Origin of the sequence: Sandaracinobacteroides sayramensis (assembly GCF_022014495.1) — a bacterium.
Classification (GTDB): Bacteria; Pseudomonadota; Alphaproteobacteria; order Sphingomonadales; family Sphingomonadaceae; genus Sandaracinobacteroides; species Sandaracinobacteroides sayramense.
On sequence record NZ_JAKLSQ010000034.1, the window covers coordinates 8,195 to 64,652 of the forward strand.

At 69.0% G+C, this 56,458-nt stretch carries 52 protein-coding genes (1 of these 52 only partly in view); 14 read left to right on the forward strand and 38 right to left on the reverse strand.

The window, feature by feature from the left end:
• The 10 genes from gspL to L6Q21_RS17325 all read right to left on the reverse strand — a co-directional run.
• On the reverse strand, positions 1–678 hold a 678-nt coding region (gene gspL / locus L6Q21_RS17280; protein ID WP_237832002.1), incomplete at its 3' end, for a type II secretion system protein GspL.
• Positions 675–1,601, reverse strand: coding sequence for a type II secretion system minor pseudopilin GspK (gspK, locus tag L6Q21_RS17285; RefSeq protein WP_237832003.1), 927 nt, complete (start codon positions 1,599–1,601; stop codon positions 675–677). The genes gspK and gspL, both read right to left, overlap by 4 nt.
• Entirely contained in the window at positions 1,598–2,182 is a 585-nt protein-coding gene (locus L6Q21_RS17290; RefSeq protein ID WP_237832004.1) for a type II secretion system protein GspJ, read from the reverse strand. The genes gspK and L6Q21_RS17290 overlap by 4 nt, the downstream gene beginning before the upstream one ends.
• The gene (locus tag L6Q21_RS17295) at positions 2,179–2,640 is read right to left on the reverse strand and encodes a type II secretion system protein (protein WP_237832005.1); all 462 of its coding nucleotides are present in this window, start codon (positions 2,638–2,640) and stop codon (positions 2,179–2,181) included. The genes L6Q21_RS17290 and L6Q21_RS17295 overlap by 4 nt, the downstream gene beginning before the upstream one ends.
• A complete protein-coding gene (gene gspG / locus L6Q21_RS17300; RefSeq protein WP_237832006.1) occupies positions 2,612–3,046 on the reverse strand; it encodes a type II secretion system major pseudopilin GspG in 435 nt (144 codons plus the stop codon). Before gspG ends, L6Q21_RS17295 begins: the two co-directional genes overlap by 29 nt.
• A complete protein-coding gene (locus L6Q21_RS18185) occupies positions 3,046–4,251 on the reverse strand; it encodes a type II secretion system F family protein (RefSeq protein ID WP_237832007.1) in 1,206 nt (401 codons plus the stop codon). Before L6Q21_RS18185 ends, gspG begins: the two co-directional genes overlap by 1 nt.
• Positions 4,248–5,813 (reverse strand): GspE/PulE family protein, encoded by a 1,566-nt coding sequence (locus L6Q21_RS17310; RefSeq protein ID WP_237832008.1) that lies wholly within the window; start codon positions 5,811–5,813, stop codon positions 4,248–4,250. The genes L6Q21_RS18185 and L6Q21_RS17310 overlap by 4 nt, the downstream gene beginning before the upstream one ends.
• The gene (gene gspD / locus L6Q21_RS17315; RefSeq protein WP_237832009.1) at positions 5,810–7,933 is read right to left on the reverse strand and encodes a type II secretion system secretin GspD; all 2,124 of its coding nucleotides are present in this window, start codon (positions 7,931–7,933) and stop codon (positions 5,810–5,812) included. The genes L6Q21_RS17310 and gspD overlap by 4 nt, the downstream gene beginning before the upstream one ends.
• Positions 7,930–8,541: a type II secretion system protein N gene (locus L6Q21_RS17320; RefSeq protein WP_237832010.1), complete on the reverse strand. Its 612-nt coding sequence runs from the start codon at positions 8,539–8,541 to the stop codon at positions 7,930–7,932. The genes gspD and L6Q21_RS17320 overlap by 4 nt, the downstream gene beginning before the upstream one ends.
• Positions 8,542–8,776: 235 nt before the next feature.
• A complete protein-coding gene (locus L6Q21_RS17325) occupies positions 8,777–9,517 on the reverse strand; it encodes a prepilin peptidase (protein ID WP_237832011.1) in 741 nt (246 codons plus the stop codon).
• A gap of 312 nt (positions 9,518–9,829) precedes the next feature.
• Between L6Q21_RS17325 and L6Q21_RS17330 the strand changes: the two genes are divergently transcribed.
• From L6Q21_RS17330 to L6Q21_RS17360, 7 genes are all read left to right on the forward strand, one after another.
• A complete protein-coding gene (locus L6Q21_RS17330; protein WP_237832012.1) occupies positions 9,830–10,480 on the forward strand; it encodes a hypothetical protein in 651 nt (216 codons plus the stop codon).
• The gene (locus L6Q21_RS17335; protein WP_237832013.1) at positions 10,480–11,478 is read left to right on the forward strand and encodes a hypothetical protein; all 999 of its coding nucleotides are present in this window, start codon (positions 10,480–10,482) and stop codon (positions 11,476–11,478) included. The genes L6Q21_RS17330 and L6Q21_RS17335 overlap by 1 nt, the downstream gene beginning before the upstream one ends.
• Complete coding sequence (locus tag L6Q21_RS17340; RefSeq protein ID WP_237832014.1) at positions 11,475–13,076, forward strand: Dyp-type peroxidase; 1,602 nt, start codon at positions 11,475–11,477, stop codon at positions 13,074–13,076. Before L6Q21_RS17335 ends, L6Q21_RS17340 begins: the two co-directional genes overlap by 4 nt.
• Before the next feature lie 28 nt (positions 13,077–13,104).
• A complete protein-coding gene (locus L6Q21_RS17345; RefSeq protein WP_237832015.1) occupies positions 13,105–14,367 on the forward strand; it encodes a cytochrome P450 in 1,263 nt (420 codons plus the stop codon).
• Between the two features lie 158 nt (positions 14,368–14,525).
• Complete coding sequence (locus tag L6Q21_RS17350; protein WP_237832016.1) at positions 14,526–17,354, forward strand: TonB-dependent receptor; 2,829 nt, start codon at positions 14,526–14,528, stop codon at positions 17,352–17,354.
• On the forward strand, positions 17,354–18,808 hold the full coding sequence (locus tag L6Q21_RS17355; protein ID WP_237832017.1) for a purple acid phosphatase family protein: 1,455 nt from the start codon (positions 17,354–17,356) through the stop codon (positions 18,806–18,808). The genes L6Q21_RS17350 and L6Q21_RS17355 overlap by 1 nt, the downstream gene beginning before the upstream one ends.
• 2 nt (positions 18,809–18,810) lie before the next feature.
• Complete coding sequence (locus tag L6Q21_RS17360; RefSeq protein WP_237832018.1) at positions 18,811–19,914, forward strand: phytase; 1,104 nt, start codon at positions 18,811–18,813, stop codon at positions 19,912–19,914.
• A 174-nt stretch (positions 19,915–20,088) separates the two neighbouring features.
• On the opposite strand, the gene fdxA is transcribed toward L6Q21_RS17360, so the two are convergent.
• From fdxA to L6Q21_RS17375, 3 genes are all read right to left on the reverse strand, one after another.
• Positions 20,089–20,427 carry a ferredoxin FdxA gene (gene fdxA, locus L6Q21_RS17365; RefSeq protein WP_237832019.1) on the reverse strand — a complete coding sequence of 113 codons (339 nt, stop codon included), beginning with the start codon at positions 20,425–20,427 and terminating at the stop codon, positions 20,089–20,091.
• Positions 20,428–20,526: 99 nt separating this feature from the next.
• Complete coding sequence (locus L6Q21_RS17370) at positions 20,527–20,847, reverse strand: S4 domain-containing protein (protein WP_336246256.1); 321 nt, start codon at positions 20,845–20,847, stop codon at positions 20,527–20,529.
• A gap of 17 nt (positions 20,848–20,864) precedes the next feature.
• Complete coding sequence (locus L6Q21_RS17375; RefSeq protein WP_237832020.1) at positions 20,865–23,435, reverse strand: helicase-related protein; 2,571 nt, start codon at positions 23,433–23,435, stop codon at positions 20,865–20,867.
• Between the two features lie 483 nt (positions 23,436–23,918).
• Here L6Q21_RS17375 and L6Q21_RS17380 point away from each other — a divergent pair, with 483 nt between their 5' ends.
• Complete coding sequence (locus L6Q21_RS17380; RefSeq protein WP_237832021.1) at positions 23,919–25,409, forward strand: peptidoglycan DD-metalloendopeptidase family protein; 1,491 nt, start codon at positions 23,919–23,921, stop codon at positions 25,407–25,409.
• 353 nt (positions 25,410–25,762) lie between these two features.
• Here the strand turns inward: L6Q21_RS17380 and L6Q21_RS17385 are convergent, their stop codons facing one another.
• The 13 genes from L6Q21_RS17385 to L6Q21_RS17440 all read right to left on the reverse strand — a co-directional run bounded on the left by L6Q21_RS17385 (position 25,763) and on the right by L6Q21_RS17440 (position 38,599).
• On the reverse strand, positions 25,763–27,103 hold the full coding sequence (locus tag L6Q21_RS17385; protein ID WP_237832022.1) for an APC family permease: 1,341 nt from the start codon (positions 27,101–27,103) through the stop codon (positions 25,763–25,765).
• 7 nt (positions 27,104–27,110) lie between these two features.
• Positions 27,111–28,010 carry a class I SAM-dependent methyltransferase gene (locus L6Q21_RS17390; RefSeq protein ID WP_237832023.1) on the reverse strand — a complete coding sequence of 300 codons (900 nt, stop codon included), beginning with the start codon at positions 28,008–28,010 and terminating at the stop codon, positions 27,111–27,113.
• Between the two features lie 71 nt (positions 28,011–28,081).
• Positions 28,082–28,969: a class I SAM-dependent methyltransferase gene (locus L6Q21_RS17395; RefSeq protein ID WP_237832024.1), complete on the reverse strand. Its 888-nt coding sequence runs from the start codon at positions 28,967–28,969 to the stop codon at positions 28,082–28,084.
• Positions 28,966–30,198: a M16 family metallopeptidase gene (locus L6Q21_RS17400; RefSeq protein WP_237832025.1), complete on the reverse strand. Its 1,233-nt coding sequence runs from the start codon at positions 30,196–30,198 to the stop codon at positions 28,966–28,968. Before L6Q21_RS17400 ends, L6Q21_RS17395 begins: the two co-directional genes overlap by 4 nt.
• The gene (thrC, locus tag L6Q21_RS17405; protein WP_237832026.1) at positions 30,195–31,580 is read right to left on the reverse strand and encodes a threonine synthase; all 1,386 of its coding nucleotides are present in this window, start codon (positions 31,578–31,580) and stop codon (positions 30,195–30,197) included. The genes L6Q21_RS17400 and thrC overlap by 4 nt, the downstream gene beginning before the upstream one ends.
• Before the next feature lie 12 nt (positions 31,581–31,592).
• The gene (locus tag L6Q21_RS17410) at positions 31,593–32,210 is read right to left on the reverse strand and encodes an SURF1 family cytochrome oxidase biogenesis protein (RefSeq protein ID WP_237832027.1); all 618 of its coding nucleotides are present in this window, start codon (positions 32,208–32,210) and stop codon (positions 31,593–31,595) included.
• A 63-nt stretch (positions 32,211–32,273) separates the two neighbouring features.
• Positions 32,274–33,098: a cytochrome c oxidase subunit 3 gene (locus tag L6Q21_RS17415; protein ID WP_237832028.1), complete on the reverse strand. Its 825-nt coding sequence runs from the start codon at positions 33,096–33,098 to the stop codon at positions 32,274–32,276.
• A 32-nt stretch (positions 33,099–33,130) separates the two neighbouring features.
• Entirely contained in the window at positions 33,131–33,799 is a 669-nt protein-coding gene (locus L6Q21_RS17420; protein WP_237832029.1) for a cytochrome c oxidase assembly protein, read from the reverse strand.
• Positions 33,796–33,927, reverse strand: a complete 132-nt coding sequence (locus tag L6Q21_RS18080) for a hypothetical protein (protein ID WP_255696979.1) — start codon at positions 33,925–33,927, stop codon at positions 33,796–33,798. The genes L6Q21_RS17420 and L6Q21_RS18080 overlap by 4 nt, the downstream gene beginning before the upstream one ends.
• Complete coding sequence (gene cyoE / locus L6Q21_RS17425; RefSeq protein WP_237832030.1) at positions 33,924–34,865, reverse strand: heme o synthase; 942 nt, start codon at positions 34,863–34,865, stop codon at positions 33,924–33,926. The genes L6Q21_RS18080 and cyoE overlap by 4 nt, the downstream gene beginning before the upstream one ends.
• Before the next feature lie 8 nt (positions 34,866–34,873).
• Complete coding sequence (ctaD, locus tag L6Q21_RS17430) at positions 34,874–36,550, reverse strand: cytochrome c oxidase subunit I (protein ID WP_237832031.1); 1,677 nt, start codon at positions 36,548–36,550, stop codon at positions 34,874–34,876.
• A 14-nt stretch (positions 36,551–36,564) separates the two neighbouring features.
• A complete protein-coding gene (coxB, locus tag L6Q21_RS17435) occupies positions 36,565–37,674 on the reverse strand; it encodes a cytochrome c oxidase subunit II (RefSeq protein ID WP_237832032.1) in 1,110 nt (369 codons plus the stop codon).
• Between the two features lie 106 nt (positions 37,675–37,780).
• Positions 37,781–38,599, reverse strand: coding sequence for a crotonase/enoyl-CoA hydratase family protein (locus L6Q21_RS17440; protein ID WP_237832033.1), 819 nt, complete (start codon positions 38,597–38,599; stop codon positions 37,781–37,783).
• Positions 38,600–38,644: 45 nt separating this feature from the next.
• On the opposite strand from L6Q21_RS17440, the gene L6Q21_RS17445 reads away from it, so the two are divergent.
• Positions 38,645–39,103 (forward strand): (2Fe-2S)-binding protein, encoded by a 459-nt coding sequence (locus L6Q21_RS17445; protein WP_237832034.1) that lies wholly within the window; start codon positions 38,645–38,647, stop codon positions 39,101–39,103.
• A gap of 227 nt (positions 39,104–39,330) precedes the next feature.
• Here the strand turns inward: L6Q21_RS17445 and ilvD are convergent, their stop codons facing one another.
• The gene (gene ilvD / locus L6Q21_RS17450; RefSeq protein ID WP_237832035.1) at positions 39,331–41,046 is read right to left on the reverse strand and encodes a dihydroxy-acid dehydratase; all 1,716 of its coding nucleotides are present in this window, start codon (positions 41,044–41,046) and stop codon (positions 39,331–39,333) included.
• Between the two features lie 135 nt (positions 41,047–41,181).
• Positions 41,182–42,180, reverse strand: a complete 999-nt coding sequence (locus L6Q21_RS17455; protein ID WP_237832036.1) for an aldo/keto reductase — start codon at positions 42,178–42,180, stop codon at positions 41,182–41,184.
• Positions 42,181–42,240: 60 nt separating this feature from the next.
• Here L6Q21_RS17455 and glmM point away from each other — a divergent pair, with 60 nt between their 5' ends.
• The 5 genes from glmM (at position 42,241) to L6Q21_RS17480 (ending at position 48,726) form a co-directional block, all read left to right on the forward strand.
• Entirely contained in the window at positions 42,241–43,575 is a 1,335-nt protein-coding gene (gene glmM / locus L6Q21_RS17460; RefSeq protein ID WP_237832037.1) for a phosphoglucosamine mutase, read from the forward strand.
• On the forward strand, positions 43,575–44,372 hold the full coding sequence (gene thiD / locus L6Q21_RS17465; protein ID WP_237832038.1) for a bifunctional hydroxymethylpyrimidine kinase/phosphomethylpyrimidine kinase: 798 nt from the start codon (positions 43,575–43,577) through the stop codon (positions 44,370–44,372). Before glmM ends, thiD begins: the two co-directional genes overlap by 1 nt.
• Complete coding sequence (locus tag L6Q21_RS17470) at positions 44,369–44,977, forward strand: ribonuclease HII (protein WP_237832039.1); 609 nt, start codon at positions 44,369–44,371, stop codon at positions 44,975–44,977. Before thiD ends, L6Q21_RS17470 begins: the two co-directional genes overlap by 4 nt.
• A 200-nt stretch (positions 44,978–45,177) precedes the next feature.
• Complete coding sequence (locus L6Q21_RS17475; protein WP_237832040.1) at positions 45,178–46,257, forward strand: site-specific DNA-methyltransferase; 1,080 nt, start codon at positions 45,178–45,180, stop codon at positions 46,255–46,257.
• A gap of 294 nt (positions 46,258–46,551) precedes the next feature.
• Positions 46,552–48,726: a TonB-dependent receptor gene (locus L6Q21_RS17480; protein WP_237832041.1), complete on the forward strand. Its 2,175-nt coding sequence runs from the start codon at positions 46,552–46,554 to the stop codon at positions 48,724–48,726.
• A 90-nt stretch (positions 48,727–48,816) separates the two neighbouring features.
• Here the strand turns inward: L6Q21_RS17480 and L6Q21_RS17485 are convergent, their stop codons facing one another.
• The 10 genes from L6Q21_RS17485 to L6Q21_RS17530 form a co-directional block, all read right to left on the reverse strand.
• Entirely contained in the window at positions 48,817–49,296 is a 480-nt protein-coding gene (locus L6Q21_RS17485; RefSeq protein WP_237832042.1) for a hypothetical protein, read from the reverse strand.
• Between the two features lie 53 nt (positions 49,297–49,349).
• Positions 49,350–50,846, reverse strand: a complete 1,497-nt coding sequence (locus L6Q21_RS17490; protein ID WP_237832043.1) for a DEAD/DEAH box helicase — start codon at positions 50,844–50,846, stop codon at positions 49,350–49,352.
• 405 nt (positions 50,847–51,251) lie between these two features.
• Positions 51,252–52,814, reverse strand: a complete 1,563-nt coding sequence (locus L6Q21_RS17495) for an amino acid permease (RefSeq protein ID WP_237832044.1) — start codon at positions 52,812–52,814, stop codon at positions 51,252–51,254.
• An 86-nt stretch (positions 52,815–52,900) separates the two neighbouring features.
• Positions 52,901–53,284: a histidine triad nucleotide-binding protein gene (locus L6Q21_RS17500; protein WP_237832045.1), complete on the reverse strand. Its 384-nt coding sequence runs from the start codon at positions 53,282–53,284 to the stop codon at positions 52,901–52,903.
• Positions 53,281–53,601: a phosphoribosyl-ATP diphosphatase gene (locus L6Q21_RS17505; RefSeq protein ID WP_237832046.1), complete on the reverse strand. Its 321-nt coding sequence runs from the start codon at positions 53,599–53,601 to the stop codon at positions 53,281–53,283. The genes L6Q21_RS17500 and L6Q21_RS17505 overlap by 4 nt, the downstream gene beginning before the upstream one ends.
• Positions 53,598–54,362 (reverse strand): imidazole glycerol phosphate synthase subunit HisF, encoded by a 765-nt coding sequence (gene hisF, locus L6Q21_RS17510; protein ID WP_237832047.1) that lies wholly within the window; start codon positions 54,360–54,362, stop codon positions 53,598–53,600. Before hisF ends, L6Q21_RS17505 begins: the two co-directional genes overlap by 4 nt.
• Entirely contained in the window at positions 54,359–55,081 is a 723-nt protein-coding gene (hisA, locus tag L6Q21_RS17515) for a 1-(5-phosphoribosyl)-5-[(5-phosphoribosylamino)methylideneamino]imidazole-4-carboxamide isomerase (protein WP_237832048.1), read from the reverse strand. Before hisA ends, hisF begins: the two co-directional genes overlap by 4 nt.
• A 2-nt stretch (positions 55,082–55,083) precedes the next feature.
• Positions 55,084–55,689 carry an imidazole glycerol phosphate synthase subunit HisH gene (gene hisH, locus L6Q21_RS17520; protein WP_237832049.1) on the reverse strand — a complete coding sequence of 202 codons (606 nt, stop codon included), beginning with the start codon at positions 55,687–55,689 and terminating at the stop codon, positions 55,084–55,086.
• 4 nt (positions 55,690–55,693) lie between these two features.
• On the reverse strand, positions 55,694–56,284 hold the full coding sequence (gene hisB / locus L6Q21_RS17525; protein ID WP_237832050.1) for an imidazoleglycerol-phosphate dehydratase HisB: 591 nt from the start codon (positions 56,282–56,284) through the stop codon (positions 55,694–55,696).
• 84 nt (positions 56,285–56,368) lie between these two features.
• Positions 56,369–56,458 carry the 3' portion of a DNA recombination protein RmuC gene (locus L6Q21_RS17530; RefSeq protein WP_237832051.1) on the reverse strand. It continues 1,359 nt past the right edge of the window, so only the last 90 of its 1,449 coding nucleotides appear in the window; its start codon lies beyond the right edge, outside the window; it ends in the stop codon at positions 56,369–56,371.

Here is a 56,458-nt window from a genome sequence, read left to right on the forward strand (position 1 = left end):
GCCGGCGATGGCGGCGGCGGCGCGCGCCCGGCCGATGAGGAGGGGAGCGGCGAGCGCCCGCGCCAGCAACAGGATGAGGAGGGCGGCGGAGATGCGGAAGCGGCGGGATTTCCACCATTTGAGCCGCGGGGCGAAATCTCCCTGCATCAGGTCGAGCGGCAGGGTGGCGGGTGCGGCGGGTTCGAAGGCGGGAAGCTGCGGCAGGCGCGGGGGGAAGGCGGTGCCGGTCAGCTGCGGGGCGAGGCCCGGCTCCACGAGGCCGGCGAAATCCTGGGTGCGCAGCAGCAGCCGGTCGTCGTCGAAACGCGCCATGGCCGGGCGGATGTCGGGCGCGTCCAGCAGCAGGGCGGCCGGGGTGAAGTGGCGCGGCGCGGCGCCGGCGGCGCGGAAATGCTCGATATGGCCGGCCATCCGCTCCCGGTCGATGACGGCGATCCAGCTTGCGCCATCCTCCTGCGGCGGGCCGACGGCGATGTGCAGGTCCTCCACCGGCTGGGCGGCGAGGTCGATCGCGCGCATGCGCGCTTCCTCCAGCCGCTCGGCCGGGTCCGTCTCTTGCAGGTGCAGGCGGTGGAGGGCGATGTCGTCCCCGGGCAGCACGCCGACGAGCGCCACGCCTTCCTCGCCCGAATCGGCGAGCGGGCGCACCCCTTCGGCGGTTTCCAACATCAGCTTCATGGCCGTTCCTCTTGCACGCTTTCCTCTACAGCCAACCAGCGGCTCGTCGCTACCCTTGCCGGCTGGCGCATCGTATCCAGCAGCAGCTCGCGCCCGGCGGCGGCGCGCGGGGTGCGCGCCAGCAGCTTCAGCTCGATCCAGCGGCTGGAGGTTCCGACCATTTCCGCGCCGGCCGTGTCGGGCGTGCCGCTGGACGAGGCCTGGTCCCAGAACTGGTTGGCGGATGTCCAGCCTTCTTCCGGGCGGTTGGCGAGCGCGCGCCGGGCCTCGTCGGCGCCGAGGCCCATGGAGGCGAGGAGCGGCGCCTGTTCCGGGCGCAGGCTGTTGACGTTCATCGCCGACACCTCGCGGTTGGGCAGCGCGCAGAGCAGGGCGCCCGCCATCTGCCAATGCTGGGCGGTGACGCCGGGCACGGTCACCCATTCGCTGGCGTCGGCCCAGAGCATGCCCGTCTGCGACAGGCGGCTGGCGGTGGCCTGGGCGATGGTGGAGGCTTCGAGCTGCGGGATTCCGGTGGCCGCGAGCAGCCGGGCGAAATCCGCCGCGCGGGACTGGGCCTGGGTGCCCGTGCCGGCCGATAGCTGCTGCTGGCGGGCGAGGCTGTTGAGGTTGAAGCAGTTTCCGGCGTCGCTGAACCGGAGTTCGACCTGGCCTTCTCCCAGCGGGATGCGGATCGGGGCCTGCATCAGCTTCGGGTTGCGGTGGGACTGCGCCTTCAGCAGGTGGATCATGCCGAGCGCGGCGGCGGTGCCGGAATTGGCGAGGATCTGCGCTTCGCTGCGGGCTTCGGAATCGGTGATCCGGTCGGTGGCGGCGCGCAGCCGGGACAAGCCGAGGCTGGCGAAACCGGCGAGCAGCATCACCATCGCCAGCACCGCCAGCAGCGCCGCGCCGCGTTCGGAAGGCGGGATGCGAGGCTTCACGCCGCCACCAGGAATTTCAGCACGACGGGAAGCCCATCGGCGCGGACGAGGGTGATTTCCACCGCCTGCGGCAGATCCTCGGGGCGGGAGGGCTGCCAATGGTCCTGCCAGCCGCTGGCGCTGGCGACGCGGATGCGGATGGCGCTGACTCCGGGCAGCATCACCGTCGCCGGGCCGGGCTGGGCGCCGTCGATCGCCGGGAAGCTCTGCCGCAGCAGGCGTTCGCCGTCGAAGCCCCAGGCGACCTTCTCGACATTGGGCAGCGTGCCGCCCACCCCGCGCCGGACGAGGACGAAGCCTTCGGGCAGCAGCAGGAAGGCGGGCATCGGCTTGCCGTCGGCCGCGAGGCTGGGGCGCCTGGCGGCCTGGCCGAGATCGGCGGCCAGCACGGCGCGCGTGCCCTCCAGATTGGAAAGGGCGGAAAGCAGGCCGTCGGTCGCGGCGAAGCTGCGCGTGGCGCCGATGGTGAGGGTGGTGGCGATGGAAGCGATGAGGCCGAACAGCAGCACCGCGACCAGCATTTCCACCAGGGTGAAGCCGGCGCTGCGGCCGGCGGCGGCTTTCGTCGCGGCCGCCTTCATTGCCGTGGCCCGTCGCGCAGCTCGCGCATTTCGGGGCGATAGAGCTGCGGGCGCAGAAGCGTGCGGCTGACCAGCGGCGGGCCGCCGGCCGTGGCGCTGATGCTGACGCGGACGGTCACCATTTCCGGCATGCGGGCCGGGTCGGGCGGCGGGCCGGGTTCCACCGTCCAGTGCCATTCGCGGCCGAGGTTCGCGCTGGAGCCGCTTTCCGGCGCGGTGGGGGCCTGGAGCGCCGCCAGCACGTCGATCACCTTGTTGTCCGCCTCCAGCCGGGCGGCGGCGGCGGCGGCGACGGACGCCGTGCCGGCGAGCTGGAAGGTCTGGAAGCGGGCGAGCGTCAGGCCGACGAGGCTGAGCAGCACCATCGCCACCAGCATTTCGATGAGCGCGAAGCCGGCTTCGCCCCCCTTGCGGGTTTTGCGGCGGATTTTACCGCCTGTCGCTGCGGATGTCGGCATTCTCGCCCTCTCCGCCCTGCTGCCCGTCGGCGCCGAGCGAGAAGATCACATAGGGCTGGCCGTTCTCGCCGGGCACCTGATAGCCGTAGGGGCGGCCCCAGGGGTCGTTCGGCAGCTTCTTGATCTTGGCGCCGGTGGCGGTCGGCACGGTCAGCGCCACCAGCCCTTCCTCGGCGGTCGGGTAGCGGCCCATGTCGATCCGCCAGAATTCCAGCCCCTGTTCCAGCAGCGCCACGTCCGCCTCGGCCTTCTGCACCTGCGCCCGGCCCTGCATGGGGAGGACGTTGATGACGACGACGGTGGTGAGGAGGCCGATGATCGCCAGCACGACGAGCAGCTCGACGAGCGTGAAGCCGGATTCGCCGGGTTTGGCGGCTGTGGCGGGGCGGGGGGTGGGGTTGTGCATCAGGGGGCTCCGATACCGGCACCGGCAAGGGTGTTGAGTTCGAGGATGGGCAGCAGCACGGCCAGGATGATCAGCCCGACCAGACCGCCCAGAACCACGATTATCGCCGGTTCCGCAAGGGCGAGAATGGTGCGGCTGCGGTCGGACAGCTGCCGGTCGAGGCTGGACGCGGCGGATTCGAGCAGCGGCGCGAGGCGGCCCGAGCTTTCGCCCGACTGCACCAGCGAGACGAGGAGGCCGGGCGGGTTGGGCAGAAGCCCCAGCGTCGCCGACAGCGAGGAACCGGCGCGCACCTGCTGCGTCATGCGGTTCGTCGCTTCCCGCCAGGCGCTGTTGGACAGGGTGGGGGCGGTGATGTGCATCGCCTCCGCCAGCGGCAGGCCGGCGGAGAGCATGGTGGCGAGCAGGCGCGACCAGCGCACCGCCTCCAGCGCGGAGAGCCAGCCGCCGATGCCCGGAAGATCGAGCAGCGCCCGGTCGAAGCGCTGGCGGTTGCCGGGGCGCTTCAGCCAGAGATAGAGGCCGAGCCCGGCGACGAGCGGCACCGCCAGCAGCAGCCACCACCAGCTTTGCACGAAGCCGGACAGCGCCAGCACGATGCGGGTGAGGAGCGGCAGCGTCTGGCCGGAACCGGTGAGCTGCTCGGCGATCCCCGGCACCACGAACAGCAGCATGGCGAGGATGACTCCGATCGCCACCATGAGCAGCAGCAGCGGATAGGCCAGCGTGGAGATCAGCCGCGAGCGGAGCGCGACCTGCGCCTCCATCGTGTCGGCGAGGCGGTTGAGGAGCAGCGGCAGCCGGCCCGAGGCTTCGCCGGCCGCGATGGTGGAGCGGACTTCGGCCGGGAACACCGAAGGCGGCAGCGAGGCGGCGAGCGGGCTTCCGGCCTGCAGCGCGCGGTTGGTGCGTTGCAGCACCTGCCGCTCGGCCTCGCGGCCGGGCTGGCGGGCGAGCGTCGCCACCGCGTCCGTCACCGGCATCACCGCCGTCAGCGTCGCGAGCTGGCGGATGAGGGTGGAGCGGGCCTGGGCGCCGAGTTTCGGGATTCCGCCGGCGGCCGCCGGGCCGTTGCCGGAGCCGAGGCTGATTCCGCCCTTGCCGAAGTGGATCGGGCGTTTCCAGAAAGGGAGGTCGGCCGGTTTTGCGGTGCCGGCCGGGGCAGGGCGCGCGGGGGTGGGGCGCGCGGGGGCGGGCGGCTTCACGGCGCCGGCTCCGCCCCTGCGCGCTCCGTCCCGGCCGGCGTGCGGACGACGTCCGCCTGGAACAGCGGCAGAACTTCGGTGGGGGTGGTGCGCTTTTCGCGCACGGCGGCGCGGGCCGATTCCATCAGCGAGCGTTGCAGGCCGGCGCGCTCCAGCTGGCCTTCGCCGGCGCCGTCGTTGATGAGGGCGCGCACCGGGCCGTCGGCGGTGATGAGCTCGAACAGGCCCTTGCGGCCGGTGTAGCCGCTGTGGCGGCAGCGGTCGCAGCCATTGGCCTTGGCGACGGGAAGGCCGCTCGGCAGGCCGATTCGGCGGGCCAGCGCCGGGGCCAGCGGCTCCTCCGTCATGCAGACGGGGCAGACGAGGCGGACCAGCCGCTGCGCGACGACGGCGCGCAGCGTGGCGGCGATGAGGAAGGTTTCTACCCCGAAATCGCGCAGGCGGGTGATGGCGCCGGCCGCCGAATTGGCGTGGACGGTGGAAAGCACGAGGTGGCCGGTGAGCGCCGCCTGCACGGCGATCTCGGCGGTTTCCCGGTCGCGGATTTCGCCGACCATGACCACATCCGGATCCTGCCGCAGGATGGCCCGCAGGCCCTGCGCGAAGGTGAGGCCGACGCGCGTGTCCACCTGCGTCTGGCCGACGCCGGGCACGGCGTATTCGACCGGGTCCTCGACCGTCAGGATGTTGCGCTTGCCGTCGTTCAGCAGCTTCAGCGCGGCGTAGAGCGTGGTGGTTTTCCCCGCGCCGGTCGGGCCGGTGACGAGGACGATGCCGTTGGGGGACGACAGCGCGTCCTTCAGCGCGCCATGGGTGGCGGCGTCGAGGCCGAGGTCCGTCAGTTCGAGGCCGACTGCCGACTGGTCGAGGATGCGCATCACCACCCGCTCGCCGCCGCGCGCGGGCAGGGTGGAGACGCGCACGTCGAGCGCGCGGTTGCCGAGCGTCAGCGAGATGCGGCCGTCCTGCGGCAGGCGCTTCTCGGCGATGTCGAGCCGGGCCATCACCTTCACCCGGCTGACCAGCATCGGCGCCACTTCCGCCGGCAGCCGCAGCACTTCCTCCATCACCCCGTCGTGGCGCAGGCGGACGGCCATGCCGTGCGCCGCCCCTTCGGCCTCGCTGCCCGGCGCCGGCTCCAGATGGATGTCGGACGCGCCGCGCTGCACCGCCTGCGCCACCAGCGCGTTGATGAGGCGGATGACCGGGGCGGCGTCGTCGTTGTCGAGGAGGTCGGCGCTTTCGCGCACGAGGTTTGAGAGGTTGGAGGCGGCGGCGGCTTCGGCGGCGGCGGAAAGCCCGTCCGTCGCATAGGCTTCGGAGAGCAGGCGGTCGAAGGCTTCCTCGGCCATGGTTTCGGGCGCGAGGGCGCGGCCGGCGACGCGGCGGGCTTCCAGCACGGCGGCGGGCTTCGCGCCGCGGCGGATCGCCAGACGGTCGGTTCCGGGCACGATCAGCACGCCCTGCGCGCGGGCGAAGGCGTAGGGCAGAACCGGGGGCAGGCCGATGCCTGGCGCGGCGGGGCCGCCGAGGCTGCCGAAGCTCGGCGGCGCGCTGCTCATGGGCGGGGCTGCGTCGCCGGAACCTGTGTCGCCGGCGGCGCCGCTTGCGGGGTTGCCGCCGGGGGCGGGAATGGGTGCGGCTGATAGGGCGGCGCCGTGCGCATATATTCCCAGGCGAGGCCGTCGAGGCTGGAGAAGCCGTCCTTCTCGATCTGCTGCTGGCGGATGTTGTTCCAGCGCGTCGCCGTCACTTCATCGGCGTCTTCCTGGGTGCGGACGATGCTGGGGCGAATGAAGATCATCAGATTGGTCTTTATCCGGCTGTTCGTCTTCGAGCGGAAGAAGGCGCCGAGGCCCGGAATGTCGCCCAGCAGCGGCACCTTCTGCAACGAGCGGCGTTCGCTGTCGTCCAGAAGGCCGCCGAGCGCCAGTATCTGCCCGTCGCCGACGGTGACCGAGGTGTCGAGCTCGCGCTTGTTCAGGATGAAGTCGCGGTCCCCCACCGTTTGCGCGACCGAGGAGACGATCTGCTTGATGGTGAGGGTGACGGTGCCGCCGGCGTTGATCTGCGGCTTCACCGCGAGCTGCACGCCGACATCCTGCCGCTGCACGGTGCGGAAGCTGTTGTCGAGATTGTTGCCCAGCGCCTCGCCCGTCGTCACCGGGATTTCCTGGCCGACGAGGATTCGGGCCGGCTGGTTGTCCAGCGTGACGATGGAGGGGGTGGAGAGGATGTTGGAATTGACGTCGCTCTTCACCGCGTTGATGACGAAGCCGAAGATCACGTCGGAGGCGATCTGGGCGACTCCGCCGGTGAAGCCGGTGGTGCCGAGCAGCGATTCCGCCGCCGCCGCGCGGAAGGCGTCCGCTGTCGTGCCCTCGGGGATGGCGCCCTTGTCGGCGGCGATGGCGCCGGCGATCGCCATCAGGTTGGGCGCGGCGTTGGAGAAGTTGCTGGACATCAGCGGCACGGCGCCGTTGCGCCCGGCCAGCAGAAACTGCACGCCCAGCTGGCGGGCGGCGGTGTCGGAAATCTCGACGATGATCGCCTCGACATGCACCTGCGCCCGGCGGGTGTCGAGCTGGCGGATGATTTCGCCGAGCTCGCGCTGGATTTCCGGGCGGGCGGCGATCACCAGCGCGTTGGCGCCGTCGTAGCGGGCGATGATCGCCTGCCGGCGGCTGCTGCTGCCCACCGCGACTCCGACATTGGCCGGCGTGGCCGCGGTGCTGGTCTGGGCGATGCTGGCGCCTTCCGCTGCGCTGCCGCCGCGCCCGCCGCCGAACGGCGTGCCGGCGAGCGAGGGGGTGGCGGCGGCCGAACTGCTGGCGGTCGGCGGCTGGCCCATCAACTGTTGCAGCACCGGCATGATCGCCGCCGCGTCGGCGTTCTGCAGGAAGATCACCCGCGATTCCGAGCCGCCGGCGGCCTTGCGGTCGAGGTCGCGCGCCATTTCGGCGATTCGCTTCACCTGCGCGGCCTCGCCCTTGATGGCGACGGCGTTCGAGGTGTCGATGGGGACGATGGAGACGGTCGCGGTGTTGCCTTCGCCCGGCTGGCGCACGAGTTGCTGCAGCGACTGGGCGAGATCCCGCGCGCCGGAGTTCCTGAGCGTGACCACCTGGGTGACGGAGCGGTCCCGGTCCACCTGCTGCAGCACGGCGCGGGCGCGGGCGATGTTGTCGGCGAAGTCGGTGAGGATGACGGCGTTGCCGGCGCGGTTGGCGGACGCCGTGCCGTTGCGGCTGAGCACGGGGCGGAGCGAATCCACCGCCTGCTGCGCCTCTATGTTGGTGAGCGGGATGACGGCGGTGGAGAAGCGGCCGCCCTGGGCGCCCGCCCCGGCTTCCGCCGGCTGGATCCGGTACTGGCCGCTGCCGGTGGGGACGGCGACGAAGCCGTTGGCGCGCAAGGTCGCCAGGAACAGCTCGAAATATTGCGCCCGGCCGAGCGGCCTGTCGGAGACGACCGAGACCTTGCCCTGCACCCTGGGGTCGATCACGAAGCTGCTGCCGGTGACGCGGGCGACATCGTCGATGAAGGCGCGGATGTCGGCGTCGCGCAGGTTGATGCTGGCCTGCGCCAGCGCCGGCGCGGGGAGCGAGCCGAGCGCCATCATGGCGAGCGCGGGAGCCGCGAGCCAGCCGGCCAGGCGTTGCCCGGGGCGAGCGCGCTTCATTGCCCGTCTCCTTCGGAATCGCCTTCGGGCGTGGGGGGCGTTTCAGCCGCTCCGCTCATCGCCGACGGCCTCGGCGCTTCGGCCGGCGCGTCGGAGGCGGGCATCTGGTTGCCGTCGGCGTCGGGCGGGGGCAGGGGGGGCATCGGGTCGGTGGCGGTCGGGTCGTAGCGCTGCACCGTCTCGCCGCCGGCGGTGTCGAGCCAGAGCGCCTCGCGCGTGCCGCCCCGGTCCAGCACGACATGATCGGCGGCGATCGCGGCCAGAGTCACGCCGTCGGTGACCGTCTCGCCCACCGCATAGACTTTCTGCTCCCCGTCGCCGGAGGCGATGATGGCGCTGCCGCGCCCGGTGGCGGAATCGGAGCGGACCCCGTGCAGGCTGAGCGGAAGGGCGGTGACCGGAAGGCCGCTGCCGGAGTCCGCGCGGACGGGAAAGAAGGGATCGAAGCGCGCCAGCAGCGCCCGGTCCGCCATGGGCGGGGCGGTGAAGGGGGGCGGCACCGGCAGCGGCTGGCGGACGACGTTGAGGATGTTGACGGAGAGCGGAATCAGCGCGAGCGCCATCGCCCCGAGCAGCAGATGCCCCAGATTCCATTGGCGCGTCAGCATGGGCGCGCGCCCCGATCTGTGCTGGTCCGGTTCGGCTTGCCGCCCCGTTTGGAGGGGGCGGCGCGGCGCGCGGGGACCACTTTCCTGTCCAAATTCTTCACCCTGCCAGCGGCCTTGTGGAATCGTCTCAGAATCGGCCCTGGATCGCCGGGGGTAAGGGGATTGCCGATTCGGTTCAAGGCATTGGCGCTCAGTCCGTCGATTCCGGACGAGGTTGAACGGAGTGCCGCAAGGCTCATGCCCAGGCCGTGGCGCTGGCGAAAAGCCAGAGCGGGAAGGCGGCCGCGGCCAGGCAGGCGCCGAAGGGAATGCGCCCGCCGGCCGGCAGCGGCCGGCCGCGCAGATGCAGCCCCAGCGCCATCCCGAGGCCCAGAAGCGCGGCCAGCAGCATGAGCGGGCCGAGGAGCAGAGGCCCGAGCCAGGCGCCGAGCGCCGCCATCAGCTTCACATCGCCCAGCCCCATGCCGTCCCGCCCGCGCAGCGCCCGGTAGCCGAGCGCCAGCAGCAGCAGCGCCCCGCCGCCGATCGCCGCGCCCAGCAGCCGGTCGGTGAAATCCCCGGCGCCGAGCCAGAGGCCGAGCGCCAGCAAGGGCAGGGTGATGCGGTCGGGCAGCCATTGATGTTCCGCGTCGAGCGCGAGGAGGGCGAGCAGCGCCCAGCCGAGCAGCGCGCCCGAAAGCCCGACCGTGCCTGGAGACGCCAGCATCGCCAGCGCGCCGATCAGCGCGGCGGCCAGTTCGAGGAGGCTGTGGCGCCGGTCGATCGCGGCGCCGCAGGCGCGGCAGCGGCCGCGCGAGACGAGGGCGGAGACGAGCGGCACCAGTTCCAGCGGGCCGAGCGGCTTGCCGCAAGAGTCGCAGCGGGAGCGGCCGCCCAGCCCCTCCCCGCGCGGCCAGCGCACGACCAGAGTGGCGAGGAACGACCCCGCGACAAGGCCCAGAAGGGCACCCAGAATCGGCCACAGCAGGGTTTCCACGCGAAGCTGCGTCCCACGAGTCCGGCGGAAAAGTAAAGCCGGTGGGCTGGTTGGCGGTGTGTTGGCTTGAATCTGACCCGGCGCACCCGTCACCCCGGGTCAAGCCCGGGGTGACGGAGGTGGGGAGTAAGGCGACAGGGTTGGTGAAACCGATCGGCACTGCTTCGAACCGACCCGTTTCCGGTGGGCCGGGCTGCTTGCCTAATCGTTAATTTGGTTCAATATGGATTGGTTAACGCCTTATCATGGACGCGGTTTCGGGCATTCAGGGCGCCTGAACCGCAGATCCCGGGCAGACGAAGGGGGCATCCGATGTCGAACGTGGCCGGCAAGGCCTATGCGATGAATGTGCTGACGCCGATGCGGCCGCGACGCACCTTCATCAACCATTTCCTCTTCTACGCCGCCCGCGCCCTGCCGGAGCGGCTGATGGGGCTGCTGGGCCTTTCCATCATCCACTTCGCCCGCTGGGTGATCGTCCGCCGCGACGCATGGCCGGATTTCGGCCAGCCCAAGGAGGAACTGCTGAACGACTACACGCTGTTCGTCAGCAACTTCAACGGCACCTGGGACCAGTATATCGACGCCTTCGCCGACGGGCTGCCGAGCGGGCTCGACCTCTTCTGGTATTCGGCGACGCGCTATCCGAAGTCGATCCCGATCTCTGCGTTCAAGGCCTATATCCGCGCGAACCAGATCGACACCTCCTATTACTACAACGCCACGCCGGGGGCGGCGCAGCGGGACGTGAAGGCGGCCTTGCGCGTGCGTTCCGCGCTGCTGAGGTTGCAGGCGGCGCATGCGAAGGGGCCTGACGCCTTCGCCGCGGCCTGGCTGGAGGAGCTTTGCACGGTGCAGAACGACCTCGGCTCGCCGGGGTTCGCGCCGGTCGCCTCCAACGACACGGCGCGGGCGGATGCGCACCGGCAGCCGCTGGTGAAGAAGCGCTGGGGAACCGCCTGATGCCGACCATCGACGGAGGGCATATTTTCCTGACCGTGCTGGCGCCGGTGAAGCTGGGCGAAGTGCTGCACCCGGACGGGCAGATCACCACCCACAGCCACATGCTGCGCGAGGAGCTTTCCAACCTGCCCACCGCCGAGCAGAGCCCGGTGAGCGTGGGCAACGGGCTTTCCAGCCCCTTCGCCCGCTGCCGGCGCACGCATTTCCTGCGGCTGCTGGTGGTCGACCAGCCGATGTTCAACGGCAAGGACGGCTCCGACCCGCTGGCCGATGCGCTCACCCGCAAGAGCCGGCTGACGCACCAGCCCTTCGACGTGCTGTCGCGCCCCTGGCTGGTGCTGGCGGCCGACATCGACCGGCGGCCGGACGAGCCCGACGAGGGGGTGGCGAGCTGGGCCGAGGACATGTGGGGGCATAGCGAAGCGGAGATGCGGGCGATCTTCGGCCATTGCCATGGCTTCGATGCGGTGGATTCGGCCGCCGGGTTCGCCGCCTATGTGAAGCGCGGCCAGCTCGACACCACCATGAGCTTCAACGACTATTGGCCGGGGCGGCCGCCGCTGAAGGGCGAGACGCTGGGCGGGCTGGCGAAGCGGCTGGCGCTGGTGGCGCTGGGCGCGACCGGGCTTTTGTGGCTGCTGCTGCGGCCGGAGAGCCTCTGGTGGCTGCCGGCCTATCTGCTGCTGGGGGTGGTGGCGGGTGTTGGCCTGTCGGCGTGGCTGCTGTGGAGCAGGGGGAAGAAGCCCTATCCGGCGGCGCCGGGCAGCGATTTGCCGGGCGTGCTGAAATCCCTGCATGTGCAGCAGCGCTTCGCCCTGTTCGCCGAGCGGGTGCAGGGCTTCGACAAGGCCGACCTTCACGCCGCCTTCGGGCATTTCCTGGAGGATGTGCGGCCGGACGACCTGCAAAGCCCGACGCAGGCGCCGGGCGTGATCCGGTCGGACGGGGTCGATCTGGTGGAACATAAGGCCGTCGGGGCGAAAAGGGTGGTGTTGTGAACGCGCCGCAAAAAGCGCCCATCCGGGCGGAGCTGGAACTGGGGGACCTGCAGGGCGGGATCCTGTCGGCCTATGGCAAGCTGGGCTTCCCCAAGGGGCGGTTCCTGCTGTTCCACGCCGACCAGAGCGCGGCCGGCCGCGCCTTCGTGGAGGCGTTGCGGCCGCTGGTGACGACGGCGCTGCGCTGGCCTTCCAGCAAGGGCATCCCCACCGGCAAGGTGGAAGTGCCCCGGCCGGACTGCACGCTGAACCTTGCCTTCACCTTCTGGGGGCTTTACGCGCTGGGGGTGCCGACCCGCACGCTTCGCGGCATGCCCGACGAATTCGTGGACGGCATGCTGTCGCGCGCGCCGATGCTGGGCGACGACGTGCTGGACAACACCCCCTCCCACTGGGACCCGGTGTGGCAGGAAAGCGAGGATAAACCCCACATATTGGTGATGCTGAACTGCCGGGTGGACGAGTTCGGCAACGCCCTGCCGGCGCTGGAGGCATTGACGGCGACCGTGCTGGCCGCCGCCGAGGCGTCTGGCGGCAAGGTGAAGCTGCTGGCCGGCCATGCCGGGCCGGACCCGCGCTGGCAGGAGCTTTCGGCGCTGTTCGCCGATCTGCCCGACGGCCGCCGGCAGCCGCGGCCGACGGAGCATTTCGGTTTCGTCGACGCGATCGGCGATCCGGTGTTCGAAGGGCAGTATCCCGGCGACGAGGAGCAGAAGCGCTGCGTCGGGCAGGGCGCCGTCGACGGCGAGGGGAACTGGCGGCCGCTGGCGCCGGGCGAGTTCATCCTCGGCTGGCCGGACGAGGCGCAGGAGGTGGCGGGCGCCGCCATGCCGCTGGATTTCAGCCGCAACGGCAGTTTCTTCGCCTATCGCAAGCTGCACCAACATGTGGAAAGCTGGGACACCTGGATCGCCGAGCGGGCGAAGGGGCTGGCCGCCACCTGGAAGATCGACGATCCGGCGGACGCCGAGGCGACGCTGAAGGCGAAGATGGCGGGGCGCTGGCCGGACGGGGTGCCGCTCTCGCGGGCGCCGACGGCCGCCGAGTGGAGGCAGTTCAACCTCGATCTGAAGCCGGGTTCGGCGGAGTGGCTGGCGGCCGTCACCCATTTCGATTTCTGCGAGGATGTGTCGGGCAGCGTCTGCCCCGTCACCTCGCACATCCGGCGGATGAACACGCGCGACATGCTGGACCCCTTGTGGGACCAGCCGAAGAAGGCGCGGATGGGATCGGCGCTGAACAACCGGCGGCGGATATTGCGGCGCGGGCTGCCCTATGGCCATCGCGGGGCGGAAGGCGGCGATCATGGGATCGTGATGCTGGCGCATTGCGCCAGCCTGTTCCGCCAGTTCGAGTTCGTGCAGCAGCAATGGGCGAATTACGGGCTGGACTTCAACGCCGGCAACGACAGCTGCCCGATCGTCGGCACCCATGGGCCGGGCGCGCGCTTCGTGATCGCCTCGCCGGACAGGAAGACGCCGCCCTTCATCGCGTCGGGCATTCCGCAGTTCGTTTCCACGCGCGGCGGAGACTATTTCTTCGCGCCTTCGATGACGGCCTTGCGGATGATCGGCCAGGGCGTGACGGATCCGACATGAGGGGGCCCGACATGAGGAGCTGCGCGAAATGAGTGCAATCCGCCGGTTCATGGCCGCGATCGATGGCGTTTCCGGGCTGGGCGCCGCCTTTCTGAAGGCGAAGGGCGGTTTCAAGGCGCGGCTGGCCGCCGTGCTGGGGGCGGCCGCCGGGCAGCGCAACGCCTTTGCCGTGCTGCGCTTCGCGCAGCCGCGGCTGGGGCTCGGCGTCAACCTGGTGAAGCCCTATCCGGCGGCGCGCAGCCTGCTGCTGACGACCGCCGCCGATTTCCGCGAGGTGATCGCGCGGCAGGCGGATTTCGAAGTGGTCTATGGCCCGCGCATGCGCAAGCTGACGGGCGGGCGCGACTTCTTCCTGGGGTTGCAGGACGGGCCGCACTATCGGCGCGACACCGCCGCCATGCGCGCCATCGTGCAGCCGGATGATCTGGAGCCGGTGCTGGCGATGGCGCGGGCGGAAGCGGCCGCCGCGCTGCAGGGGGAGGAGGTGGACCTGCCGCCGATGCTGTCCGCGCGCATCCCGGCGCGGATGGTGCAGGACTATTTCGGCGTGGCGATGGAAAGGGAGCAGCTGATCGCCGACGCGACCCTGCTGTTCCATTATCTCTTCTCCGACCTCGGGGCCGACCCGAAGGTCGAGGCGGAGGCGATGGCCGCCAAAGACCGGGTGAACGCCGCCATCGACGCCAGCGTGGCGACCGCCGGGCCGGAGACGCTGCTGGGCCGCGCGGTGGCGGCCGGGCAGGCGGGCGAGGCGGCTTTCGATGCGGATGGCGTGCGCGCCAACATCATCGGCATCCTGATCGGCGCCATCCCGACTCTCAGCAAGGCGGCCTGTTTCGCCATCGACGAATTGCTGCGCCGGCCGGCGGAGCTGGCGAAAGTCCGCGCTCTGGCGGCGGCCGGCGACGAGGCCGGGGTGGCCGGCTATCTGTGGGAAGCGCTGCGCTTCAACCCCATCAGCCCCATCCTCTATCGCCGCACGCCGGCCGACGTGCGGCTGGGGGGCGACGATGTGCTGGCCGGCACCATGGTTCTCGCCTCCAACCTGTCGGCGATGTTCGACGAGCAGGCGGTGCCGAACCCCAACGCCTTCCGCGCGCCGCGCCCGTGGGAGACCTATGCGCTCTGGGGCGAGGGGCTGCATCTGTGCTGGGGGGACAGGATCAACCAGGCGATCCTGCCGGCGATGCTGACGCCGCTGCTGGCGAAGCCGGGCCTGCGCGCGCTGGCGCCGCCCGATGGCGAGGGCACGCCTTTTCCGCGCCATTACCGGCTGCGGTTCGAGGCCTGACCCGGCGTCGCTCTCGGCTGGATTGCCGCCTGTTGCTTCGCCGCAACATGGCGTAGGATTGATGCCGCCTTTCTTGAAACTGCAATGAAATTGCCTCTCGTTGGAAACATGGAATCGCCAACGGGCCTGCAACTTCACTCGGTTCAGGAACCCCCCATATGCGTCGCTTCCATGCCTCCGCTGCCCGGACGGCCGTCCTTCTCCTCGCCACCACCGCGCTGGGCCAGGCGGCCCTCGCCAGCACGCTGACGGGCACCATCGCCGATTCGACCGGCGTGCGCCCGCTGCAAGGGGCGGAAGTGCGAATCCCCTCGCTCGGCCGGGTGACCAGCGCCGACGCGGCCGGCCGCTTCCGCTTCACCGACCTTCCGGCCGGCACGCATGAAGTGGTGGCGACCTTCGCCGGCGCCGGGCAGGAGACCCAGTCGGTGACGATCGCCGAGCAGGGCACGGTGCAGATCAATTTCGTTCTGGCGCCGGAAGGCACCGACATCGAGACCATCCTGGTGATCGGCCAGCAGGCGAACATGCTGTCGGCGATCAGCCGCCAGCGCGCCGCCGACACGGTGGTGACGGTGCTGACCCGCGACGCCATCGGCCAGTTCCCTGACCAGAATGTGGCGGAATCGCTGCGCCGCGCGCCGGGCATCAACGTGCTGAACGACCAGGGCGAAGGCCGCTTCGTGGCCGTTCGCGGCCTCGACCCCGAACTGAACTCCACCTCGATCAACGGCGCCCGCGTGCCGGCGACCGGCGGCGACGAGCGCACCGTGGCGCTGGACGTGATCCCCTCCGAGCTGGTCGAATCGATCGAGATCAAGAAGTCGCTGACGCCGGACATGGACGGCGACACCATCGGCGGCTCGATCGAGATCCACACCACCTCCGCCTTCGACCGGGAGAAGAGCTTCGTCGGGGTGAACGTCGAGGGCGGTTACAACAAGCTTTCCGAGGAATGGTCGCCGAAGATCGGCGTCGATTTCTCCACCCGGCTGACCGAGGATTTCGGCGTGTCGGGCGGCTTCTCGTGGAACCGGCGGAAATTCTCCACCGACAATGTCGAAGTCGGCGACTGGGTAGCCGGCGAGGATGGCGGTCCCGACTATGCCGAGACCATCGAATATCGCGACTATGACGTGAAGCGCGTGCGCTGGGGCGGCAACCTCAGCCTCGACTGGCGCCCGGCCGACTCCACCACGCTCTACCTGCGCGGCCTCTATTCGAAGTTCGACGACACCGAGCTTCGCACCCGGCTGGTGTTCAAGCCGAACGAGCCGCCGGCCTCCGGCGACGAGAACGGCTTCGCCTTCGATTCCGCCGATGGCCGCATCGAAGTGCGCCGCGACCTGAAGGACCGCCGTGAATGGCAGACCACCACCTCGATCGTCGGCGGCGGCCGCACCGAGGTGAATGAATGGACTCTGGACTATATGGCCAGCTGGTCGCGCGCCGAGCAGAAGGAGGACGGCTCGATCGACCCTGTCCGCTTCCGCCAGCGCTTCCAGGGGGATGGCAAGCTGGGCGTCGACTTCGACTTCTCCGACTGGCAGCGTCCGGGGTTCAGCATCACCCAGGGCGGCGCGGATTTCGTCGATCCGTCGAAATATGAATTCTCGCTGATGGAATATACCACCAAGGAAGACGCGGTGGACAAGGAATGGGCGTTCAAGACCGATATCGCCCGCAACTTCGCGCTGGCCAACGGCGACTTCGAAGTGAAGTGGGGCGGCAAGGCCCGCCTGCGGCACAAGCGCCAATCCTTCCAATATGATGTCTACGACGGTTTCGATGGCGACTTCTACCTGTCGGACGTGGCGGGCACCCCGACCTACGGCCTCGCCAACATCGCCCCGGTGCCGGATCTGCAGAAGGTCCGCGACTGGGTGAAGAGCAATCGCGGATCGTTCGAGCTGAACCAGCTCGACACCGATCTGGCTTCCAACGCCGAGAATTACGACGCGAAGGAAGATGTGTTCGCCACCTATCTGCAAGGGCGTTTCCAGAACGATAGCCTGCGCATCGTCGGCGGCGTCCGCATGGAGCACACCAGCGTGAACATGCGCGGCAACCGCATCGATCTCGTGGAGGAAGGCGGTATCTGGAACGGCGAGGAACTGGATGAGGACACGCTGTTCATCACGCCGATGCAGCTTCGCAACAGCTACACCGACTGGCTGCCCAGCCTGAACCTGCGGGCCGACCTGTCGTCCAGCATCGTCGCGCGCGCCGGCTTCTACCGCTCTCTGGCGCGGCCGAAGTTCAGCGACATGGCGCCGATGTTCTCGGTGGAGGAGAATGACGAGGGCGAGCGCGAAGGCAGCTTCGGCAACCCGGATCTGAAGCCCTATCGGGCCTGGAACGGCGACGCGACCATCGAATATTATTTCGCCCCCAAGGCCGTGGTGCAGGCCGGCTTCTTCTGGAAATCGATCAACGATTTCATCGTGGACGCCCAGTTCGAGAACGGCAGCTTCGCCGGCATCCCCTTCACCCAGGCCACCATTCCGATCAACGGCGACAGCGCCCGCGTTCTGGGTGTGGAAGCCAGCTACTCGCAGGCCTTCACCATGCTGCCGGCGCCGTTCGACGGCCTGCTGCTGAACCTGAACTACACCTACACCGACGCGAAGGGCACGCTGGACGACGGCCGCAAGATCCCGCTGCCCGCTTCTTCCAAGCACAATTTCAACGCGGTGCTCGGCTATGACAAGGGCATCCTCTCGTTCCGCGTGTCCGGCGCCTATCGCGACGGCTATCTGGACGAGCTGGGCGCCACCGCCGAGGAAGACCGCTATGTGCGGCCGCACTTCCAGGTCGACCTGTCGGCGAAGCTGCGGGTGACGGACAATTTCACCATCTTCGCGGACATGGTGAACCTCAACAACGCCAAATATGTCGCCTATCAGAAGGGGCCGTCGCAGCGCCGCCTGCTGCAGTATGAAGAGTATAAGTGGACGGCGAAGTTCGGTGTGAAGGCCAACTTCTGATGCGGACGGCCCTTCTCGTCTCGGCGCTGCTTCTGGCGGCGCCGGCGATCGCCCAGGCTCCGGCCGTCATCGACATGACGGGGGAAAAGGCGCCGGCCGCGGCCGGCGCCCCCTATCGCGCGAAGTCGCTGCCGGACCGTGTGGTGCTGAATCCCGGGGCCGATCCGGCGCGAGAAATGGCCGTGACCTGGCGGACCGAGACGGGCGTGGCCGGGACGCAGGCGGAGCTCGCGGAAATGGCGCCGTCGCCGACCTTCGGCCAGAAGGCGGTGCAGGTGTCGGGCACGAGCGTGGCGGCGACCAGCGAGAATGGCCCCTCCCGCCACCACAGCGTGCGCTTCATCGGCCTGAAGCCCGATACCGCCTATGCCTATCGCGTGCAGGGCACGGCCGGCTGGAGCGAGTGGCACCAGTTCCGCACCGCGTCCGCCGAAGCGAAGCCGTTCCGTTTCCTCTATGTCGGCGACACGCAGAACAGCATCCTGAACATCGGCTCGCTGGCCTGGCGGCGGGCGCTGCTGCAGGCCGGCAATCCGGCGCTGATGCTGCACGCGGGCGATCTGGTCGCCAGCCGGGACGATCTGGCGCACGACGACGAATGGGGCGAATGGTTCGCCGCCGGCGGCTGGGCGCTGGCCTCGGTCCCGCAGGTGGTGGCGGCTGGAAACCATGAATATGTCGACCTGATCCTGCCGAACGGGGCGGAAAGCCGCAGGCTGGCGCCGCATTGGCCGGTCAGCTTCACGCTGCCGAAGAATGGCGCGGCGGGCGCCGAGGCGACCAGCTATTTCCTCGACTGGCAGGGCGTGCGCTTCGTGGTGCTGGACGGCACCTCGGCGCTCGATCTGGGCACGCTGAAGGCGCAGACCGACTGGCTGGACCGGACCCTGGCCGGCAGCAAGGCGCGGTGGAACGTGGTGCTGATGCACCAGCCGATCTTCACCTGCGCCCGGCCGAAGGACACGCCGAAGCTGAAGGAAGCCTGGGCCGCGCTGTTCGAGCGGCGCAAGGTGGACCTGGTGCTGCAGGGCCATGACCATTGCTACAGCCGCCTCACGGCGGAGCAGGGCCGCGAGGCGGGCGCGAAAGCGCGCACGGGCGGCGCGGTGCAGGGGCCGGTTTATATGGTCTCGGTCGCCGGATCGAAGATGTATGGGCTGAACGACCGTTCCGCTTCCCAGCCGGACAAGGTGGCCGAGGACAGCAGCCTGTTCCAGATCGTGGATGTGGAGGCCGACCGGCTGAAGCTGCGCGCGCATCTGAACACCGGCGTGCTTTACGACGGCTTCGATCTGGTGAAAGGTGCGGACGGACGCAACCGGCTGGTGGAACTGGATTCGGCTCTGCCGCAAGCCCGGCGCTGCTCCGGCCCGGCGCAACTGCCCGACCAGCCGATGCCGGCCGGTCGGCTCGGCCCGGACGGGCTGCCCTGCACGGCGGAAGTGAAAGACTGAGCATGCGAATCTGGAAATGGGCGCCTGCCGCGATGCTGCTGCTGGCCGCCTGCGGCGAGCGGAAAGTGGCGGAGCCGGCGACCGAAACCGCCGCGGCTCCGGCGGAAGTTATCACCGTTTCGGTTCCCGCCGTCGCCGAGACGCTGGTGCCCGACAACCCGACCGTCGACGCCGACGACCCGGTGCTGTGGCGCGATCCGGCCGACCCCGCGCGGGCGCTGTGGATCGGCACCGACAAGTCGAAGGGGCTCTATGTCCACGACATGGCGGGCAGGATGCTGCAATTCTTCCCCGACGGGCCGGTGAACAATGTCGACCAGCGCAGCTTCGCCGTGGGCGGCAAGCCGACGGCTCTGGTGGCGGCGTCCGAGCGCGAGAAGTTCGGGGTGATGACCTGGCTCATCGATCCGGCGACGCTGAAGCTCTCGCGCTGGGGCTTCCTGCCGACCGAGAAGGAATTCGGCGAGCCCTATGGCTTCTGCATGGGCCAGTTCGGCGGCGAGACTTTCGCGATCGCCAACAACAAGGCGGGCGAAGTGCGGGCCTATGCGATCAGCGTGGGCGCCGGCGGCAAGCCGGCCATGGCGCTGAAGCACAAGTGGAAGCTGGGCAGCCAGACCGAGGGCTGCGTGGTGAACGACGAGACCGGCGAGCTTTATGTCGGCGAGGAGGATGTGGGCATCTGGCGCATGAGCCTGGCCGATGCCGCCGCGGCGCCGGTGAAGATCGCCCCCGTCGACGGCAGCAGGCTGGTCGCCGATGTGGAGGGCCTGACCATCATGCGCGACGGCGCGCGCCAGTTCCTGATCGCTTCCAGCCAGGGCGACAGCGCCTTCGCCGTCTGGGAAATCAAGGGCGGCGAATATGCCTGGGCCGGCCGGTTCCGCGTGGCGGGCGGCAGCATCGACCCGGTGACGGAAACCGACGGGGTGGACGCCTGGAGCGGGCCGATCGCCGGCTTCCCCGAAGGCGCAATCGCCATGCACGACACCTGCGACGGCGAAGGCCCGAACGACCCGGACACCGCCGTTTGCGAAAGCGACGGCAAGCAGCAGAATTACAAGCTGGTGGACTGGCGCGACGTGAAGAAGGCGCTTTCCATCTGAGGTCGGGCTATCTGAGGTTGGGGGCGTGAGGGGCAAATAAAATGCCCGCCTGGAACATCCGGGCGGGCGTTTTGCTTTCTGCGCAGCGCCAGCGTGAAAGCTGGACCCCGGGTCAAGCCCGGGGGGACGGGGACGGACGGGAAAGTGGGGCGAGGGTTTCTGCGGGTTCCCGGCCTAGTTGCCGCTGCCGGGCTTTTCGGAGAATTCCTCTTCCAGCTTGTTCGGCTTGTCTTTCCACTCGTCGGCGTCGGGCGGGGTTTCGCCCTTCACCGTGATGTTCGGCCATTCGGCGCTGAACTTGGCGTTCAGCTCCGACCATTTCTCGAGGTTCGGCTCGGTGTCGGGCACGATGGCTTCGGCCGGGCATTCCGGCTCGCACACGCCGCAGTCGATGCATTCATTGGGGTTGATGACGAGCATGTTCTCACCCTCGTAGAAACAGTCGACGGGGCAGACCTCCACGCAGTCCATATATTTGCAGCGGATGCATTGCTCGGTCACCACATAGGCCATCGGTTCACCCCAATCATTATGCTCGTTTCGCCGAGCGCTAGCGTGAGCGGCCGCCGAACGTCAATGCTTGCGCTATGGAGGCAGGCTAAACTCCGGCTATCAGGCCGGCTGCATGGCGCCCCAGCCGGGATGGGTTTCGAGTTGCGGCGCCGGCGCCGGCAGCAGCGGGGTGTAGAGGGCGCGGGCTTCGCTGGAAGGGCCGCGGCGTTCCGCCATCGCCTCCACCCGCACGGCGATCACATGGTCGCCCCTGGGGAAGGAGAGGATGGAGCCTCTGCGGACGGTGGCGCAGCTTCTGTCTATCACCCGTCCGTCCAGCCGCAGGCGGCGGCTTTCGCAAAGGCTTTGGGCTTCGCTCCGGCTTCCCGACAGGCGCGAGAACCAGAGCCATTTGTCGAGGCGCATTCCCCGTTCATACACCAAGCGGCAGTCTCCTCTCAGTCAAGGGCGCGTCTCCCCCCGGAATTGTCTCCGCGCAGGAGGGCGCCGAGGTCGGCGAAGGCATTGGCGGCGTCGCGGCGCGGCGGCACATCGGCCTGCCGGCGGCTTCGGCCGGATTTGGCGGGCGCAAAGGCGAAGCCTTTATCGGCGGCGCCCCGGAAGCCCAGCGCCTGCATCAGCCGGGCGAAATCGCGCGGCGAAAGGCCAAGGCTGGTCATCAGCTTCGGGTCCGGGCGGATGGCGGCGGCGCCGGCCTTTTCCGCCAGCCGCTGGGCGTGGAGGAGGCGGGCGGTGCGGTCCGCCATGTCGACACGGATGGCGAAGCCGTCCAGCGCCCAGAAGCCGGCGACCGCGTAGAAGCCGGGCGGGGCGTTGGGGTCGAGCTTCAGAGATGTTAGGCCGGGGCGGGGCGGCGGCGGCATGTCGCTGACCCCGGTCGCCACGCCCCACAGCGCGAGGCGCCAGCGCGTCGCTTCCGGGCGCAGCGCATCGGCGGCGTAGACATGGCAGACGCCGAGGCGCACCCCGGCGCGGCCGAGCGCCCGCCGGTCTTCGCGGGTGAGGCTGGCGATCAGCGAGGCGACGCTGGCGCGCGGCAGCGAGCCCATGGTTTCGGTGAGCTGCACGACGAGGCCGCGCGCGGCCTGCGACAGTTCGGGCTTCAGCGCCTCCAGCCGGGTGAGGGCGAGGAGGTGGCGGCTCTTCGCCGCATCGGCCCAGCCGGCAAGACGGGCCTGCACCGCCTGGCGCAGCGACGGTTCGAGGGAATCGAGGCTGCGGTCCAGCTCGATGCGCGGGTTCAGCGCGTCCTTGCCGCGGCGCAGCGCCGCGACGCGATTGCCCTGCCACAGGAGGCGCGGCGGCATGCCGCCCCGGAAGTCCAGCGCGAAGTCGCCGTCGGCCGAGGCGATGAGGGCCTGCGCCCGCGCCGCCAGTTCGGACGTGAGGCGGCGCTCGGCGGCGGCCAGCAGCAGCTTCTTTTCCCCGGCGCGGGCCGAGGGGTCGGGCTGGAAGGCGAAGCCCTTCAGCGTGCCGATGATGGCGCCGTCCACCACCACGGCGCCGTCCGGGTCCACTTCGACGCGCAGGTCGGGGTCGCGCAGCTTCAGGTCCTTCAGCAGCACGGCGGTGCGGCGGTCGACGAAGCGCTGCGTCAGCCGCTGGTGCAGCGCGTCCGACAGCTTGTCCTCCACCTGCCGCGCGCGCTCGGCCCAGCCGGCGGCGTCTTCCAGCCAGTCCCCCCGGTGGGAGACATAGGTCCAGGTGCGGGCCGCGGCGATCCGGTCGGAGAGGGCGCCGATGTCGCCCGAGACATTGTCGAGAACGGCCAGTTCCGAGCGGATCCATTCGCTCGGCAGATGCCCGCGCCCTTCGGACAGGTGGCGGAACATGCGGCCGACGAGGTTGGCGTGCGCCTGCGCCCCGGTGCGGCGGTAGTCGGGCAGGCCGCAGGCCGCCCAGAGGCGCATGAGGGCGGGGCGGCCCTGCGCCCGCTCCATCACCCAGGGCTCGCCCGAAAGGATCTTCAGCACCTGCAAATCTATGGCGTCGTCGCCGCGCCAGAGGTCGGGCGAGGAGGGCGTCGCTTCCAGGCTCATCACCAGCCGGTGCAGCGAGGCGAAGTCCAGCCGGGCGTTGCGCCAGACGAGACCCTGCAGCGGCGGGAAGTCATGCGTCTCGATTGCCGCGATCTCGGCCTCGGTGAAGGCGGGGCTGCCGCCTTCGTCGGCGCGGCCGAGCTGCACCGTGCCGAAGCTGCCGTCGCGCTGGTGGCGGCCGGCGCGGCCGGCGATCTGCGCCATTTCGGCGGCGCGCAGGCGGCGGTGGCGGCGGCCGTCGAACTTTGAGAGCGAGGCGAAGGCGACATGGGCGATGTCCATGTTGAGGCCCATGCCGATGGCGTCGGTCGCCACCAGATAATCGACTTCGCCCGACTGGTAGAGCGCCACCTGGGCGTTGCGGGTGCGCGGCGAAAGCCCGCCCATCACCACCGCCGCGCCACCCTTGTGCCGGCGCAGCATTTCCGCCAGCGCATAGACATCCTCGGCGGTGAAGGCGACGATGGCGGAGCGGGCGGGCAGGCGGGAAAGCTTCCTCGGCTCCGCCCAGTTGAGGCTGGAGAAGCGCGGGCGGCCGACGATCTGCGCGTCCGGCAGCAGGCGGCGGATGACCGGGCGCAGCGTTTCCGCCCCCAGGATCATGGTTTCTGCGGTGCCGCGCAGGTGCAGCATGGCGTTGGTGAAGACATGGCCGCGTTCCGGATCGGCACCCATCTGCCCTTCGTCTATGGCGACGAAGGGGAAGGCGCGGTCGGTCACCATGCTTTCCGCCGTGCAGAGGAAATAGCGGGCGCCGGGCGGGACGATCCGTTCCTCGCCGGTGACGAGGGCGACCTGCGGCGCGCCCTTCAGCGCCACCACCCGGTCATAGACTTCGCGGGCGAGCAGGCGCAGCGGAAAGCCGATCATGCCGCCGGCATGGGCGCACATGCGCTCCACCGCGAGATGCGTCTTGCCGGTGTTGGTGGGGCCGAGGACGGCGGTGAGCTGGGCTCCGAACTGGCTCATGCCGGGCCATGTTCCGGGGCAAAAAGCAGGGAAGGATGGGCGAGCGGCGAAGCGCCATGAGGGGAAGAAGGCCATGGGCGGCGAGGCTGCCCCATAGTGGCGAACTGCCCGCTGGCGAAATCCCCAAAGCTCGAAAGAAGGGTGCGAATGAACGCCTCTCCTACCCGGTCCTTGGCATATATAGTGGCATGGGCGATGGGGAGGCGCAAGAGATGGTTTGATGACAGGCGCCTGCCGCCCTGTGGGAAGGCGCTTGGGAGCGGATTCGGTTCGCCGTCTTCGGGGGGCATTTCGTCGCAGGGGGCGGGGGGCAAGGGAAAGCGGGCGTTGACCCCGGCGTGAAGCTGATTCAGGTATGCGCGCCAATAACTTACTTCGGCCCATCGCCATGGGCCGCGGACCGGGGATTTGAGGGGTCGTTCTTGCCGCTGAAGGCCGCCATCGCGACGGAGATTCCGCTTCCCGCCGGAAAGGGCCCGGGTCTTGGCCACGCTTGCTGATCTGGCGCTTGCCGGAGCGCCGGCGCAGGCGCGGGACAAGCCCAGCCGCAAGGGCCGGCATCGCGAAATGCTCGCGCGCTCCGGCGCGGCGCTGCACCGCACCGCGACAGGGATCGCCGAAGCCGAAATCCTCGTCGATCTGGGCGACAGCATCGGGTCCGGGCGCTGGTGGCGCGGCGCGGCGACGCTGGCGGCGCTGATCGGCGCCGCCGTCACCATCGGCGGCCGCACGCCGACTTTGGTGGGGCATGTGCCCGCCACGCCCTCCATGGCCGAGCTGGAAGAGCGGCAGATCGGCGCCATCTCCTCGCTTGCGGGCGGCAGCGAAACCGGGCGCCGCGCCGCGCCGACCGCCATGGCGAAACGGCTTTCGGAAACGCCCGAGCGGCCGCGCATCGAACTCACCGCCAAAGTGGGATCGGGCGGGCTGGAAGCCGCGCTTCGGCGGTCCGGCCTCGGCAAGGCCGATCTCGACCGGATCCGCTCGCTGCTTTCGGGCGTGGTCAGCGGCAGCGGCGTGAAGCCCGGAACCGATCTGAAGATGGTGCTGGGCCGGCGGGAAAGCCGCGCCGATCCGAGGCCACTCGAGCATCTGGCCTTCCGCGCCACCTTCGACAGCAAGGTGGAGTTCAGCCGGGGGGCGGACGGCGAGCTGAAGCTGAAGCGAATCCCCATCCGCATCGACAACACGCCGCTGAGGGTGACCGGGGTGGTCGGCACGTCGCTCGACCGCGCGGCGCGGGCGGCCGGCATTCCCGCCCACATCGTCGCCGAATATCGCCGGCAGATGAGCTATGCCATCGACCTGCAACGCGACATCGGCCGGCGCGACCGGTTCGAGATCATCGTCGCCAACCGCCGGGCCGAAACCGGCGAGTCCGAAATGGGCGGGCTGCTCTATGCCGGGCTCATCAACGGCCGCTCCAACGTCTCGCTGATGCGCTGGGGAAACAAGGGCGAATTCTTCTGGCAGAATGGCGAGGCGGTGAAGAAGGGGCTCATCCGCTCGCCGGTGTCGGGGGCGCGGCTTTCCTCGGGCTTCGGCATGCGCTTCCATCCGGTGCTTGGTTATGGCCGCATGCACAAGGGGGTGGATTTCGCCGCCCGCACGGGGACGCCGATCCAGGCCTCGGCCTCGGGCACGGTGGTGATGGCCGGCTGGGGCGGGGGCTATGGCAATGTTGTGGTAATCGACCACGGCCGGGGGCTGCGCACGCGCTACGCCCATATGCACCGCATCGGCGTGAAGAACGGCCAGCAGGTCTCCCAGGGGCAGACCATCGGCCAGGTGGGCTCGACCGGGCTTTCGACCGGGCCGCACCTGCATTATGAGGTCTGGCAGAATGGCGTCGCCGTCGATCCGCGACAGGCCAGATTCATGGGCGGCACGCAACTGGGCGGCGGAGACCTGAGGCAGTTCAAGGGCGAGATGGCGCGGCTGAAGGCGCTGCCGGCGGCCGGCGGGGTTTCGTGAGGCGACGTTTTTGAAGGGGCTTTGCCCCTTCACTCCAGCAGGGGCGTGACGCCCCTGCACCCCCTGTTCTCAGATTGGTTCTGAAGCTAGGGGTGTGCGATCTTCGGTTTTGTGCGCGAAGAAGCTGGACCCCGGGTCAAGCCCGGGGTGACGAATTATTGGGAGGGGTGTAAATTGGCTCCCTGTTCGCGCGCGTAGCCGTTTCGGTCGCTTGCGGCGCGGGGCTTGCCTGCGCCGCAGGCTATCGAAATCCACACAAGCCGCACCTTCCCGCAAACCCCGAGAACCGGGGGTGCAGGGGCGTCACGCCCCTGCTGGGTCCAGGGCGAAGCCCTGGCCGCCGGAGGCGCCGGCTACCGCGCCTTCCAGGCCAGCGGAATCCCCAACGCCAGCAGGGCGATGCCCAATATCCCCGCCAGCCGTCCGGCCTCCGACTGGCCGAGCAAGAACTGGGCGTAGCCGAGCGACGACCAGAGCATGCCCAGCGTGACCGCGAGGAAGATGAGCGGGATCAGCGGGTAGAGCGGCACGGAGAAGCCTTGCGCCTGCGGGAAGCGCCGGCGCAGGCGGAACAGCGAGGCGGCGGTCAGCGCCAGGAACAGCCAGAAGACCGGCGCGCCGAAGGCGACCATGGCCGTAAAGCCGTCGCGGGCGGTGGCGCCATAGGCGGTGAGGGCAAGGGCGATGAGGCCCTGCACCACGAGGGCGGGGCGGGGGACGGAGCGGGCGCTGTCCCATTGGCCGAGCGGTTTCAGGGCGGGGATATGCGCGCCGCCGGCGCACATGGCGCGGGCGCCGGTGATGACGGTGGCGTTGAGGGTGGAAAGGGCGGCGGTGACGACCGAGGCGCCGATCAGCAGCGCGAAGCCGGGGCCGAAGGCGGCCTCCGCCAGCCGGGTGGCGGGCGCCGGCGTGCCGGCGAGGCCTTCGACGCCGAAGCTCAGCAGGAAGGCGGCGTTGACGGCGATGTAGAGCAGGGTGACGAGGCCGAGGCCGAGCACCAGCGCCTTCACCATGGAACGCGGGCCGCCGCGCACTTCGGCGGAGACATAGGCGGCCTCGTTCCAGCCGCCATAGGCCAGCATCACGAAGACGAAGGCCAGACCCAGCGTGGCGCCGGAGGAGGGCTGGCCGCTGCCGGCGACCTGCCCGGCCTCGCCGCCGAAGCCCAGCGCCACGGCGGCGGCGAGGATGGCGGCGAGCGCCAGCAGCTCGGCGCCGACGAAGAGGATCTGGCTGCGGCGGCCGGCCTCCAGCCCGATCATGTTGGCGAGCGTGACGGCGGCGACCGATGCCCCGGCCCAGATGGCGGGCGAGGGGCCGGAGGGCCAGACGGCCGAGGCATAGTCCCCGGCGACGAAGCCGACGGTGGCGATCGCGCCCGTCTGCATCACGGCGATGCGCGCCCAGAGGAAGAGGGCGCCCAGGCGCGGCCCCCAGGCGAGGCGCAGGAAATGATATTCGCCGCCGATGGAGGGGAAGCGGGTGGCCAGCTCGGCGTAGCAGAGCGCGCCGGTGAGCGCGGCGAGCCCCCCCGCCAGCCAGAGGAGGAGCGAGCCGGCGACGCTGCCGGTGGCGGCGGCGACATCGGCCGGGACCCGGAAGATTCCGGCGCCGATGACGATACCGACGATCAGCGCGGCGACATCCGCCGGCGAGAGCGCCCGCCGGGGCGTGGTGGACTGGCCCTGCAAGATCGGTTCAGCCGCCGGTGCGGATTCGGGTCGCGACCCAGCCGCGGCCCTGCATCTGGTCGCCGCGGATTTCGCCGTTGAGCGGCTGGCCGTTGGCGCGGTTCAACTGCACCTGCGTGCCTTTCACCCGGCCGTCCTTCAGCGAGCCGCCGCGCGCGACGCTGAGCATCTGATATTGCTGGCCGATTTCGGCGGCGAAGCGTTCGTTGCCGACTTCGAAGGCCCAGCGGCCGGCGGCGTTCGCCGGCACGATCCAGTAATAGCCGGTGGCGTCGTCGGTGGTGATGCTGCGCTCCGGCTCCCAGTCGCCCAGCGTGAAGGCGTGGGAGACGATGCGGGTGCCGGGCTTCATCTTCAGCAGCGTGTCGCGCAGCTTCAGGTTGAGGCTTGGCAGCAGATACATGGTGACGACTGTCGCGTCGGAGAAATCGGTTTCGAAGATGTCGGCCTGGCGGAAAGTCGCCTTGCCGGCGACGCCTGCCTCGATCGCCTTGCGGCGGGCCAGCGCCACCATGTCGGGGTTGTATTCGAGGCCGGTGGCGCGGGCGCCGAAATCGCGGGCGGCGGCGATGGCGATGCGCCCGTCGCCCGAGCCGAGATCGACGACATAATCGGTGGGCTTCACTTCGGCGACCGTCAGCATCGCCTTCACCAGGCTGTCGGGTGTCGGCACCCAGATGACGTCCTTGCCGGCCTGGCCGATTTCCGGCTGATATTTGCCATCGCCCAGCTTTTCCGTATTGCCCTGCAGCAGGCTGACGCGCGTGGGCGACAGGTCGCCCAGCGGGTCGGAAAGGATGGGCGCGGTCAGCGGGTCGTCCACATGCGGCGTGCTGTCGAGGATGCGCATCTGCGCGGCGGCGGGCGTGGCCGCGATCAGAAAGCTCAGGAAAAGATACGCCTTCATGTCTTTCCGTCTCCTCAGGGGGATTTGGCCGGATGCGGCGCGGGCGAATGTTTCGCGGCTGAAGCTTCCGGTCAAGCGTCTAAGCGATGAACCGAGCCATGTTCCCAGCGAACGAAGATCGCCGTGGGCAGAAGCAGGCCCCGGCCTTCCTCGCGGATCGCCATTTCGCCGGCCTGCACCCGGCCCGGCAGATGCCCGGCGAGCGGTTGCAGCAGGCCTTCCAACGCCAGCGCCGAAAGCCGGACGGCATAGGTGGTGAGGATGAGGAAGCGGCTGTCGGCGTCGAGCAGCTTCGTGCAATCGGCTAGCAGGGCGGGGAGGTGCTGGGGCAGATCCCAGACCTCGCCCTCCGGGCCGCGGCCGAATTTCGGCGGGTCGAGCAGGATGGCGTCGTAGCGGCGGCCCCGGCGGACTTCGCGGGCGGTGAATTTGCGCGCGTCCTCGGTGATCCAGCGGATCGGCCTGTCGGCGAGACCGGAAAGCTGGGCGTTGGCGCGGGCCTGCTCGATGGCCTTTTTCGAGGCGTCGACATGCACCACTTCGCAGCCCGCTTTGGCCGCCACCAGCGAGGCGACTCCGGTGTAGCCGAACAGGTTCAGCACCTTGCTGCCCGCCGGCAGCGCGGCGAGGCGCGCCCAATGCGGCGCCATGTCCGGGAAGAAGCCGAGGTGGCGGAAGGGGGTGCATTGGGCGTGCAGTTTCACGCCGGCCTGTTCGATCGGCCAGGCGGCGGGCACCTGCGGTTCGAGGCGCCAGCGGCCGCCGCCCTCCTCGTCGGAGCCGCCGACGAATTCGCCGTCCGCCGGCCAGCCGGCGCTGGCGGGCGCCCACATCGCCTGCGGTTCCGGGCGGATGAAGCGATAGGGGCCGCAGCGCTCCAGCTTGCGGCCATGGCCGGAATCGACAAGCGCGAAATCGGCCGTGGGTTCGGCGACGAGGGTTTCGAGCGCGCCCGTCATGCCGCCAGCGTGGCGGCCTTCGGGCCGACCACCGCCAGCGCCGGCGGGCCCTGCAGCATGGCGGCGCCGGCGGCGCGCACCTCGTCCAGGGAAACGGCGTTCAGCGTTTCGATCACTTCCTGCGCCGGCACCACCCGGCCCCAGGTGATGAGCGAGCCGCCCAGCCAGTCCGCCTGGCCCGAGCAGCTTTCCAGCCCCATCAGGATCGCCGCTTTCAGCTGCGCGCGGGCGCGGTTGAGTTCGGCGGGCGTCAGCGTCGCGGCGGTGTCGTTGGCGATCCGGCGGGCGAGGTCCAGCAGTTGCGCGCCGTCCTTCGGGCGGGCGGCGGCGTAGAGGCTCAAGAGGCCGGTGTCGGCGTGGAGCGCGTGCGAGGCGCTGACGGAATAGGCGAGGCCGCGCTCCTCCCGCAATTCCTGGAACAGGCGCGAGGACATGCCGCCGCCGAGCGCCATGGCGAAGAGGCGGGCGGCGTCGAAGCGCTTGTCCTCCGGCCCGAAGCCCTGGAAGCCGAGCGCGACGTGCAGCTGCTCGTTCTTCTGCGCGTCCGCCCTTGTGCCGCCGCTCCAGCGCGCGGGCTCGATCGGGCCGGGGCGGCCGGCGGGGGTGTGCGCGAACAGCCGGCCCGCCTGCTCGACCAGCGCGTCGTGATCGACCTTGCCGGCAGCAGCGACGATCAGCCCCTCGCCGCGATAATGCGTATCGCGCCAGTGGCGCAGCGAGCCGGCGTCGAGCGCGGCGAGGCTTTCGCCGGTGCCGAGGATGCTGCGGCCAAGGCTCTGGCCGGGGAAGGCGATGGCTTGCAGATGGTCGAAGACGAGGTCGTCCGGGGTTTCCAGCGCCTCGCCGATTTCGGAGAGGACCACTTCGCGTTCCAGCGCCAGATCGGCGTCGGTGAAGCTGGCGTCGGTCAGCAGATCGGCCAGCAGGTCCAGCGCCAGCGGCACGTCGCCGGCCAGCACGCGGGCGTGGAAGCAGGTGGTGTCGCGCGAGGTCCAGGCGTTCAGCGAGCCGCCGACATCCTCGATCGCCTCGGCGATGGCGCGGGCGGAGCGGCTGCCGGTGCCCTTGAACACCATATGCTCGTAAAGGTGGGCAAGGCCGTTTTCCGCCGCGCTTTCGTTGCGGGCGCCGACATCGGCGTTGACGGAGAGCGCCGCCGTTTCCAGGCCCGGCATCGCCAGCGAGACGATGGTGAGGCCGTTGTCGAGGCGGGTGAGGCGATGGGTCATGCGTGCTTTCGGATATGCGCCTTCAGCGCCTCGGCGTCGGCGGGAAGCCGTTCGAACCGCTCCTCGCGGTCGAACAGATGCTGCACGCGCCGCGGCAGGCTGGGGTGGACGCCGGTGGCGCGCTCCACGGCTTCGGGGAATTTGGCCGGGTGCGCGGTCGCCAGCGTGACGATGGGGCCGGGCAGCTCGTCCGCGCGGGCGCGGGCGGCGGCGAGGCCGACTCCGGTGTGCGGGTCGAGCAACTGGCCGCATTCGCTGTTGGCCCAGGCGAGCGCCTGCATCATTCCGGTCTCGTCGACGCGCTCGGCGAGGAACAGCTTTCCGGCCTCGGCTCGCTGCGCCTCCGAGAGCGCCATGCGGCCGGTCGCCTCGAAGCTGGCCATGGTGGCGGCGAGCGCGGCGCCGTCGCGGCCGTGCAGGTCGAACAGCAGGCGCTCGAAGTTGGAGCTGACCTGGATGTCCATCGACGGGGTGGCGGTGGGGGCGACCTGGCCGACGGAATAGTCACCGGCGTTGAGCGCGCGGGCGAGGATGTCGTTCACATTGGTGGCGACCAGCAGCCGGCCGATGGGAAGCCCCATCCGCGCCGCGCAATAGCCGGCGAAGACGTCGCCGAAATTGCCGGTGGGCACCGAGAAGGAGACTTGCCGGTGCGGCGCGCCGAGACGCGACGCGGCGTGGACATAATAGACGATCTGCGCCAGCAGCCGCGCCCAGTTGATGCTGTTGACGGCCGACAGCTGCATTTCGGCGCGGAACGGCTGGTCGTTGAAGAGGCTCTTTACCAATGCCTGGCAATCGTCGAAGCTGCCGTCCACGGCTATGTTGTGGACATTGGGAGCGTTGACCGTGGTCATCTGCCGCCGCTGCACTTCCGAGACGCGGCCCTGCGGGTGCAGCATGAAGATGGTGATGCCCGGCCGGCCGGCCACCGCCTCGATCGCGGCGGAGCCGGTGTCGCCGCTGGTGGCGCCGACGATGGTGATGCGTTCGCCGTCCGCCAGGAAATGCCCGAACAGGCCACCCAGCAGTTGCAGCGCCACATCCTTGAAGGCGAGCGTCGGGCCGTGGAACAGTTCCAGCAGCCAGTGGCGGTGATCCAGCTCGACCAGCGGGGTGACGGCAGCGTGGCCGAAATCGCCATAGGCCTGGGCGATGAGCGTTTTCAGCTCCGCGTCGCTCAGCGCGCCTTCGACGAAGGGGCGCATCACCGTGAACGCGGTTTCGGCGTAGCTGGCAGTGGCCAGCGTCTCGATCGTCTGGGGCGAAAGGCGCGGCCATTCGGCGGGCAGGTAAAGGCCGCCATCGGTTGCGAGGCCGGCGAGCGTTGCGCCGCGGAAGTCGAGATCGGGGGCCTGCCCCCTCGTGCTCTGATAGTGCATGGCCGAGGCGGGTTAGGCTTCCGCGTCGCGTTGCGCAAGCCAGCGGCGCAGCCAGAGGCCGTAGACGACGGCGAGGATGGCGGCGAAGCTGAACCACTGGATGGCGTAGCCGAAGTGGTTGTTGGGAAGCGAATCGGGCGTCGGCGGCGCGACGGGGACGAGCGGCGCCGGGCTTTCCCGGGCGTAGAGGCGATAATCGGCCTTTTCGGCCGGGGCGAGCGTTCCCAGCACGCGGCGCGGGCCGGGGGGAGGGGCGTTTGCGCCGAGCTTCGCCCAGCCGTCGGGGCGGTCCGACCAGCCGAGGACGAGTTGCACGCTTTCGCCGGCGGGGGCGCGGCAGAGGAGGCGGGTGGACCAGCCGCTGGCGCCGGCGGCGTTGCGCGCCGCGTCGGCGACCGGCTGCTGCTGCGGGCAGTCGAGCAGGATTTCCACCTGCCGGAACAGGATCTGCGCCGGAATGGCGCCGTCGATCGGCAGCAGCGGCTGGGCGCTGGCGGCGCGCATGTCGGCCAGCAGCCCTTCCTTCCAGTGCATCCGCTGCAACTGCCACAGGCCGAAGCCGATCAGGATCGGAACGGCGACCAGCACCATCAGGGTCGGCACCCAGGGAAAAGCGCGATGCGGGCGCATCGCTATACAGCAAAGCCCCGGCGGTTTCCCGCCGGGGCCTTGCTTTCCTGCCTGGGGCGCGGCTCAGTGGGCAACCACGGCCGCCCCGAAATTGGAGCCCCAGATGTAGATGGTGAGGAAGAGGAACAGCCACACCACGTCCACGAAGTGCCAGTACCAGGCGGCCGCCTCGAAGCCGAAATGCTGCTTGGGCGTGAAGTCGCCCAGATAGGCGCGCCACAGGCAGACGGCGAGGAAGATGGTGCCGACGATCACGTGGAAGCCGTGGAAGCCGGTCGCCATGTAGAAGGTGGCGCCGTAGATGTTGCCGGACATGCCGAAGGTGGCGTGGCTGTATTCATAGGCCTGCAGGATCGAGAAGAGGATGCCGAGGCCGACCGTCAGCCACAGGCCCTGCTTGAAGCCCTTGCGGTCTCCGTGGATCAGCGAATGGTGCGCCCAGGTGACGGTGGTGCCGGACAGCAGCAGGATCAGCGTGTTGAGGAGCGGATAGACGAAGGGGTCCAGCGGCTCGATCCCCTTGGGCGGCCAGACGCCGCCGACCGCTTCCGCCGTGGAGGGGAAGAGCGCGGCCGCGAAGAAGGCCCAGAACCAGGCGACGAAGAACATCACTTCCGACGCGATGAACAGGATCATCCCATAGCGGTGGTGAAGTTGCACCACCGGCGTATGGTCGCCGGCGTTGGCTTCGTCGCGGATGTCGGAGAACCAGAAGAAGAAGGTGGCCAGCACGCCGATGAGGCCGAGCGCCGACACCCATTTGCCCCAGCTGGCGTCGTGCCACCAGAAAACCGCGCCGCCGAGCATGACCATGGCGGAAATCGCCCCCGTCATCGGCCAGGGGCTGGGCGGTAGGATGTGGAAATCGTGCGTCTTGCCGGAAGCCATGTCTCTCACCTGAACCTTTGTTTTGTGGAGCCCTAGCCTGCGCGGGCAGGGGAGGGCAAGCGGCGTGCAACCTGGTCTTTCGTTCCAGCCTGCACGGCGGCGATGTCGGCCTTGCCCGTGGCGTAGAGGCCCGGCGCCTTCGTCGGCTGGTCCAGAGGATAGAAGCTGTAGGAGAGCGTGATCTCGCTGATGTCCTTCGCGTCCGGGTCGTCGAGGATCGCCGGGTCGACGTAGAAGACCACCGGCATTTCCGCCGACTGGCCGGGGCCGAGCGTCTGCTCGTTGAAGCAGAAGCACTGGATCTTGGCGAAATATTGCCCGGCGGCGGCCGGCGTCACGTTGAAGGTGGCGGTGCCGGTGGTGGGCGTGCCGGCCGACGAACTGGCCTTGTAATAGGCGATGTTCTGCTGGCCGATCTTCACTTCCATCGGCCCTTGCGCCGGCGCGAACCGCCAGGGGAGTCCGCCGCGGACATTGCCGTCGAAGCGGACCTTCACCGTCTTGCCGGCGAGCGCGCGGACCTGTTCGTCGGACGGGAGGCTGCCGGCGTCCACCTTCTGCGTGGTGCCGCCGAAGCCGGTGACCTGGCAGAAGATCTGATAAAGCGGCACCGAGGCATAGGCGAGGCCGACCATGGCCAGCGCGATCCCGCCGGCCATCAGGCCGACCTTCCGATGGCGGCTGTCGGTCGCGGCGCTCATCCGGCCATCCTGGAAATGGTGATTCCGTAGAACAGGCAGGCGAAGGCGCCGAGCACGAGGCCGATCACCAGATTGCGCTTGCGGCGGCGGGCGACATAGGCCTGCTCTTCATCGGGCGACCAGTTCATGCGACGCTCCTGTCGACGACGAGGGCGGCGAAGATGGCCGCGAGGTAAAGCAGCGAATATTTGAAGAGCCGCTTTTCCGCCTGCATTTCCGCCGGCTCCTCGGTGGTGCTGGCGGCGACGCGGGCGGCGAGCGCCACGAAGACGAGGCTGAGCAGCGTGGCCGAGAGGCCGTAGACCGCGCCCAGCAGGCCGAGCGCCCAGGGCGCCACCGCGACGGCGGCGAGAACCAGGCTGTAGGCGAGGATCTGCCGCCGGGTTTCGCGCACGCCATGGGTGACGGGCAGCATCGGGATTCCGGCATTCGCATAGTCGCTGCGCACGAAGAGGGCGAGCGCCCAGAAATGCGGCGGGGTCCAGGCGAAGACGATGGCGAAGAGCAGCAGCGGCAGCGCCGTCACGTCGCCGGTGACGGCGGCCCAGCCGATGATCGGCGGGAAGGCGCCGGCGGCGCCGCCGATGACGATGTTCTGCGGCGTGCGCGGCTTCAGCCAGATGGTGTAGACGACCGCGTAGAAGAAGATGGAAAAGGCGAGCCACGCGGCCGCGACCCAGTTGGTCGCGAAGCCCAGCGTGACGACCGAGGCGACCGAAAGGATGATGGCGAAGGCGAGCGCCTGGTCGGGCTCCAGCCGGCCGGAGGGGAGCGGGCGGCTGGCGGTGCGCTTCATCACCGCGTCGATGTCCGCCTCCCACCATTGGTTGAAGGCGGCGGCCGCGCCGGCGCCGGTGGCGATGCAGAGGATCGCCACGAAGGCGAGGAAGGGGTGGATATGGCCGGGCGCGGCGAACAGGCCGCAGGCGCCGGTGAAGACCACCAGCGTCATCACCCGGGGCTTCAGCAGGGACCAATAGTCCCGCCAGTCAGCCGTGGAAAGGGCGGCCGGAAGGGCGCCGCCCGGCGCCCTTCCCGGTTGCGTGAGGTGGGGATTGCTTGCCATTCCCGCCCTCAATGATGGCCCTTCATGTTCCGCAGGTCGGGAATGGTCTCGAACTGGTGGAACGGCGGCGGCGAGGAAAGCGTCCACTCAAGCGTGGTGGCGCCTTCGCCCCAGGGGTTGTCGGCCGTCTTGCGGCCGGCGAACAGCGACCAGAAGACGTTGATGAAGAACACCACCATGCCGACGAGCATGATCGCATAGCCGATGGAGGCGATGTGGTTCCAGTAGTGATAGGCTTCCGGATAGTCCGGGATGCGGCGCGGCATGCCGTCCTGCCCCAGGAAGTGCATCGGGAAGAACAGCACGTTCACGCCGATGAAGAATATCCAGAAATGCAGCTTGCCCAGGAACTCGTTATAGTCCCGGCCCCACATCTTGCCGAACCAGTAGTAGAAGCCGGCGAACAGGCCGAACACGGCGCCGAGCGACAGCACATAGTGGAAGTGGGCGACGACATAGTAAGTGTCGTGCATGTAGGTGTCGACGCCGCCGTTCGAGAGGACGACGCCGGTGACGCCGCCGACCGTGAACATGAAGATGAAGCCCAGCGCCCAGAGCATCGGCGTCTGGAAGGTGAGCTTGCCGCCCCACATGGTGGCGATCCACGAGAAGATCTTGATGCCGGTGGGCACGGCGATGATCATCGTCGCGGCGGTGAAATACATCTTGGTGTTCACCGACAGGCCGACCGTGAACATGTGGTGCGCCCAGACGACGAAGCCGACGAAGCCGATCGCCACCATGGCGTAGGCCATGCCGAGATAGCCGAACACCGGCTTGCGGCTGAAGGTGGCGAGCACGTGGGAGACGATGCCGAAGGCCGGCAGGATCATGATATAGACTTCGGGGTGGCCGAAGAACCAGAAGAGATGCTGGTAGAGGATCGGGTCGCCGCCGCCGGCGGGGTCGAAGAAGGTGGTGCCGAAGTTGCGGTCCGTCAGCAGCATGGTGATGGCGCCGGCCAGCACGGGCAGCGACAGCAGCAGCAGGAAGGCGGTGACCAGCACCGACCAGACGAAGAGCGGCATTTTGTGCAGCGTCATGCCCGGTGCGCGCATGTTGAAGATGGTGGTGATGAAGTTGATGGCGCCCAGGATCGAGCTGGCGCCGGCGAGGTGCAGCGCGAAGATGGCGAGATCGACCGCCGGCCCGGGGTGGCCCGAGGTGGAGAGCGGCGGATAGACCGTCCAGCCAGTGCCGGCCCCGTCGAACCCGGCCGGGCCGGGGACGAACATGGAGACGCAGAGCAGCACGAAGGCCGTCGTCGTCAGCCAGTAGGAGACGTTGTTGAGGCGGGGGAAGGCCATGTCCGGCGCGCCGATCATCAGCGGCACGAACCAGTTGCCGAAGCCGCCGATCAAGGCCGGCATCACCATGAAGAACACCATGATCATGCCGTGGCCGGTGATGAACACGTTCCACAGATGGTAGGCGGCGTCGATATTGCCGCCCGTGAACCAGGGCAGGATCTGCATCCCCGGATTCGCCAGTTCCCAGCGCATGAAGCCGGAAAGCGCCCCGCCGATGATGCCGGCGAAGATGGCGAAGATCAGGTAAAGGGTGCCGATGTCCTTGTGGTTGGTGCTGAGGAACCAGCGGGCGAAGAAGCCCGGCTTGTGGTCATGATCGGCATGAGCATGGTCGTCATGCGCATGCAGCGAATGGGAATCTGCGGTCGTGGCCATCTGGATGGTCCTTCTCAGGCCGCCGGCTCGGCCGCGGGGGCGGCGGCGGGCGCTTCGGTCGTGATTGCAGGGGCGGGGGCGACCGCGGCGCGGACGGCGCCGGCGACGGCCGCCGGAGTCAGGGCCACCTGCTCGGCGGCGATTCCCGGGCCGGTCGGCTCGATTCCGTCCTGCTGCTGCTTCAGCCGCACCCAGCGCTTGAAGTCTTCCTCGGAGAGGACCTCGATGGCGATCGGCATGAAGCCGTGCTTGGTGCCGCACAGTTCCGAACACTGGCCATAATAGACGCCGGGGCGGTCCACCTTGAACCAGGTTTCGTTGATGCGGCCGGGCACGGCGTCCATCTTCACCCAGAAGCTGGGGATGGCGAAGCTGTGCAGCACGTCGGCGGCGGTGACCAGCACCTTCACCGTCTTGCCGGCGGGGACGACGAGGCGGTTGTCGACTTCCAGCAGATAGGGCTCGCCGGCCTTTTCCGCCTCTTCCTTCGAAAGCGGCACCGAATCGAAGCTGATCCCGCCATAGTCGGGATATTCATAGCCCCAATACCATTGATAGCCGGTCACCTTCACCGTGACGTCGGCCTTGGGCGGGCTGTATTGATTGGCGAGCAGCTTGAAGCTGGGGAAGGCGATGAAGAGGAGGATTAGCGCGGGGACCAGCGTCCAGATCACCTCGATGGTGAAATTGTGCGTGGTGGTGCTGGGCGTTTCCACCGCCGCCGAGCGGTAGCGGAAGACCACCCACAGCAGCAGACCCAGCACGAACACCGAAATCACGCCGATGATCGGGTTCAGGATATTCTCCAGCAGAACCTGTGCTTCCTGGCCGATCGGGGTGAACTGCTCCTGTATGGCGATGCCGCGCGGCACGGGCTGGCCGATTCCGGGGGTGGGGGCCATCCGGCTGTAGCCCGCCAGCGCGTCGGACTGGGCCGCCGCATGCGTGGCCGCCGCGTCAGCGACTACGGGCGCGACTACGGGCGCGACAACCGCCGCCGGCGCAGCGGCAACGGCCGGCGCCACGGCGGCAGGCGCGGCTTCCTGCGCCATCGATGTGCCGGCGAAAGCCAGCGTCGCGGCAATGGCGAGGCCCTTCAGGCCTGCGGCCCAACCCTTTGTCATTCCCCTTTTCCTTGTCCCAGGATTCCTATTGATACTGGCGGCTCTACTCAACACATGCCGCCACGACAAGCTTGCGCTGGCCCTAAAGGCAGAAGAGATAGCGGCCTCAGGCGCCAAGATCGGCGAATTCGGCTTTGCTTTTCTGCAGTTGCGCCATCACCGCGCGCTGCATGTCCTCGCCCTGCAGCATCGCCGCGTTCCAGGTGGCGACATATTCCAGCCCCTGCGCGATGCTCATGTCCCGCCCGGCGTTCAGCACCTGCTTCACCCCGGCGATCGCCAGCGGGCTTTTCGCGGCGATCTCGCGCGCCAGCTCCAGCGCGCCCTCCACCGTCTCGTCATGGCCTTCGAAGACGCGGTTCAGGAATCCCTGCGCCTTCGCCTCCTCCGCGCCCCAGCGGCGGCCGGTGTAGGCCAGCTCGCGGATCAGCCCCTGCGGCAGAAGGTGCGGGATTCGCTGCAATGTGCCGACATCGGCGACGATGGCGATGTTGATTTCCTGGATGGTGAAGAAGCAGTCCGCCGAGCCCACGCGGATGTCGCACGCCGTCACGAAATCGACGCCGCCGCCGATGCAGCCGCCCTGCACGGCGGCGATCACCGGCACCCGGCAGCGGTCCACCGCGTTGAACGTCTCCTGCAGATGCAGCACATGCCGGCGGAACTGCTCCCGCGCGCGGCCGGCGTCCTCCGAGCGATTCTGCAATGACGAACCCGCCCAGTTGAGGTCCAGCCCGGCGGTGAAATGCTTGCCGGTGGAGGACACCACCACCGCCCGGACCGAAGGGTCGGAGTCGATCCCGGCGAAAACCGCCGGGATCTCGTCCCAGAACTCCTTGTTCATCGTGTTCAGCGCCTGCGGCCGGTTGAGCCGCACATGCGCCACATGGTCGCTGACGCTGTAGTCGATGGTGGTATAGGCCATGACGCTTCGCTTCCCTCCTCAGTCGCCCTCTTGTATCGAGCCCGCATGACCCGCTTCACCGTGAACGGCAACCCCGTAGAATATGAGCTCGCGCCCGATACCCCTCTCCTCTGGGCGCTGCGCGACGCCTCCAACCTGACCGGCAGCAAATATGGCTGCGACGACGGCGAGTGCGGCGCCTGCATCGTCCACATAGACGGCAACGCCCAGCCCAGTTGCCGCGTCAGCATCGGCGCCATCGAAGGCACTTTCGTGACCACCATCGAAGGCCTCTCCGACGACCGCGCCCACCCCGTCCAGCGCGCCTGGCTGGAGCAGCAGGTGCCGCAATGCGGCTTTTGCCAGTCCGGCATGATCATGGCCGCCGCCGCCCTGCTGAAAGCCAACCCCAGCCCCAGCCGCGCCCAGATCCGCGCCACCCTGCGCAACATCTGCCGCTGCGGCACCTACCCCCGCGTGGAAGCCGCCATCCTCCGCGCCGCCGAAATCGCCCGCGAAGACTGAACGGCAAGGCTGCGCGGATATCTGAGGAGAACGCAGGGGCTCTGCCCCTGCACCCCGCAAGGGGCGTGACGCCCCTTGACCCCCTGAAGTTTGCAGAAGAGCCCCCCGGGACTGGCGGCTGTGCACGCACGTCGGCTTTCGGGGGGCTCTTCTGCAAACTTATGGAGGTGCAGGAGGGTCACCCTCCTGCTGGGGGTCCAGGGGGCAAAGCCCCCTGGCGTTATCCCTCAGATATCCGCGTAGACGTGCCGTTCGGCTTTCGCGCCGGGGTGGGTTACGGCGCCCTGGTGGGCGGGGCCGACGGTTTGGCTGTAGCGGTAGAGGGCGCCGGACTGGTAGTCGTTGGTGCGCGGCTGCCATTTGGCCTTGCGGGCGGCTAGGGTGGCTTCGTCCACCTTCAGGTCGATGGTGCCTTCGCTGGCGTCTATGCGGATGATGTCGCCGTTTTCGATGAGGGCGATGGGGCCGCAGTCGGCGGCTTCGGGGCCGACGTGGCCGATGCAGAAGCCGCGCGTGGCGCCGGAGAAGCGGCCGTCGGTGATGAGGGCGACATGCTCGCCCATGCCCTGGCCGTAGAGGGCGGCGGTGGTGGCCAGCATCTCGCGCATGCCGGGGCCGCCCTTGGGGCCTTCGTAGCGGATGACGAGCACTTCGCCCTTTTCATACTGCCGCTTCTCGACCGCGTCGAACGCCTCTTCCTCGCAGTCGAAGACGCGCGCCGGGCCTTCGAAGACGAGCTTGTGCAGGCCGGCGACCTTCACGATGGCGCCATCCGGGGCGAGGCTGCCTTTCAGGCCGATGACTCCGCCGGTGGGGGTTAGCGGGTTGGAGACGGGGCGGATGACGTCCTGATCCGCGTTCCAGCGGACGGCTTCGAGGTTCTCGGCGATGGTCCGGCCGGTGACGGTCAGGCAGTCGCCGTGCAGGAAGCCGCCTTCCAGCAGCGTCTTCATCGCCATGTAGATGCCGCCGGCCTCGTACATGTCCTTGGCGACGTAACGGCCGGCGGGCTTCAGGTCGGCGATGTAGGGCGTGGTCCTGAAGATCTCGGCGACGTCGAAGAGGGTGAAGTCTATCCCGACTTCGTTGGCCATCGCCGGCAGGTGCAGCGCGGCGTTGGTGGAGCCGCCGGTGGCGGCGACGACGCGGGCGGCGTTCTCGAACGCCTTCCGGGTGCAGATGTCGCGCGGGCGGATGTTCTTTTCGAGGAGGGCCATCACCGCGCGGCCGGCGTCGCGGGCGACTTCCTCGCGGCTGCCGTAGGGGGCGGGGGCCATGTTGCTGTTGGGCAGCGACAGGCCGATGGCCTCGGCGACTCCGGCCATGGTGTTGGCGGTATATTGCCCGCCGCAGGCGCCGTGGCCGGGGCAGGCGACCTTTTCCAGCGCGATCAGCTCGGAGAGCGGGCAGGTGCCGGCGGCGTGCTGGCCCACGGCCTCGAACACATCGACGACGGTCACGTCCTTGCCGTGGAAGCGGCCCGGCAGGATCGAGCCGCCATAGACGAAGATGGAGGGCACGTTGAGGCGCAGCATGGCCATCATCATGCCGGGCAGCGACTTGTCGCAGCCGGCGAAGCCGACGATCGCGTCGTAGCAATGGCCGCGCACCGAAAGCTCGACCGAGTCGGCGATCACCTCGCGGCTGACGAGCGAGGATTTCATCCCCTGATGGCCCATGGCGATGCCGTCCGTCACGGTGATGGTGTTGAAGCGGCGCGGCATGCCGCCGGCCTCGATCACCCCTTCGCGGGCGAAATCCGCCTGCTCGTCGAGCGTGGTGTTGCAGGGCGCCGAGTCGTTTCCGGCCGAGGCGACGGCGACGAAGGGCTTGGCGATATCCTCTTCGCTGAGGCCCATGGCGTAATAATAGCTGCGGTGCGGCGCCTTCGAGGGGCCGACGGAGACATGGCGGCTGGGCAGCTTCGACTTGTCGAACGACATGGAGAATCCTTTCGGCCGCGCCTTTCGCGCGCGGCGCAAGGCGCGTCAACCTTGCAACTTAGTTGCGAATAGATCGCAGAATTTGGCAGATTCGGTCTTGCCTGCCCGCGCCGTGGCGGCGCGGGCAGGGGCGTTTCAGAGCCGGACCATGCGGCGCATGGAAGCGCTGCCGTAGCGCTCGCCCGAGGTGGCGCCGATGGGGGCGGCCTTGTCGAGCGCGGCGAGATCGTCGGCGGTCAGCTTCAGCTTTGGCGCGCCGGCGTTGTCCTCCAGCGTCACGCGGCGCTTGGAGCCGGGGATCGGCACCACGTCCGGCCCCTGCGCCAGCAGCCAGGCGAGCGCCACCTGCGCCGGAGTGGCGCCATGCCGGTCGGCGACGGCCTTCACCGCTTCCACCGCCTTCAGATTGGCGTCAAAATTGGCGCCGGCATAGCGCGGATCGGTCTTGCGATAGTCGCTGTCGGGCAGCTCTTCGGCGCGCTTCACCTGGCCGGTCAGGAAGCCGCGGCCGAGCGGGGAATAGGGCACGAAGCCGATCCCGAGTTCGCGCACCACGGGGATGATGTCCTCCTCGACGGTGCGTTCCCACAGCGACCATTCGCTTTGCAGCGCGTCGATGGGATGGGTGGCGTGCGCGCGGCGGAGCGTTTCCGGGCCGGTTTCGGAAAGGCCGATGGCGCGGATCTTGCCTTCGCGCTTCAGCTCGGCGAGCGTGCCGACGACATCCTCGATCGGCACGTTCGGGTCGACGCGGTGCTGGTAGAAAAGGTCGATCCGGTCGGTTTTCAGCCGCTTCAGCGAGGCTTCGCAGACGGCGCGGATATTGTCCGGCCGGCTGTCGGTGCCGACCGAGCGGCCGTCGACGATCTCGAAGCCGAACTTCGTGGCGATGGTCGCCCGGTCGCGCCGGCCTTCCAGCGCTTCGCCCACCAGCTCCTCGTTCGCGTAGGGGCCGTAGATTTCCGCCGTGTCGAGGAAGTCGATTCCGAGGTCGAGGGCGCGGTGGATGGTGGCGATCGCCTCCGCCCGGTCGACCGGGCCATACATCGCCTTCATGCCCGATACCCCGGCCATTCCCATGCAGCCCAGACCAATTGCCGAAACTTCCAGCGTGCCCAGCTTTCGCCGTTCCATTCTTGCCTCCATCCTGTGCGAGCGCTTATTGCCGGGCTCCAAGTAGGAAGCGAGGCGGCGATGGCAAAGCGTTATTTCGGAACCGATGGCATTCGCGGCCCGGCCAACGGCCCGAAGATGACCCCGGAACTGGCCATGAAGGTGGGGCAGGCGGCCGGGCATCTGGCGCTGCGCGGCAACCGCAAGCACCGGGTGCTGATCGGCAAGGACACGCGGCTTTCCGGCTACATGCTGGAGCAGGCGCTGACGGCGGGCTTCACCAGCGTCGGCATGGATGTGGTGCAGGTGGGGCCGATGCCGACTCCGGCGGTGGCGCTGCTGACGCGCGAGCTGCGCGCCGACCTCGGCGTGATGCTGTCGGCCAGCCACAACCCCTTCCACGACAATGGAATCAAGCTGTTCGGGCCGGACGGCTACAAGCTTTCCGACGCGCAGGAAGAGGTGATCGAGGGGCTGGTGGAGGGCGGCGTGCCGCTGGCCGAAGGCGCCGCCATCGGCCGGGCGCGGCGCATCGAGGATGCGAGCGGGCGCTATATCCATGCGGTGAAGTCGAGCTTTCCCGAGGGGCTGCGGCTGGACGGGCTGAAGGTGGCGCTGGATTGCGCCCATGGCGCGGCCTATCGCGTGGCGCCCGAAGTGCTGTGGGAGCTTGGCGCGGAACTGACGAGCATCGGAGTCGCCCCCAACGGCACCAACATCAACGACAAGGTCGGCTCGACCCACCCGGAGGCGCTGGCGGCGAAGGTGCTGGAGGCCGGCGCCCATATCGGGCTGGCGCTGGACGGCGACGCCGACCGGCTGATCATCGTCGACGAAAAGGGGCGGGTGGTGGACGGCGACCAGATCATGGCGCTGATCGCCTTTTCGCAGGGGCAGGCCGGCACGCTGAAGGGCGGCTCGCTGGTGACCACCGTCATGTCCAACATGGGGCTGGAGAAATATCTGGAGGCACTGGGGATCGGCATGGTCCGCACCAGCGTCGGCGACCGGCATGTGCTGGAGGCGATGCGCCGGCTGGGCTGCAATGTCGGCGGCGAGCAGTCGGGGCATATCATCCTCTCCGACCATGCGACGACCGGCGACGGGCTGCTGGCGGCCTTGCAGGTGCTGGCGGTGCTGGTGGCTGACGGCCGGCCGGCGAGCGAGGTGCTGAACCGCTTCGAAGCCTGGCCGCAGTTGCTGAAGAATGTCCGCGCCGAGCCGAAGGTGCTGGAAACGGCGGGGGTGAAGCAGGCCATCGCCGACGCCGAGAAGGCGCTCCAGGGCAAGGGCCGGCTGCTGGTGCGCAAGTCGGGCACGGAGCCGCTGATCCGGGTGATGGCCGAAGGGCGGGACCAGGCGCTGGTGGCGAACAGCGTCGATTCGGTGTGCGACGCCGTGGCGAAGGCCGCCTGATGGCGGCCGATTCCCTGCCGCGGGTGCTGATTGTCGCCGGTTCGGATTCGGGCGGCGGCGCTGGCATTCAGGCCGATATCAAGACCGTCACCATGCTCGGCGGCTATGCGATGACGGCGGTGACGGCGATTACCGTGCAGAACACGCTGGGGGTCTCGGCCGTGCATGCGGTGCCGCCGGAGATCGTATCCGGGCAGATCCGCGCCGTGCTGGAGGATATCGGCGCCGACGCGGTGAAGATCGGCATGCTGGGCGACGGTGCCATCGTCGAGGCCGTCGCGCAGGCGTTGGAGGGGTTTCAAGGCCCCATCGTGCTGGACCCGGTGATGGTGGCGAAGGGTGGTGGGCAGTTGCTGGCCGACGAGGCGGTGGAAGCGCTGATGCGGCTGCTGCTGCCGCGCGCCACGCTGATCACCCCCAATGTGCCCGAGCTTTCGGTGCTGACGGACACGCAGGTGGCCGACGAGGCCGACATGCTGCTGGCGGCGCAGGAACTGGCCGCCCAGAGCCCGGCCGCCGTGCTGGCGAAGGGCGGGCATCTGACGGGCGGGATCGTCGTCGACTGGCTGGTGACCCGGCGCGGGGAGCAGCGCTTCGAGGCGCCGCGCATGTCCACCCCGCACACCCATGGCACCGGCTGCACGCTGGCGAGCGCCATCGCCACCGGGCTTGGTGCCGGCCTGCCGCTGGCGGTGGCGGTGGAACGCGGGCGGGCCTATCTGCAGGCGGCGCTGGCGGCGGCGCCGGGGCTGGGCCGGGGGCATGGCCCGCTGGGGCATAATTTCGCCCTGCTGTGAGCGGGCTGCAATGGGGCATCGAGGCGGATTTTTCCGGCCTCGTTTTCGGCGTCGACGAAGTGGGGCGCGGGCCGCTGGCCGGGCCGGTTGTGGCGGCTGCCGCCTGCCTGTTTTCCGATTCGGTGCCGGCCGGGCTGGGTGATTCGAAAAAGGTGCCGGAAAAGCGCCGCGAAGCGATCGCGGCGGGGCTTCGCCATGTGGCCGTCGCCGAGGCTTCGGTGGCTGAAATCGACGAGCTGAACATCCTGCGCGCCAGCCATCTGGCGATGGCGCGCGCGGTCGCGGCGCTGGCCGCGGAACTGGGGGCGCCGTCTATGGTGCTGGTGGATGGCAACCTCTTGCCGGGACTCGCTTTTCCGGCCCGCGCCATCGTCAAGGGCGATGCGACGGTCGCCTGTATCGCCGCCGCTGCGATCGCCGCGAAAGTGGCGCGCGACCGGCAGATGCGAGCGCTGGACCGGGCCTTCCCGGGATATGGCTGGGCCAGCAACAAGGGCTATGGTTCGGCAGCGCATCTGGAGGCCTTGCAGCGGCTTGGGCCGACGCCACACCACCGACGCTCCTTCGCGCCGGTCAAAAATTATTTTCCGAAGATTCCGGGCTGAGTCTTTTGGGCAACAGCCGCGACATCTGGTGGCTGGCGGGATTCCGTGGACTCAGCATCTAGTGCCGCTGGAACAGGGCGTGAACGCCCGAGTCGCTTTGTAAGGACTCTGCAATAAAGCCATGACTTGACGAGAGAATCCCTGAGAGTCCAGCCTAAGGGCATCGAAGAGACAGGGGATTTTGCGTGGCTCGGGACTTGATGGCCGACAGACTTTTGCGAGGCGACAGCATCGCGGAAATGGCGAAGCTGCCGGACGAGAGCGTCGACCTGATCTTCGCCGATCCGCCCTACAATCTGCAACTGGGCGGTGACCTGACCCGCCCGGACGGCAGCCATGTGGACGCGGTGACCGACAGTTGGGACCGCTTCGGCAGCTTCGGCGACTATGACCGTTTCACCCGCGACTGGCTGACCGAGGCGCGGCGGCTGATGAAGCCGGATGGCGGCCTCTGGGTGATCGGCACCTACCACAATATCTTCCGCGTCGGCACGATCCTGCAGGACCTCGGCTTCTGGGTGCTGAACGACATCGTCTGGCGCAAGTCGAACCCGATGCCGAATTTCAAGGGCACGCGCTTCACCAACGCCCATGAGACGCTGATCTGGGCCTCCAAGAGCCCGCAGGCGCGGCCGACGTTCAACTACAAGGCGATGAAGGCGCTGAACGAGGATCTGCAGATGCGCTCGGACTGGGTGCTGCCGATCTGCTCCGGCTCGGAACGGGTGAAGGTGGACGGGGTGAAGGCGCACCCGACGCAGAAGCCCGAAGCGCTGCTGCACCGCATCCTGCTGGCGACCAGCCATGAAGGCGATCTGGTGCTGGACCCCTTCTTTGGCTCGGGCACGACCGGGGCAGTTGCGAAAAGGCTCGGCCGCCGCTGGATCGGCATCGAACGCGAGGAGAAATACGCCCGGGTGGCCGAGGCGCGGATCGCCGCCGTCAAGCCGCTGGCGCCCGAGGACCGGGCGATCACCGGCGAGAGCCGCGCCGCGCCGCGCGTCGCCTTCGGGCAGCTGATCGAGACCGGCCTGCTGAACCCCGGCGCCATGCTGACCGACCGGCAGCGCCGCCACAAGGCACGGGTGCGGGCCGACGGCAGCCTGGCGCTGGAAGGCGGGCAGCAGGTGGGCCGGGCCGGCTCCATCCATCAACTGGGCGCGGCGGTGCAGGGGCTTCCCTCCTGCAACGGCTGGACCTTCTGGCACATCGAATCGCGCGGGCAACTGGTGCCGCTGGACCAGATGCGCGAAACCTATCGGGCGCGCGCCCACGGCTGAGGCCGCAGGCGTCACGATTGCGCGGGGATGAAACCCCCGCCGCCGGCGTCCGACCGCCGGTGAGCCCATGACACGCTCCGCCGCCGGTGGCGGCCCCGGCCTTCTACCCACTCGGGTCCGGTGCCGGCGGCGGAGCGGTCGCTTGCTTCAACAATTGAGACGGCGACTGTGGCGGCCCGTGGCTTTGGCGACGGGCCGCCATTTCCGGGCTTGCATAGATATGTTGTAACATCTAATTCCGGGCGCTCGATCAATTGAAGCCGGCCGGTCGCAGGCCGGATGGAGTAGCTGAATATGTCGTCTGCCCGTTTCCTTCTGCTGCTGGCCGCCTCCTTTTCGCCGATCGCGGCGCAGGCCGAGGATGCGCCGCCCGCGCGGGACGATCTGCACGGCAATCTGGGCACCGACATCGTGGTGACCGCGCCGTTCGCGCGCGAGCGCTTCACCCTGCCGACGGCCGTCGCCGTGCTGGACGGCGAGGCGCTGTTGCGCGACACGCGGCCGAGCATCGGCGAGACGCTGGCGCGCCAGCCGGGCGTGAGTTCCAGCTTCTTCGGCCCCAATGCGTCGCGGCCGATCCTGCGTGGCCTCGATTCCGAGCGGGTGCGCGTGCTGACCGACGGCATCGGCAGCTTCGACGTTTCCAACGTCTCGGCCGACCATGCGGTGGCGATCAACCCGCTGACCGCCGACCGGGTTGAGGTCGTGCGCGGCCCGGCCTCGCTGCTGTTCGGCTCCAGCGCCATCGGTGGCGTGGTGAACGTGACCGACCGGCGCATCGCCCGGGAAATCCCCGAGGAGTTCGCCCATATCGACGCGACCGCCAATTTCGCCACCGCCGCCAAGGAGCGCGGGGTGGCCGGCTCCGTCGATGTGCCGCTGGGAAGGTCCGGGCTGGTGGCGCATGCCGACGGCAGCTTCCTGAAGACCGGCGACTATCGCGTGGGCGGGCATATCTTCTCCAAGGCGTTGCGCGAGGAGGCCGAGCATGCCGCCGAGCATGAGGCGGAGCATCACCCCGAAGAGCATGAGGCGGCCGAAGTCGCGGAAAAGGCCCAGGCGAAGGGGCGCGTGCCCAACACCGATTCCCGGACATGGGAAGTGGCCGGCGGCCTGTCGTGGATCGGCGAGAAGGGGAATTTCGGGGTTTCCGTCGCGCGGATGGAAAGCAACTACGGCATTCCCGGCACGCTGACGCTGGCCGAACATCATCATGGGCATGACGACGGCCATGACGATCACGACGACCATGATCATGACGACGAGCATGATCATGACCATGAAGGCCACAGCCACGACAATGTGCGAATCGACATGCGCCAGACCCGGCTGGACGCGCGGGCCGAAGTGCCGATGTTCGGGGCCTTCGAGGCGCTGAAGTTCCGTTTCGGCTTCGCCGACTATCGCCATGACGAGGTGGAGGAAACGGGCGAGATCGGCACCAGCTTCTTCAGCAAGGGGCTGGAAGGCCGGCTGGAACTGGTGCAGCGCGACCGCGACGGCTGGAAGGGGGCGAGCGGGGTGCAGTATGTCTCCCGCCGGTTCCGCGCCGAGGGCGAGGAAGCGACCGTGCCGCTGAACATCACCGACCAGGTGGGCCTGTTCACCGTGCAGAGCAAGGATCTGGGCGGGCTGAAGCTGGAGGTCGGCGCCCGCTACGAGAATACGCGCGTGCGCTCGACTCCGATCGACGCCGACCGGCGGTTCAACGCCTTCTCGGGCTCGGGCGGGGTTTCGGTGCCGTTGGGCGATGCCTTCCGGATTTCCGGCAGCCTTGCCTATACCGAGCGGGCGCCGGCGGCCGAGGAGCTGTTCTCGAACGGCGCGCATGCCGCCACCCGCTCCTACGAAATCGGCAACCCGGACCTGAAGAAGGAGCGCAGCCTGGGCGCCGAAGCCGTGCTGCGCGGGCGGGGCGAGGGCTGGCGGTTGGAAGTCTCGGGCTTCTTCAACCGCTTCTACGACTTCATCTATCTGAACCCGACCGGCGAGGAAGAGCATGAGCTGCCGGTGTTCGCCTACAGCCAGGACGGCGCCCGCCACTGGGGCTTCGAGGCCGAAGGCCGCGTGACGCTGTTCGACCTGGGCGAGACGCGGGTGGAGGCGACCGGGCTCGTCGATTTCGTGCGCGCCGACATATTGGGCGGCAAGGGCGCCGCGCCGCGCATTCCGCCGCTGCGCTTCATCGCCGGGCTGGAGGCCGACGGCGGCCCGATCGGCGGCCGGGTGGAAGTGGAGCATGCGACGAAGCAGGACCGGGTGACGGAGTATGAGACGGAGACGCCTGGCTGGACGATGGTGAACGCCTCGGTAAGCTGGAAGCCGTTCGGGGCGGACAGCCCGACCATGCTGATCGCCAGCGTGAACAACATCTTCGACGTGGAAGCTCGCCGCCATTCGAGCTTCCTGAAGGAATTCGCGCCGCTGCCCGGCCGCGATTTCCGCCTGGGCGCGCGGCTGAGCTTCTGAGCCGGGGCGCCGGATTGCGGGGCCAATTGTTATCGGCCAGCGCCGTCTCCCCGGGTCAAGCCCGGGGAGACGAATTGAAATTAGTCCGATTCAGCCCGGCTGATTGGCGGGCGCTTGCGGGGACTTGCAGGCGAGGAGGAAGGTTTCGATCTTCGCCTGCTCCGGCGCGGGGGCGGTGGCGCGGCCGGCATAGGTGACGACCACCAGCCGACCGTTGCGGCGGGCGCCTTCCAGCAGGCCCGCCGGGTCGGCGATGGGGGTGTCGATTCGGGTCGGCCCTTCGGCCTTCGCGGTGCCGGAGGCGGCGAAGACCAGTTCCCGGCTGCCCTGAAAGACGCGGACGCCGGTTTCGAACGTCTCGTCCTGAAGATTGCGCGGCGGCTGGCGAACCCAGGTCGTCAGCAGGCTGTTGCCGCCGGCGCATTCCAGACGGAAGGCGCCATTGCTGCTCGCTTCGCCATGGGCGAGGCTGGCGACACCGCCAGCGGTTTCCAGTGTCCAGCCCGAGGCTTGCGCCAGAGCCGGAGCCGAAACCAGCGACAGGGCGAGGAGGAGGGGGCGAATCCGCATGCGATACGCCTTACGCCCGCGCCCGATCGCCGGCCAGCCTTTTCCCGGAAGGCTCAGGCGCCCGCGCGCCCCGGCCTTCCCCCGCCATTGCCGCCGCCCCGTCCACGGTGCGGTTTGCCGGCCGGCCGGCCGGCTTGCGAGCGCCCGGCGATCGGATGCGCGTGCGACGCCCGACCTTCTCCGGACCGGCCTTCTCGCGACTGGCCTTCGCGGGCCTGACCTTCGCGTGCGGGGCCTTCGCCGGCGCGGCGGGGGCCGCCGCCATGCCGGCGCTGCCCGCCGCGACCGCCGCCCTGACGGCCATCGGCCGAGCGCGGGGCGTGGCGGTGGCTGCCGACCTCGCCCGAGCGGGCATGGTCTTCGCGTTCCTGCCCGGGGCGCACCGGCACCGGCTTCGGCAGCTTTTCCGCTTCCTTCAGGAAGTTGGCCGGCAGCGGCAGCGGTTCCAGCTTCTGGCGGGTGAGCTTCTCGATGTCCTTCAGATAGGGCTTCTCGTCCGGCGCGCAGAAGCTGACGGCCACACCCTCGCGGCCGGCGCGGGCGGTGCGGCCGATGCGGTGCACATATTGCTCCGGCACGTTCGGAAGCTCGAAATTGATGACGTGGGAGACGGCGTCGATGTCGATCCCGCGCGCGGCGATGTCGGTCGCCACCAGCACGCCGATTTCCCCGCGCTTGAACTGGTCGAGCGCGCGTTCGCGTTGCGGCTGGCTCTTGTTGCCGTGGATCGCGGCGGAGCGCACGCCGGCGCCCTGCAGGTGGCGCACCACCCGGTCCGCGCCATGCTTGGTGCGGGTGAAGACCAGGCATTTGGCGAATTCCGGCTTCTTCAGCGTCAGCGTCAGCAGCGCCTGCTTTTCCGCCTGGTTGAGGTGGGTGACGAACTGCTGGATCTTTTCCGCCGTGGTGGCGACCGGAGTGACTTCCACCTTCACCGGGTTGCGCAGGTAGCGGCCGGCCAGTTCCGAAATCGAATTGGGCATGGTGGCCGAGAAGAACAGGCTCTGCCGCTGGCGCGGCACGATCTGGGCGATGCGCTTCAGCGCGTGGATGAAGCCGAGGTCCAGCATCTGGTCGGCCTCGTCCAGCACCAGCACTTCCACCTGATCTAGGAGGAGCGAGCGGCGGTCCACCAGGTCGAGCAGGCGGCCGGGCGTGGCGACCAGCACATCGGCGCCCGACACGAGCTGCTTTTCCTGCCGGGGGATCGGCACGCCGCCGAACACCGTCAGGATGGTCAGCTTCTGGAAGCGGGCATAGGCGCGGAAGCTGTCGGCGATCTGCGTCGCCAGTTCGCGCGTGGGGGCCAGCACCAGCACGCGCGGCGCCATCTTCCTGCGCGGCGCCGGGTTGCCGATCAGATAATGCAGGATCGGCAGCGCGAAGGCAGCCGTCTTGCCGGTGCCGGTCTGAGCGATGCCCAGCAGATCCTTGCCTTCCAGCGCGGGCGGAATGGCCTGTAGCTGGATCGGGGTGGGGGTTTCATAGCCCTCTTCGGCAAGCGCCATGAGGAGCGGCTGGGCAAGACCCAGCGATTCAAAATTGGTCATTGGTCGTCTTTCAAGTCTGACCCGCGCGCAGCTTCGCGTTCGCACTGCGCTTGAGCCGGTCAGACATCCCGCGTGGCAGGAATGTCGTGGGGAGGCGCAGCGGCAAACCCGGGGTCGGTTCGGGGGGCGGAAAGCCCCGCGCGTCGATCACGCGCCCCGGCGACTGGGCTCCTCGCACACCCAAGGCTGGGTGGAGGCCATCGCTGCGCTGCGGCATATACGGGTGCAGGGCCGGAAATGCAAGGAGAGGTGATGGGGCCGTGCGAATGGAGCCGGACACGCCGTCACCCCGGGTCAAGCCCGGGGTGACGGGTTCGTTTGCGGGCGATTGCAAGGACGGGCGATTGCAGGCGCGAGGTCGGAAAAGGAAGGGGCCGGGAAGTTTCCTTCCCGGCCCCATCTTTATCAGGCGTCTTTCCCGCCCGGCGTCGGCGCGCCCGGCATGGGCGGCACCGGCAGCGGCGGCGCGTCCGGGTCGCCCTCGTGCACGTCGATGATGCCACGCCCCACATGGCTCTTGCGGTAGCCGTAGAGGAAATAGAAGACGAGGCCGATGGCGCCCCAGATGGGCAGCACCAGGATCGCCTTCACCGGCAGCGAGACATAGAGATAGACGCAGCCGACGATCGCCAGCGGCGCCACCAGCCAGACGGCGGGGGTGCGGAACGGCCGGTGCCGGTCCGGCTGGGTGCGCCTCAGGATCAGCACCGAGATCGCCACCATGAAGAAGGCGAACAGCGTGCCGGCGTTGGCGATGGCCGCCAGCTCGCCGACCGGCAGGAAGGCCGCCGCGAAGGTGACGGCGACGCCGGTGATGGCGGTGATGATGTGCGGCGTCTTCCACTTGGGGTGGATGGTCGACAGCTTCTCGGGCAGCAGGCCGTCGCGCGACATCACGAAGAAGATGCGCGTCTGGCCGAACAGCATGACGAGGATCACCGACGGCAGCGCCAGGAAGGCCGCGAGGCCGATCAGGTTGCCGAAGTTCAGATAGCCGACTTCGCGCAGCACATGCGCCAGCGCTTCCTTCGAGCAGGCGAGCGGCTCCTTGCCGAGGCCGGCCAGTTCGCCGCAGCGGGCGAAAAGCTCCGGCGAGCCGGGGGAGAGCCAGTTGCCCAGCGCGTCGGTGACGGGCTGGGCGCCGAGCGGCGAGCCGATCGCGCCGGCCGCCACCAGCATGTAGAAGACGGTGCAGATGCCGAGCGATCCCAGCAGGCCCAACGGCACGTTGCGCTGCGGGTTCACGGTTTCCTCGGCGGCGGTCGAAACCGCGTCGAACCCGACATAGGCGAAGAAGATCGAAGCCGCCGCCGCCGAGATGCCGGCGAAGCCCATCGGCGCGAAGGGGGCGAAATTGTCCATCTTCATCACCGGCAGGGCGAGCACGACGAAGGCCGTCAGCGCCGCGACCTTGATCGCCACCAGCACGGCGTTCACCCGGGCGCTTTCCGTGGTGCCGACGATGAGGAGGCCAGTGACCAGCAGCGCGATCGCGACCGCCGGCAGGTTCATGATTCCGCCGGCATAGGGCCCGCTCACCAGCGCCATGGGCAGTTCGATCCCGAACCAGCCTTTCAACTGGCCCACGAAATAGCCGGACCAGCCGACGGAGACGGCGGAAGCCGCCACCGCATATTCCAGCACCAGCGCCCAGCCGACCATCCAGGCCAGCACTTCGCCCATGACGGCGTAGGTGTAGGTGTAGGCGGAGCCGGAGACCGGCACCATGGAAGCGATTTCGGAATAGCAGAGCGCCGCCACGCCGCAGACGAGCCCGGCGAGCACGAAGCTCAGCAGCATGCCCGGCCCGGCGAACTGCGCGGCTTCCGACGTCAGCACGAAGATGCCGGTGCCGATGATGGCGCCGACGCCCAGCAACGTCAGTTGCCAGGCGCCCAATGTTCTGGTGAGACTTTTCTTTTCAGCGGTTGCGAGAATGGCGTCGAGTGGCTTGATGCGCCAGGACATTCGGTTCCCTTCCTGAACCCCGGAACCCTCTCAGGGCTCACGGGTGAATATTATGGAACGGAAACTGTCCTGTCGCGCCGCGATGGTCAAGCGTCGCGAAGCAGCATCGGCCCCAAAGGCTTGCCGCCGAAGATGTGCACATGCAGGTGCGGCACCTCCTGGTGGCTGTTGGTGCCGGCGTTGGCTAGGATGCGATAGCCATCCTCTTCCAGCCCCAGTTGCCGGGCAACTTCGCCCACGGCGCGCCAGAAACCGGCCTGAAGGGCGTCCGGCGCGTTCACCGAGAAGTCCGCCAGGCTGACATAGGCGCCCTTCGGGATCACCAGCACATGCACCGGCGCCTGTGGGTTGATGTCGTGGAAGGCGAAGGCATGTTCGTTTTCGAACACCGGCTTCGAAGGGATCTCGCCGCGCAGGATGCGGGCGAAGATGTTGTTCGAATCATAGGGCGTGCCGTTCTTCACTGTCATTTCCGTCTCCCGGCTTTCTCGTCGAGGCCAGACTGGCCTTCGCGCCGCTCCAGTTCGGCGCGAACCTGATCGAGGCTTATGCCGCGTTCGCCGAGCAGGATCAGCAGGTGGAAGATCAGGTCCGCCGCTTCGCCGATCAGCGCCTCGTCGTCCTGCGCGATCGCCGCGATCACCGTTTCCACCGCTTCCTCGCCGACCTTTTCCGCCAGCTTCAGCCGCCCCCTGGCGGCCTGCCTCGCCACATAGCTGCTTTCCGCCGCGCCCTGCTGCAGGCGTTCGGCGATGAGGGTTTCCAGTCGGTCGAGAATGTCGGTCATGCGGGTCTCACGGGAACGCCGGCGGCGGCGAGCGCGCGTTTCGCGTCGGCTACGCTCGCCTCGCCGAAGTGGAACAGGCTGGCGGCGAGCACGGCGGAGGCGCCGCCTTGCGTGACGCCCGCCACCAGATCGGCAACTCCGCCGACGCCGCCCGAGGCGATCACCGGTACCGGCACGGCGGCGGCGATGGCGCGCAGCAGCGGCAGGTCGTAGCCGGAGCGGGTGCCGTCCCGGTCCATGGAGGTCAGCAGGATCTCGCCGGCGCCGAGCGTGGCGACCTGCCGCGCGAAGCCGACCGCGTCGAGGCCGGTGGCGCGGCGGCCGCCATGGGTGAAGATTTCCCAGCGGCCGGGCGCCACCGACTTCGCGTCGATCGCCACCGTGATGCACTGCTCGCCGAAGCGTTCCGCCAGTTCGCCCACCAGTTGCGGGCGGGCGACGGCGGCGGAGTTCACCGATACCTTGTCGGCGCCGGCCTTCAGCAGGGTTCTCACATCGTCCGCCGTGCGCACGCCGCCGCCCACCGTCAGCGGCATGAAGCAGCGCTCGGCGGTTTCGGCGACGATGTCGAACAGGATCGAGCGATCCTCATGGGTGGCGGTGATGTCCAGGAACACCAGTTCGTCCGCCCCTTCCGCGTCGTAGCGGCTGGCGGCCTCCACCGGGTCGCCGGCGTCGCGCAGGCCTTCGAAGTTCACGCCCTTCACCACGCGGCCGCCGGCTACGTCCAGGCAGGGGATGACGCGGACGGCGAGAGTCATCGGGCGGAGTCCAGCGCGGCCTTCAACTCTATGCGGCCATCGTAGAGCGAGCGGCCGGCGATCACCCCTTCGATCCCGCGCTTCACGCGCAGCGCGCGGATTTCCGCAAGATCGGCCAGCCCGCCCGAGGCGATGACCGGTAGCTTCACCGCGCGCGCCAGTTCGGCGGTCGCCTCGATATTGACACCGCTCAGCAGCCCGTCGCGGCCGACATCGGTGAAGAGCAGGGCGCCGACGCCGGCGTCCTCGAAGCGGCGGCCCATGTCGGCGACCGGCACGTCCGACACGTCCGCCCAGCCGCGCGTGGCGACGCGGCCGTCGCGGGCGTCGACCGCGACGACGATCCGGCCCGGATGGTCGCTGGCGGCGGTGCGGACGAGGCCGGGGTCGGTGAGGGCGGCGGTGCCGATCACCACCCGTTCGACGCCGAGGCGGAACCAGCGCTCGATGGCGGAGAGCGTGCGGATGCCGCCGCCGACCTGCACCTTGGCGGAGGTGGCGGCGAGGATCGCTTCGACGGCCGCGGCGTTGCGGGCCTCGCCGGCGAAGGCGCCGTCGAGATCGACCACATGCAGCCATCTGGCGCCGGCCTCGTCGAACGCACGGGCTTGGGCGGCCGGATCTTCGGCGTAGACGGTGGCGCGGTCCATGTCGCCCTCGGCGAGGCGGACGACCTGTCCGGCCTTGAGGTCTATGGCGGGGTAGATCGTGAAGGGCATGTTCAGGGGCGCCAGTTCAGCCAGCGGGTGAGGAGGGCGAGGCCATAGGCCTGGCTTTTCTCCGGGTGGAATTGCACGCCAAGCATGGTGTCGCGCTGGACGGCGGCGGTGACGGCGGCGCCATAGCTTGCGGTGGCGGCGAGGTGGGCGGCGTCCGCCGTTTCGAAGGCGTAGCTGTGGACGAAATAGGCGTAGCCCGCTTCGAGGAGGCCGGGGCCGCCGGGAGCGACTTCGTTCCAGCCGATCTGCGGCACCTTCAGCCCTTCGGGCGCCATGCGGCGCACCGCGCCCGGAACCCAGCCGAGGCCGCGATGCACGCCGAACTCATGGCCTTCGTCCGCCATCAACTGCATGCCGACGCAGATGCCGAGGAACGGGCGGGCGTGTTCGCGGACGGCCCTGTCGAGCGCTTCCTCCAGGCCCGGCACGGCGCGCAGCGCTGCGGCGCAGGCGCCGAAGGCGCCGACGCCGGGGAGGACGATGCGCTCGGCCGACAGCACGTCCGCGGGGCTGGAGGTGACGCGCACGGAAGACGCGCCGGCCGCTTCCAGCGCCTTGGCGGCCGAGCGCAGATTGCCCGCGCCATAGTCGATGAGGGCGACCGCCATGGCGCTAGACGAGCGTGCCCTTGGTGGACGGGATGCTGCCGAGCTGGCGCGGATCGAGCCCGACCGCCTGCTTCAGCGCCCGGGCGAGCGCCTTGAACAGGCCTTCGGCGATATGGTGGTTGTTGCTGCCGTAGAGCGCTTCGGCGTGGAGGGTGATTCCGGCCGCCTGCGCGAAGCTGTGGAAGACGTGCCAGAACAGTTCCGTATCCATCTCGCCCAGCCGGCTTTGCGAGAAATTCACCTTCCAGACGAGGAAGGGGCGGCCGGAAATGTCGAGCGCGACGCGCGCCAGCGTCTCGTCCATCGGCACATAGGCGTGGCCGTAGCGGGTGATCCCGGCGCGGTCGCCGAGCGCCTTGCCGAAGGCTTCGCCGAGCGCGATCGCCGTGTCCTCGACCGTGTGGTGCGCGTCTATGTGCAGGTCGCCGACCGTCTGGATGTCGAGATCGAAGAGGCCGTGGCGGGCAAGCTGGTCCAGCATATGGTCGTAGAAGCCGATGCCGGTGGAAATGGAGCGCCGGCCCGTGCCATCGAGGTTGACGGTGACGGAGACATCGGTTTCCGACGTCTTGCGGGTAACGGTTGCAATGCGCATCGAGCGGCCCTTTCGAGGCCCGGGGCTATAGCAGGCGGGCGCGGAGGTTCAACTGCGGTTCAACAGCGGTTGAACGGCGGAGCTTCAGCCCTTGCCGTCCAGCCGCTGCATTTCGGGCGCCTGCACCAGCCGCAGGGCCTTTTCGACGGGGGCAAGCTCCGGGATCGGCTTCTT

Bases quoted from the DNA above. Each gene is read 5' to 3' on its own strand.
- L6Q21_RS17360 (WP_237832018.1), top strand. From the start codon at position 18,811: ATGCGAATCTGGAAATGGGCGCCTGCCGCGATGCTGCTGCTGGCCGCC.
- cyoE (WP_237832030.1), bottom strand. From the start codon at position 34,865: ATGGCAAGCAATCCCCACCTCACGCAACCGGGAAGGGCGCCGGGCGGC.
- hisA (WP_237832048.1), bottom strand. From the start codon at position 55,081: ATGCCCTTCACGATCTACCCCGCCATAGACCTCAAGGCCGGACAGGTC.
- L6Q21_RS17410 (WP_237832027.1), bottom strand. From the start codon at position 32,210: ATGCGCCCGCATCGCGCTTTTCCCTGGGTGCCGACCCTGATGGTGCTG.
- L6Q21_RS17480 (WP_237832041.1), top strand. From the start codon at position 46,552: ATGTCGTCTGCCCGTTTCCTTCTGCTGCTGGCCGCCTCCTTTTCGCCG.
- L6Q21_RS17395 (WP_237832024.1), bottom strand. From the start codon at position 28,969: ATGACGGGCGCGCTCGAAACCCTCGTCGCCGAACCCACGGCCGATTTC.
- gspD (WP_237832009.1), bottom strand. From the start codon at position 7,933: ATGAAGCGCGCTCGCCCCGGGCAACGCCTGGCCGGCTGGCTCGCGGCT.
- coxB (WP_237832032.1), bottom strand. From the start codon at position 37,674: ATGACAAAGGGTTGGGCCGCAGGCCTGAAGGGCCTCGCCATTGCCGCG.
- hisH (WP_237832049.1), bottom strand. From the start codon at position 55,689: ATGGCGGTCGCCCTCATCGACTATGGCGCGGGCAATCTGCGCTCGGCC.
- hisB (WP_237832050.1), bottom strand. From the start codon at position 56,284: ATGCGCATTGCAACCGTTACCCGCAAGACGTCGGAAACCGATGTCTCC.
- L6Q21_RS17475 (WP_237832040.1), top strand. From the start codon at position 45,178: ATGGCCGACAGACTTTTGCGAGGCGACAGCATCGCGGAAATGGCGAAG.
- L6Q21_RS18080 (WP_255696979.1), bottom strand. From the start codon at position 33,927: ATGAACTGGTCGCCCGATGAAGAGCAGGCCTATGTCGCCCGCCGCCGC.
- thiD (WP_237832038.1), top strand. From the start codon at position 43,575: ATGGCGGCCGATTCCCTGCCGCGGGTGCTGATTGTCGCCGGTTCGGAT.
- ilvD (WP_237832035.1), bottom strand. From the start codon at position 41,046: ATGTCGTTCGACAAGTCGAAGCTGCCCAGCCGCCATGTCTCCGTCGGC.
- L6Q21_RS17490 (WP_237832043.1), bottom strand. From the start codon at position 50,846: ATGACCAATTTTGAATCGCTGGGTCTTGCCCAGCCGCTCCTCATGGCG.
- L6Q21_RS17330 (WP_237832012.1), top strand. From the start codon at position 9,830: ATGTCGAACGTGGCCGGCAAGGCCTATGCGATGAATGTGCTGACGCCG.
- ctaD (WP_237832031.1), bottom strand. From the start codon at position 36,550: ATGGCCACGACCGCAGATTCCCATTCGCTGCATGCGCATGACGACCAT.
- thrC (WP_237832026.1), bottom strand. From the start codon at position 31,580: ATGCACTATCAGAGCACGAGGGGGCAGGCCCCCGATCTCGACTTCCGC.
- L6Q21_RS17440 (WP_237832033.1), bottom strand. From the start codon at position 38,599: ATGGCCTATACCACCATCGACTACAGCGTCAGCGACCATGTGGCGCAT.
- L6Q21_RS17350 (WP_237832016.1), top strand. From the start codon at position 14,526: ATGCGTCGCTTCCATGCCTCCGCTGCCCGGACGGCCGTCCTTCTCCTC.
- L6Q21_RS17495 (WP_237832044.1), bottom strand. From the start codon at position 52,814: ATGTCCTGGCGCATCAAGCCACTCGACGCCATTCTCGCAACCGCTGAA.
- L6Q21_RS17345 (WP_237832015.1), top strand. From the start codon at position 13,105: ATGAGTGCAATCCGCCGGTTCATGGCCGCGATCGATGGCGTTTCCGGG.
- hisF (WP_237832047.1), bottom strand. From the start codon at position 54,362: ATGACTCTCGCCGTCCGCGTCATCCCCTGCCTGGACGTAGCCGGCGGC.
- L6Q21_RS17455 (WP_237832036.1), bottom strand. From the start codon at position 42,180: ATGGAACGGCGAAAGCTGGGCACGCTGGAAGTTTCGGCAATTGGTCTG.
- L6Q21_RS17505 (WP_237832046.1), bottom strand. From the start codon at position 53,601: ATGACCGACATTCTCGACCGACTGGAAACCCTCATCGCCGAACGCCTG.
- fdxA (WP_237832019.1), bottom strand. From the start codon at position 20,427: ATGGCCTATGTGGTGACCGAGCAATGCATCCGCTGCAAATATATGGAC.
- L6Q21_RS17310 (WP_237832008.1), bottom strand. From the start codon at position 5,813: ATGAGCAGCGCGCCGCCGAGCTTCGGCAGCCTCGGCGGCCCCGCCGCG.
- L6Q21_RS17335 (WP_237832013.1), top strand. From the start codon at position 10,480: ATGCCGACCATCGACGGAGGGCATATTTTCCTGACCGTGCTGGCGCCG.
- L6Q21_RS17355 (WP_237832017.1), top strand. From the start codon at position 17,354: ATGCGGACGGCCCTTCTCGTCTCGGCGCTGCTTCTGGCGGCGCCGGCG.
- L6Q21_RS17415 (WP_237832028.1), bottom strand. From the start codon at position 33,098: ATGGCTTCCGGCAAGACGCACGATTTCCACATCCTACCGCCCAGCCCC.
- glmM (WP_237832037.1), top strand. From the start codon at position 42,241: ATGGCAAAGCGTTATTTCGGAACCGATGGCATTCGCGGCCCGGCCAAC.
- L6Q21_RS17320 (WP_237832010.1), bottom strand. From the start codon at position 8,541: ATGCTGACGCGCCAATGGAATCTGGGGCATCTGCTGCTCGGGGCGATG.
- L6Q21_RS17290 (WP_237832004.1), bottom strand. From the start codon at position 2,182: ATGAAGGCGGCCGCGACGAAAGCCGCCGCCGGCCGCAGCGCCGGCTTC.
- L6Q21_RS17500 (WP_237832045.1), bottom strand. From the start codon at position 53,284: ATGACAGTGAAGAACGGCACGCCCTATGATTCGAACAACATCTTCGCC.
- L6Q21_RS17400 (WP_237832025.1), bottom strand. From the start codon at position 30,198: ATGACCCATCGCCTCACCCGCCTCGACAACGGCCTCACCATCGTCTCG.
- L6Q21_RS17445 (WP_237832034.1), top strand. From the start codon at position 38,645: ATGACCCGCTTCACCGTGAACGGCAACCCCGTAGAATATGAGCTCGCG.
- L6Q21_RS17375 (WP_237832020.1), bottom strand. From the start codon at position 23,435: ATGAGCCAGTTCGGAGCCCAGCTCACCGCCGTCCTCGGCCCCACCAAC.
- L6Q21_RS17295 (WP_237832005.1), bottom strand. From the start codon at position 2,640: ATGCCGACATCCGCAGCGACAGGCGGTAAAATCCGCCGCAAAACCCGC.
- gspG (WP_237832006.1), bottom strand. From the start codon at position 3,046: ATGCACAACCCCACCCCCCGCCCCGCCACAGCCGCCAAACCCGGCGAA.
- L6Q21_RS17390 (WP_237832023.1), bottom strand. From the start codon at position 28,010: ATGAAGGCGTATCTTTTCCTGAGCTTTCTGATCGCGGCCACGCCCGCC.
- L6Q21_RS17420 (WP_237832029.1), bottom strand. From the start codon at position 33,799: ATGAGCGCCGCGACCGACAGCCGCCATCGGAAGGTCGGCCTGATGGCC.
- L6Q21_RS17485 (WP_237832042.1), bottom strand. From the start codon at position 49,296: ATGCGGATTCGCCCCCTCCTCCTCGCCCTGTCGCTGGTTTCGGCTCCG.